Here is a 57,671-nt window from a genome sequence, read left to right on the forward strand (position 1 = left end):
AGTCTATCTCTATCAACCTTTCTTGGTTTTGTTCCTTTTACTTGATGGTTTAGCTCTCCTGTTTTTTCTTTTAGCTTTAACCAGCAATAAATGGTATTACGTGAGATTTGGAAAACGTGTGATGCTTTTGTTATACTGCCTGTTCGCTCACAATAAGTGAGAACTTTTTTACGAAAATCTAATGAATATGCCATAAGAAGATTATACCACATTATGTACTATTTTGGGTTCAATTGACTATACAAAAGAGTAGTAATACTTAGAGTTACGAAATGAATTGTATTCTGCACTATGAAAACTTGGATCGAGAATTCTTGCTAATCGCACATCTTTCATGGTGGGTTTTGTGGTCATTTTAATATCAGTCTGCAGATAAGCATAATAGGTTTCCTTATCAAAGAAAGCTCCATCTACCGCTATCAAAGCACCATACATACCATCTTCATACTGAAACACCATCACAGCACCGTTCCTATATTTGCTTTCTACAGGAACAGGCTGAGCAATTCTCTTTTTGGGCTTTTCTTTTTTTACACTTATCTTTTCTAAAAACTTTTCTAGATTTTCACTTCTTTGTTCTAAAAATTCACTATCTGCACCCAATTCTTGAGCAAGTTCTAAATCTTCTTTGTTGAGAATGATTTCTTTAATTTCAAGCAAGAATTCGTCATCTAATTGCCCAACTTCCCATAAACAGTGTGCTAAGGCGAACAAGACATCATAAATATCGTCATCGTATAAATCCGACGTCAAGTCATTTTTAATTGTATTTGCATCTTCTCCTTGATTGTATCTCTCGAAGAATTCTTATTTAATATCTAAGGAAGTGTCATTTCCAAAAATCGTTGCATCCCATGTTCCCATAATTTATAGACTCCAATCTACTTTTTAACAGTTTTAAATATTTTGTTAGGTTTTGCAAAGAATCTATACCGAAGAGCATTTGTTCAATACCCTGTGAAGTATTAGTAAGGATAAATTCTTTGCCAATTTCATAGAAAATCATTTGAGTTCGATTATTTAGATTTTCATTAAACTATTTATTCAATTTCTTTGTGATACAGGTCTTAAATTCATCAGTTAATTTTTGTCGATAATACAAAAATCTTACAAAAGCTTCGCTATAACAGCTTCACCAATCAGAAAGATAGCTAAGCATTTCAAATACTATCATAAAATATTTCAAATCTTTTCCTTGCAGAATTTTCTATATCATCTGTAATAAACTAGATTACTAGAATTATACTTTATTAGATCCTTTAGATTAAACTTTTATTTTTAAAACTTTCTAAATAAACTATTTAACAATCAAATAATGTGCGTCTTTTATCTTATATTTTTCTAGATTGATAATAGTTTGTTTCTTATCAACAATATCATATTTAACCAGAGAATCATTGAATAAAAAATAATAGAAGTTGTCTTTGAATGTAAAATACGGTGCAATATATTGCTCTGTACTAAAGCCGTCCAGATGAATAATATCTTCTTCTAAATTGTCTAGATTGACTGTAGTAAAGGAAAATTCGCTATTATACAATCCCTCATTTTCTATAATCAATTGATTATTTTTAGCATCATAGTGAATATTAGTTGGATACTTATCAGGAATATCGATATAATTCTTGTTTTGACTCTTTAAATCAAAAACCAATAATTTATTTCCTGACTTATATTCCCCATTAGAATTACGTCCATCAAGTGCTTCCACAATATACAAGACATCATCTACATTAACCATTCTCATATATTCTGATGTTTCATCAAGATTATATTTTTCGACGATGTTGAACTCTTTATCCATTTTCCAAATTTCGGCATTAGGAACTTGAGTAGATAAATCCAATGTGGTTACAAGTAAGTATAAATAATTATCTACAATAACATACTGTTGACTAGCATTTAGTTGTCCATCATTTTTCATGGTGACATTAGTGACAACTTCTAAATTGTTATCATATTTATAAAATTCAATTCTATCTGTAAAGACAGCAGTTGCATATAAATAATCCCCGTCTGTTATGGAGGCGTAAGCAACATTTCCTTCTGCTAATTTAAATGTTTCACTTAAATTTTCCTTATTAATTCTAGATACATATCTTTTTAGACCTGAGGTATCTTTTGTTTTTGCAGTTGAATAGGATCCTGCATCTGAAAAACTTTCTGCCCAATAGATGTATTTTTCTTTTCTGGCTATATTACCCTTGAACTCATTTAAATCATAATCATCAAATACAGCTATTTTATCGCTATCCCAGATAGCCATTTTATAATCATCTACCGAATTTACCTTATTTGACTGACAGGCACTTAGACAAATAAGGCAGAAACAAGCACTGATAATCATCAACATGAAGTTCATAGCTCTTTTATTTCTTTTCAATATCATACTGATTTGCTCCTATATCGTTTGTTTCAACCAATTTAAGACGTTCAAACAGATGAATAGCATAAGTCCAATCTTATGTACCTACATCTACTCCAGTCACACATTAATCCTTGTTGCAACTAACTGAGAAGAGTAAAATTTGTTACTAGTATCACGATTGAAAATTCTTTGTTATAAGTCTTTCCAATTTGTCTAGCAGCTTAATAGGCAAATGATTGACTAGCTTTGATGCCCCTTTTTTAACATCTATTTGATAAACAGCACTATTACTTCAATGCCCATTGAAAGCTTAACGATACATGACAATCACAATATTCTTGTCATTATATCCTTGTATGATTTATTATATCAAAAAATAAAACGTTTTTTAAAATATTATCAAAATTTCTTGCACTCCATGCACCATGTTTTCCAGAACCTTTTATATTTTGTAATTTTTAAAGTTTCCCAAAAAAATCCAGCAAATCTTTGTAAGAATGAACTTCATAAGTTGGCTGAGCTTGGGTCTTATTTTCCAGATGATGAGGATTGTACCAGATGGTATCGATGCCCGCATTATTGCCACCTTGAATGTCGGCTGTCAGAGAATCTCCAATCATCAGCGTCTTTTCTTTACTAAAACCTGCAATCTGCTGACCAATTTTTTCATAAAAGAGAGCATCAGGTTTTTGGGTATGGAGCTGTTCTGAAATGAAAATCTCCTTGAAGTACGGTTTAATACCAGATTGTTCCAAACGACCTGTCTGAATATAGGTAATTCCATTTGTCGCAGCATAGAGCTCATAGCCTTGTTTTATCAAATTTCTTAATAAATCTTCCACACCTAGGTAAGTCTGCCCCTGTTTTGAAAGGAAAAACTGGTAGCGCTCTGCTAAGTAGGACCCATCTTTTTCAATACCAAAATGAGCAAACAATTTTTCAAAACGAGTGTTTATTAACTCAGCCTTTGTAATTTTTTTCTGTTCCAAATCCTTCCAAAGGGCTTTGTTCATGGGCACATAATAATCTTTGTAAGTTTGGATATCCTCTACTCCTTCTTCTTCTAAGAGTTGCGTCAGAGCTATATCCTCAGCAGCATCAAAATCGAGTAAGGTGTGATCGAGGTCGAATAATAGAAATTTGTATTTCAATTTTAAAAACTTCCTTTCTTGGGGGGACAAAGAGTGGGACTAAATGATTCAAAAAAATTTTAAAAATTTTACCTCTACTTATTGAATAACTTAGCCCAATTCTGCTTGGAATTTAAAAATCTGGAGACATAAACCTCATATTTGTCGATATAATAAAAAGCTAAGTAATTTTCAATTGGCATATATCGATAACGTTTTCCGTCATCTGTTAATTCACCATAACCTCGACTTGACACCAAAGGACATGCTTCTGGAAAGGTTTCTAAAGTTTCTAGTGCCGTTAGAATAAGGTCTAGTTTACTATCGGCAGATTGCTGGCTGTAAAAATTCAGTACAATATAATCATGTATTTCTCTCAAGTCTTTCTTAGCTTGATCCGTAAGAGAAACATGGTAACGTTTATGATTAGTCAAGTCCAAATTCCTTTCTTACATCTGCCAAAGACGTTAGTTTACCTTGCTCAACTTCTTGATGACCCATCAAAATTTCCTTTTTCAAGTCTTCAAAAGCAACCTGATATTGAGTCTCTTGTAAATCACTAAATACGAACTCTTTAGGATCAACCGCACCTGTCGCAATTTTACGAAGTGCAGCATTAAAGATATCTGACAGGGTTAACTTTTCATCAGCTATGATTTCTTTCGTTTGTTGGTAAAAAGTCGAATCTGCTCTAAAATTAACAGGTTGAGTACTTGCCATGATTAATACCTCTTTGTAAAGATGATTTGTAAATACATTTTATCATCTTTAGATTTGAAATTCAACGAAAAGCTCCTTTAACAGAAAAGGAGCTATCTTGTATGTTATTGGTGTACAGCTTGTGCAGCTGTGATTAATGTAAGTTTGAAGACGTCATCTGAGTTACATCCGCGAGAAAGGTCATTAACTGGTTTGTTCAAACCTTGCAACACTGGACCAACCGCTGCAAAGCCACCGAGACGTTCTGCCATCTTGTAACCAATATTTCCTGCTTCAATACCTGGGAAGATAAAGACGTTTGCTTGTCCAGCAACCTTGCTTCCTGGCGCCTTAAGAGCAGCTGTTTCTGGAACGAAGGCAGCATCAAATTGCAATTCACCATCGATTTCAAGGTCAGGACGCAAGTCGTGAGCAATCTTAGTTGCTTCAACGACCTTATCAACGCTTTCACCAAAACCTGAACCTTTAGTTGAATAGCTTAGCATAGCAATTTTTGGTTCGATACCGAACATCTTAGCTGTAATTGCAGAGTTAATCGCAATTTCTGCCAAAGCTTCAGCGTCAGGATTGATATTGATGGCACAGTCACCAAAGAGGTAACGTTCAGTACCACGAACCATGATGAAGGCACCAGAAGTACGGCTAACATTCGGACGAGTTTTAATGATTTGAAGGGCTGGGCGAACAGTTGCCGCAGTAGAGTGATTTGCTCCTGATACCATACCATCTACCAAGGACATATAAACCAACATAACACCAAAATAGTTCACGTCTTTAATCAAGATATCGCGAGCTTCATCTTCAGTCATTTTTCCTTTTCGACGTTCTACAAGTGATGCTACCATTTCCTCGAATTGAGGGTAATGTGCAGGATCGATTACTTCATAACCATCCATGATTCCTTCGATTTCAAGATAGATTTTAATTTTATCAGGATTTCCAAGTAGGACAGGGATAACTTCTGTTTCTTTTACGATGCGTTTGGTCGCTTGAAGAATACGTGGTTCTTCTCCTTCAGGCAAGACAATACGTACATTTTTGCCAACTAGGTTGGCTTTTAAACTTTCAAAAACTTCCATGAGTTTTGACTCCTTTTAAGATAAATTATTATTTGATAACTGAGTTATAAGATTGTTAAAATCATCCGGCAGTGGACTTTCCATCTCCAACTGCTCTTCAAGAAAAGGATGATAAAACGATAAGTAATGGCAATGTAGAGCTTGGCGCTCTATGCCATGTTCAAGACTACCACCGTAGAGGTCATCACCAAGCAAAGGGAAACCGATATGGGAGAAATGAACACGAATCTGGTGTGTCCTTCCCGTATGTAGTCGAATATCAACTAGATGAATATTGCCATAAGACTGCACTATTCGATAGGAAGTATGGGCATATTTACCACCTTTTGCCACTCGTCTAGTGATAATGGAATCTTCGTCACGGGCAATCGGGGCAATGATTTCACCTTGAGTTTCCAGAAACCCATCTCCTTTAACCAGAGCAAAATAGCGCTTTTCAATGGCTTTCTTTTGCAACTGCTTGTCTAGTCTAGCATGAGCATAACCATGTTTAGCAAAAAGCATGAGACCCGAAGTATCACGATCTAGTCTGGTTACAATGTGAACCTGCTGATTTTCATAGTTCTGTTTCACATAGTAGCCCTTGATAAAATTAGCGATGGTATTGGAATGATTGACACTAGGAATAGAGGCCACACCAAAGGGTTTGTTTAGGATTAAGAAATGATCATCTTCAAACAGAATATCCAGTGGATAATCAATTGCTTCCAGTGTCTCGAAACCTTCCTCAGGAGGAATGTCGATGACAACCACATCCCCAATATCTAAGAGATAGGTTGCATTTTGTGGATGACCGTTTACGCGAATATCTCCACCTCGAAACTTGATTTTGGCCAGTAAACCTTTAGAGACTTCATGCTTTTTCAGAAAAGTCTTTACCTTGACGTGTTCGTCAGCAATAAATTCAAACCTCATTCATCCACCTCACCAATAAAGGCATCTTTGACACGATTCCAAAAACTAGTATGGCTTGGTGTTGCTACAAAATGAATCTTATGGTGGTCAATTTGGTACTCTATTCTTTCAATATTACGGTAAGAATAAATACTATTGTCAACAGAAATCGTATGATAGTCATTACGAGTTGGTATCAATTCTATCTTATCCTTCTTAGGCACAATGATAGAAGAACCTAAGGTTCTGTAGACACGATTGTTAAGACTCGCAATTTCTGTCAATTGTAGGGCCTCAATAGTAGGGTGCAAAACAGCTCCACCAAGAGATTTATTATAGGCTGTACTCCCAGTTGGAGTCGATACCGTCAGGCCATCTCCCCTAAAACGTTCAAATGGCACTTGGTTAATGATAATATCGGCAACCATAGTCCTATCAGCTCTCCGAATACTTGCCTCATTCAAAGCTCGGAAAATTTTCACTTCTCCATTTTCCAAAAATATCTTTACATTTAAAAGTGGGTAAGACACACGAGCCCCAGTATCCAACTGTAAATTAGTAAGCAATTGATCTAGTTCAAAATCACGGTAATCCGTATAGAAACCTAAATGACCTGTGTGAACACCAACGAAGCGAACCTTATCCAGCTGGTCTTCATACTTGTGAAAAGCAGACAAAAGCATCCCATCCCCACCTATGGAAATCACGATATCGGGATGTTTATCATTTAATATAAAGTTATTCTTTTTAAGTCGATCTCTTAATTCATATAAGACTCTTTGACTTTGAGGTTTGCGATTAGCGATTAGATCAATTCGTTTACCTGTATTCTTCATCGGTATCGTCACTATTACCTACCCCGTCATTTAACTTTCTATGCAATGGATCAAAGAGTGCCTGTGCTTCCTGGATATCATCACGAATTTTACTCATTTCTTCATCCAATTGGTGAGAGATTCTTGCTGTGATTTCCAAGCGTTTCTTAATTTCTTCTGGAAAATCCCCTTGATATTTGTAATTGAGAGAATGCTCGATGGTAGCCCAGAAATTCATAGCCAAAGTACGAATCTGAATCTCCACCAGAATCGTTTTTGCACCGTAAATCGTATCAACCGTATACTCAATAATCACATGGTAAGAACGATAACCTGATGCCTTTCGATGAGTAATGTAGTCACGTTCTTGGACAACTCTCATGTCTTGCCTCCTACGAAGAATAGCAACAACTTCGCTCACGTCATCTACAAATTGAACCATGACACGTAAACCTGCAATATCTTGCAAGTCCTGTTCCAGCGTATCATACCCAATTCCTCGACGAGCCATTTTTTCTTTAATACTTTCAATCGGTTTGACTCGACCAGTTACAAACTCAATTGGAGAATGTTTATTTTGTTTGCGGTATTGTTTTCGAATACCTCGGAGTTTTATCTTCAGCTCTCCAACAGCCTGAATGTAAGGATCTAAAAATTCTTCCCATTCTGTAATCATATATCTTTTTTATCCAATCCTCTATAAACTTCGATTTATCTATTTTTTGATTTTCGAGGAAAAATCTTATACAATAAATACAATGCTTATTATACCATACAATCGCTTTCAAAGATAAGGAAAAAGTAAAAAAAATGAAACATTTAGAAATTGAAATGAAAACACTTCTAAACAAGGATGAATATCAAAGATTGCAGGATCACTTTTCAGGAGTCACACCTATTACACAAAAAAATTACTACCTAGACACGCCTGATTTTTACCTTCGGAAACATAAAATCGCTATGCGCATTCGTACTTTTGAAAATAGCGCTGAATTGACCATAAAAATCCCACAAAAAGTTGGAAATATGGAGTACAATCAAGATCTAAGCCTCGAGGAAGCAAACCATTGTCTTAAAGAATGTAAACTTCCGCAAGGAATGATTCTTGACGAATTGACTAGCCGTGGACTTTCAACCAGTGGCTGGGTAGTTTTAGGTTGCCTAACTACTGTTCGCTACGAAAAGCAAACTCCTATCGGACTCATGGCACTTGATCAAAGCCAATACTTTGATATTGTTGACTATGAGCTTGAATTAGAAGTGGAAGATGGCAACCAAGGTAGTCTTGATTTCCAAGAATTTTTACAAGCCAATGAAATCCATTACAAAAAAGCTCCTTCAAAATTGGTTCGTTTTATAGAAAATATGAAAAAATACTGAAATAATCTTCTTTTTTTGATAAAATAAAAGGGATGAAAAATAATAGAATCTGTTGTAGAGAGCATTTATCACTAAAAGTGTTTCACTACAGCGATTCACTTAGTTTAAAGAGGACGGTTTATCGATGTCAGATACAAAAAACATGAAACTTTTCGCACTATCTTCCAACCAGGAAATTGCTCAAAGAATCGCAGATGCTGCAGGTGTTCCACTTGGAAAAGTATCTTCACGCCAATTTTCAGATGGTGAAATCCAAGTTAACATCGAAGAAAGTGTTCGTGGATATGATGTTTATATCATCCAATCAACTAGTTATCCAGTAAATAACCACTTGATGGAACTCTTGATTATGGTTGATGCTTGTGTTCGCGCTAGTGCTAATACCATTAACGTTGTACTTCCATACTTCGGCTACGCTCGCCAAGATCGTATCGCTTCTTCACGCGAACCACTTACTGCAAAACTGGTTGCAAATATGTTGGTGAAAGCTGGAGTTAGTCGTGTATTGACTCTTGACCTCCATGCCGTTCAGGTTCAAGGATTCTTTGACATTCCTGTAGATAACCTCTATACAATTCCACTTTTTGCAAAACATTACTGCGATAAAGGTTTGACTGGTTCAGATGTGGTTGTTGTTAGTCCTAAAAACTCTGGTGTAAAACGTGCTCGTAGTCTTGCAGAATACCTAGATGCTCCGATTGCTATCATTGATTATGCACAAGATGATTCTGAACGTAGCCAAGGTTACATTATTGGGGAGGTTGAAGGTAAGAAAGCAATCTTAATCGATGACATTCTGAATACTGGCCGTACCTTCTCTGAAGCTGCTAAAATCTTAGAACGTGACGGCGCAACTGAAATCTATGCAGTTTCAAGTCATGGACTATTCGTTAACGGTGCTGCAGAGTTATTAGATGCAACAAATATCAAGGAGATCTTGGTTACAGATTCTGTTGTGACAGAAAGTAGAAAACCTAAAAACGTACAATACATCACTGCTAGTGAATTGATTGGTGATGCTATGGTTCGTATTCATGAAAGAAAACCAGTTAGTCCACTATTTAAATAGAAATTAGGTGAGTTTTTGATTTATTTGGATAATGCTGCAACGACTCCGATGTCTTCAGTAGCTATCTCAGCAATGACTCAAGTCATGCAAGAAACTTATGGCAACCCTTCTAGTATTCATGGCCATGGGCGCCAAGCAGGTAAACTATTACGAGAAGCTCGTCAAGAACTTGCAAGTTTACTAGGAACAAAGCCACAACATATATTTTTTACCACTGGTGGTACTGAAAGCAATAATACTGCTATCATCGGCTACTGCCTTCGCCATCAAAATCGTGGAAAGCACATTATCACTACTGCGATTGAGCACCATGCTGTTCTAGAACCCATCAAATACTTGGTTGAAAATTTCGGTTTTGAAGTGACTATTTTACATCCTGAACATCAAGAAATCACTGCAGACCAAGTCAAAAATGCACTGCGTGAAGATACCATTCTTGTTTCTACTATGTTTGCCAACAATGAAACTGGTACACTGTTACCTATTGCTGAAATTGGTGAGGTTCTAAAAAATCATCCAGCCGTTTATCATGTCGATGCAGTTCAGGCAATCGGTAAATTAGAGATACTTCCCGAAGAATTGGGAATTGATTTTCTCAGTGCTTCTGCACACAAATTTTATGGTCCAAAAGGAGTTGGTTTTCTCTATGCTGCATCTACAGATTTTGATTCCTACCTTCATGGTGGTGATCAAGAGCAGAAAAAAAGAGCAGGAACAGAAAATCTTCCTGCCATTGTAGGAATGGTAGCAGCTCTAAAGGATGATCTTGAAAACCAAGCACAAAACTTTGAAAAGGTTCAACAACTGAAAGACACCTTCTTAAAGGAAATGGCTGACACAGACTATTATCTCAATCAAGGGAAAGACCAGCTACCTTATGTCCTTAATATTGGATTCCCAAGTCAACGAAATGACCTACTACTCCTTCGTCTAGATCTTGCTGGAATTTCAATATCAACTGGTTCAGCTTGTACAGCTGGTGTCGTACAGGTTAGTCATGTTCTTCAGGCTTTCTACGGAGAAGACTCTCCTCGCTTGCACGAATCCGTTCGCGTCAGCATTTCACCTCAAAATACAGAGCAAGAAATGATCACCCTTGCACAAACTCTAAAAGAAATCATTGGAGGTTAACTCAATGGCATTCGAAAAAACCATTAGTCTTAAAAATTGCCGTTATAATTACACACTTAGCCCAACCGTCAAAAAGTTCACTCTAAAAGATAATACCTTTTTTGAAACTAAAGTTGGTAACTATGAATTAACACGTCTTCTTGAAAAAGTTCCAAATAGTGGAGAAGGATTTCAACTTAAGATCATCATCAACAAAGACTTAACAGGTGCAAAAATCAATATCACAGATAAATTTGGCCTACGTTTGGTTGATATCTTTAAATCAGAAGAAACTCATATCCACCAAGAGAAATTCTACTTCTTAATGGATAGCCTTGTTGAGCGTGGTGTCTTCACTAAAAGTGAAAGATAGAAGGTCCCTATGTTTCGATTAACTTACAAGGATACCTATCAAGTCGATCGCGTTTTAGAATACGACGATTACGAAGCACTCATGCTGTCACTTTCAGGATGTGTGACTCTTCCAGATACGACCGTCATTACTTCTCTTACCTATAAGGGAAAAGAAATCTATCAAGGTCTTCTGGGAGATCTCTATCGTTTTCTATTTCACTATGATTTTACAAAGATAAACTAAGATTTTCTTAGTTTTTTCTTGTTTTTGTTGATTTTTTCACAATCTTTCTATAAAATAGTATTTAGAAAGGTTGTGATTTTGTGAAAGAAAAACAGTCTGCTATTCCAAAAGCAACAGCAAAGAGACTTTCTCTTTATTATCGTATCTTTAAAAGATTTCATGCAGAAAAGATTGAAAGAGCCAACTCAAAACAAATTGCCGAGGCCATTGGTATTGATTCTGCTACCGTTAGACGAGATTTTTCCTACTTTGGTGAACTTGGTCGCCGTGGATTTGGCTACGATGTCAAAAAACTAATGACGTTTTTTGCTGATCTTCTAAATGATAATTCTATTACAAATGTTATGTTGGTGGGGATTGGTAATATGGGGCACGCTCTCCTTCACTACCGTTTCCATGAACGAAACAAAATGAAAATTATTATGGCTTTTGATTTGGATGATCATCCTGAAGTTGGTACAAAAACTCCCGATGGAATTCCAATTTATGGAATCTCCCAAATCAAGGATAAAATAAAAAATGCAGATGTAAAAACTGCAATCTTAACTGTTCCGAGTGTCAAATCACAAGAAGTAGCAAATCTCCTTGTCGAAGCAGGTATTAAAGGAATTTTAAGCTTTTCACCCGTTCATCTCCAACTACCAAAAGATGTGGTGGCTCAATATGTGGATTTAACTAGTGAATTGCAAACTCTCCTCTATTTCATGAGAAAAGAGGATTAGAAAGCGTAAGCATTTATGAAAAAACCAGTTATTGGGATTACAGGAAACGAAAAAGCTCATCCTGATGATGAGCTTATGATGAGCTATGCTGCAAAGGGCTTTGTTGAAGGAGTCAAGGAAGCTGGGGGAATTCCCATTATCCTACCCATTGGTGATCAAGAAATGGCCAGTTACTACATTGGCTTGATTGATAAACTCATTTTAACTGGTGGACAAAATGTCGATCCCAAGTTCTACGGTGAACCTAAAATGATCGATAGCGATGACTACCACCTTCAGAGAGATATTTTTGAGCTAGCTCTTATAAAAGAAGCCATTAAACAGGAGAAACCCATTTTTTCTGTTTGTCGAGGCACCCAGCTCTTTAATGTGGCTATGGGAGGAACTCTTTATCAAGATATTGAAGACCATTGGCAGGATACTTCAGCTGAGTATACAACTCAACGTTTAGTCACCGAGTCTGGTACTATTCTTCGAGAAATCTATGGAGAAATCTCTCATATCAACTCTTTCCATCATCAGAGCATTAAAGACCTTGCTCCAAATCTAAAAGTTGTAGCACACGATCCTAAAGATGGTATTATCGAGGCTGTAACAACGACTGATGGTTTCCCTTACCTCGGTGTTCAATGGCATCCTGAATTTCTTTTTGAAAATCGCCCCAAAGATAAAACACTTTTCGACTATGTCGTCAATGAACTCTAAGGCTACTAATAGGTTATTAAATCATGAATGAACTTAAAACACCTTCTACTCATGATATTTTGAGAGATTTAGAAGCTAATATTTTCACATCTGTTAAGAGCAAGGAAATAGAAGTTTATTTTCAACTTTCTAATCTATACAGACTTTTAACAGCCGAAAACTATCAAGCATTTTCTAAGGATAAAGAGAATCTTGATAAACTATCTCAAAAAGAAAAACAAAAGCAACTCAAAGAGTGGTCTAAAAAGGCAAAACCATTTTGTAAAAAAACAGATGCTAAATTAAAAGGTAAATTTCGCTCATCGGTCGGTTTTTACAGGGATATCGTCATCCATAAAAAAAGGTATTATAAAATAAAAGACTTCAATGCTATTGTTGATTTTATTGTGCAAGAAAAATTGCTAGTCCCTACATTAGCTCCACTTCCGGTCATAGATATGACTCAAGTAGAGTCCTATGCTTTACAAGAGATTGAGCAGGGTCCCCTAAAATTAAAAAAATAAACCTATATCAAGTCCGTCTTCTCACGATAACTAAAATAATCGGAGTGTGAGACGATAAGATGATCCAATAAGACCAACCCCATTAATTCGCAGGCTTCTTTAACAAGCTTCGTAACCTGATCATCATTTCTACTTGGCATAACAGCACCAGAAGGGTGATTGTGAACCAGAATCACAGATGTTGCCATATGCTTCAAAGCATAGTGGAGAATTTCCCGTGGTTCCGCAATACTTCTAGTAGCTGAGCCGATAAAAATGGTTTGCTGGTGAATAATTTGATTTTGTGTATTCAGATAGAGCGCCACCAGGTGCTCTTGTTTTTTATCTCCCAGTTCAGCTTGCATCTTTTTAGCCAGTCTTTGACTACTGAGAATACTCTCTGCCTCAATGGTTTCTTGTTTATGAATACGATGGCCCAATTCAATCATCGCTTGCAATTCAATAGCTTTCACTCTACCGATACCTGATAAACTCTGTAGTTCTTGCAAGGTCATTTTTTTCAAATCAGTTAAGCAATTTAATTGATTCAATACTTTTTGTGCGATTTCAAAAACAGTCGATTGACGAGTTCCTGTTCGTAATAAAATGGCTAGTAATTCCTGATTGCTCAAACTCTCTACTCCTTCGGTCACCAAACGTTCCCTTGGCAAGAGCGAATCTTCTTGAAATGAAATACTATACATAAAAATCCTCCTCACTTTATTATTCGTGAGAAGGATGCTTAATTCGATAAAAACTAGTTATTTTTAGATTTTTTCAAGAGCTAGTCGCAAATCTTCAATCAAATCATCGACATTTTCAAGACCGATTGAAAGACGAATTTGATTTTTAGTTACTCCTGCTGCTTCTAGATCTGAGTCAGACAACTGAGCATGTGTTGTAGTTGCGGGATGAACTACCAATGATTTAGCATCTGCCACATTGGCTAGGTTTGAAAAGATTTCTAAACTGTCAATTACCTTACGAGCTTCTGCTTCTCCACCTTTAACATGGAAGGTAAAGATTGAACCAACACCTTTTGGTAAATATTTCTCCGCCAAGGAATGGTAAGGGCTATCAGCTAATTTTGGATAGTTAACTTTTTCAACCTTTGGATGATTAACAAGGAAATCAACGATTTTTTCAGCGTTTTGAACATGGCGTTCTACACGGAGAGAAAGTGTTTCAAGCCCTTGCAAGAGCAAGAATGAGTTAAATGGTGAAAGGGCAGCTCCCATATCGCGAAGCAATTGCACGCGAGCAGCAACGATAAAGGCTGCAGCACCAACATCACGAGTATAGCTGATATTGTGGTAGCTTGGATCTTCATCGACTAATTGAGGGAATTTCCCTGAAGCAGCCCAGTCAAACTTACCGCTATCAACAATGACACCGCCAATAGTTGTACCGTGACCACCGATAAATTTAGTTGCCGAGTGAACTGAAATGTCTACACCATGAGAAAAGACATTGATTAGATATGGTGTTGCAAAAGTATTATCAGAAACTAAAGGAATTTGGTGTTTGTGGGCAATTTCAGCAATTTTTTCAATATCAGGAATGTTGATAACTGGATTACCCAAAGTTTCAATCAAAACAAGTTTAGTATTATCTTTAATCGCCGCCTCTACTTCTTCTAGATTATCAATATCAACAAAAGTTGTGGTGATTCCGTATCGAGGAAGGGTTTCTTTCAACAGGTTAAAGGTACCACCGTAGATAGTTGAAGCTGCAACCACGTGGTCTCCTGCGTGAGCAAGTCCAAGAATAGTATAAGTAAGAGCTGCCATCCCAGAAGCTGTAGCAAGGGCTCCTACACCACCTTCAAGAGCAGCAATACGTTCTTCAAAGGCTGAAGTTGTTGGGTTAGTGATACGAGTATAGATATTACCAGCCTTCTGAAGTGCAAACAGTTCTGCACCTTCTTGTGTATCTTCAAATACAAAAGATGTTGTTTGGTAAATTGGTACAGCACGAGATTTGGTAGTAGCATCTACCACTTGTCCTGCATGCAATTGCAGAGTTTCAAATTTAAATTCACGAGTCATCATCAGACCTCCAAAGATTTCATTAAATTAATTGTATCATCAATGACAGTCAGTTACAAATACAACTTTGTTATATCTTTGCATAAGCAATAGCTATGGCTATGCCTGATTGACAAAAATAGCAATCTTTTATTAGAATTGTAGAACTTTTTTCAGATAGTTAAAAATGTTTGTTTTCACTTCTCCTATACTTTATACTAGATATAAAGGAGAATACTATGTCAGAAAATAAACATGAAATAGATACAAACTTTGCTGGTCGTTTAAATATCCTACGTGCTGGTGTTCTTGGAGCTAATGACGGGATTATTTCCATCGCTGGAGTCGTTATCGGTGTTGCCAGTGCGACGAGCAATATCTGGATTATCTTTCTCTCAGGTTTGGCTGCCATCTTAGCAGGTGCATTTTCTATGGCTGGAGGCGAGTATGTCTCTGTATCTACTCAAAAAGACACTGAGGAAGCCGCTGTAGCGCGTGAACAATTACTTTTGCATAAGGATCTCGAGGCCGCAAAGAAATCTCTCTATGCTGCTTATCTTCAAAATGGTGAGTGTGAAACATCTGCTCAACTACTAACCAACAAAGCCTTTTTGAAAAATCCACTCAAGGCTTTGGTTGAGGAAAAATACGGAATCGAGTACGAAGAATTTACTAATCCTTGGCATGCTGCTGCATCTAGCTTCATCTCTTTTGTTCTTGGTAGTTTACCACCAATGCTTTCCGTTACAATCTTTCCAAGTGACTACCGAATCCCTGCTACTGTTTTTATCGTAGCGATTTCTCTATTAGTTACCGGCTACACCAGTGCAAAACTTGGAAAAGCTCCAACAAAAACAGCCATGATTCGTAACCTTTGTATCGGTTTGTTAACCATGGGAGTTACCTATCTATTCGGACAGTTGTTTAGTATTTAAGAGAAAAAAATGATGCTGGGTAAAAACTAGCTTTAAAATAAAAGCACACAGTGATTTCAGTCTTGAATTCCATCAAGAAGAAAGAAATACTGTGTGGTTTTTGAATAATAGATATTTTAGAGGCTGGATTCTTGACTAATTTTGTGAAATTCATAGTCATGAAGGTGAATCATATCTCTGCTTCGACTGCTTGTTTATTCCTAACACGTACTCTTCTAAAGCAACAAATAATCTATGCTCTACCATTTTCAGGGTTCATTTGAGCGATTTTATGTCCAGAGAAGACTTAAAGAGCATAAGCGAACAGTGCATTTTCATAAACATAGCTGAAAAAAGTCAGGGCAACCAGTATGAGAATTTTCCTATAGAAACATTTGACTTGGGATACTGTCAACAAATAAACTAATTATTTAATATTCATGAATTGTTAGAATATAACAGAACAAAATTACTTCCAAACTCAACTGATTTATGTTATAACCTGTAAACATTATCAGGATTTTCTATGTGTTCTTTGTTACTGTAATTTTAAAGCATGACATGAGAAAGTGATTCTTTCTGAACCTCTGAAATATCAAATGACGCAACATTTGCTCGATTATTGATAAACATAAATTGATGATGCGATAGACCTAACTTTATATACACATGATACACATAAGTAAACTGAATGTCATTGTCTTCTTCAGGAGTATTTGTAAGTTTTATCAACTAAAAAGCGCGATTATTAAGATAAAATACTAGGATTAAAAATTGACTTTTTTTCTATCAAAACAGGCAAATAAATCCCAATCACTTACTTTTTTCTTTAAAAGATTCATATATTTTTTTATATAAGTCTTTTATATCTTTTTTTTGAGAATTCAACTCTTCTTTACCATAGTCAAAATTTGCTACTACAAATCCCTCGTCAGCATTAGAAAAAGTAAAAAATTCTATGTCAATGAGTTTATTATGCTTAGAGTCCTCTATAGTGTCTCCTAAATTATTATTAAATTGCTTCACTTCTTCTTCACGAACTCCGAACCCAGAAGCAGCACCATTTGCAATGATGTTTGAAAATACTTCTTCTGAAGACACTACTTCTTTCACAGTTATGATGTATGTAGCTTCTTCCGTTTCTACTTGTTTCACTTTATTCCATTTTTCTGTATCACTAGAAGAAACCGTAAAAACTGTTAACTCCAACGTTGGTTTATTGGTATTCTCTTTTGAGATCATTTGTTTTCTAAAAAAGAAGAAGGCAAGTAACCCAGCTACAAAGATCAAAGCAATATAAATTATCTTTTTCATACATTATCCCCTATATCTTTCATATCAATGATCACATCAACTTTGTTATAGACAGCTGGATCATGCGTCGCTATAATAACATATTTGTCTTCATCTCTTTCATTTAATAATAAACGAATGATTTCTTTTCCAATCTCACCATCTAAAGCTCCTGTGGGTTCATCTGCTAAGATAATTTTACGTGGTTTCATTAACATTCTGGCAATAGCTACACGTTGAGCCTGCCCTCCAGACAATTCATATATTTTTTGATGTAAATAGTCACTTGACAGTCCTACTTTTTCAAGTACATCAGTTATTGTTTTTTTGTCTTTAGTGATAAGTTTCAGATTATCATATACTGTTTTGTTTTCGATTAAAGAATAATTTTGAAATACATATCCAACAGTATTTTTAAAAAAAGTTCTTTCTTTTATCTTCCAAATATCCTGTTTATCAACTAAAACATTCCCACTATCAATTTTTTCTAATCTTCCTATAATATTAAGAAGGGTGCTTTTACCAGATCCGGAACCTCCAATCAATGCATAACTTTTTCCAGATTCAAATCTTAAATTTAAGTCTGTAAAGATCTTCTTTGAGCCGAAACTTTTTGAAACGTTCAAAAGGTCAATTGTCATGTTTCATCTCCTTTTAAAATTTTAGTATAGCTTTCAGATAATTTTCTAAAACTCATGATTATTGACAACATCAAAACCAGCAGAGAAGCAAGACCAATATATAGCAACTCTATTTGACCTGTCATAAGAAATGTAAATAGGATAACCATTGTAATAGTCATCATAAAATACTTGAGACTTGAAATTGCTATATATGTTTTTGACAGACCCAAAATGATTTTCTTCACATATTCATTCTGTTTTAGGGCAATATAAAGTTGGACATATTGATAAATGAGTATAAAGACAATACTGTAAATTATCTTCTGCAAGATTTGTGACAGTAGAATTTGGTGCTCTAAAGATTGGATCTTCAACTTCACAATTTGGTAAACATCTACTGGATTCATTGAAACATTCAACTGGGTAGCCATCTCATTTATTTTCTTTACCGCCTCAGGACTAAAAAGAGACTTATTAGTTATATTACTAGCCAAAGTAAACTTGTTGTTTTCGATCATTTTGTCTGTATCTAACACAACAACAATGTTATCTTTGCTATCTGCTACACTTGGCATTGGTAAAATATCTTTATTTTTATGATCGATATCAGCATCCTCATTGAAATAAAAAATCTTATTACCATCAGGAATTATTTGTACTGCAAGTTCTTCTTTTGTATAGTTTGTTCCAATAAATTGTTCTGCTACAACTGTATTCTCAATAGATTTCTGGTTTTCTTTCCATTTTTCAGGAATATAGATAGTTGCTATCTTATTATCTAAAAGATGATAGTTTGTTCCATTCACTTTATTTTGTAGGTTAGCACCTGTTTGATTGATATAAATCAGATCTTTATTTATTTCTGGGTTCGTTATTCCATCATTTTCTAATTGTTTAGAAAAGTCTTCTAAAGCATGAGATGTATCTGGAACATAGGCCGAGGATCGTTCTATATATAAATAATCTAAGTTTTTTAAGGAAGCAGCTATCTGTAGATACTGACCATCCGAATCACTTACTTCTCCATTTTTAGCAGAGTTATTTTCAATTCCAAGGAACTCAATCCTTCTCCAGTCTTTTACTGTGTCCCATGGTACTAAATTCTGTATCTGTATGTTAATACTGGATTGGCTACTCTTTGTTTCTTGTAAAAAAATTCCTGATACAACGATAATAATCGAAATAATGGCAAGCCATACGACAAAAATAAGCTTGTTTTTCGCCTTGTTTTTGATAATTTCAATGGGCTTTTCAATCTGAATCGTCAACCAAAATAAAACAAAGGTGATGAGATCAATGATTTGAAATAGTATAAAATTCGTTATAAGCAGAGAGAAAAATAACTTAGAACTATAGGTTAAGAAACCATTTCCCAAAAAAGAACTGTAAGAAATCATCAATAAAGCCATCATAATCAGTTCAAAAATAAGAGAAATGCCATACTCTCTTCTAAGGTCGTATACAGGCAAGCCCAAAGAACGTCGTATCACTCCTTCTTTGATCTGCCTCGTCCTAACAACAAATAAAACAACTAATAAAGTTAAGTAAATGGACCCCATTAACAGTATTCTTAAAGTTCCAGTAAATTGTAAGATTCCTCCTATATACCAAGGATAAGCCATATAGACTGTTTGTAGTCCTGTCATCGTAAGTGGTTTCAAACTGTCTACATCCATTTCCCCAAGGGTGTAATACATCCCTATTATCGGTACTGACTTTAACTGTTCATTGTTTGCATCATCGAAATTTACATACTTCAACTGACCCGAACTCTGAACAATCGGCTTGTAAATGGTAACTTTTTCCGTTTTTGATAGGTCACGAATCATTTCGTAAATTTCGTTATTAGAAAGATTGCTTTTCCCTTGAATAGAAAAAGCACCATCAATTGGTAAAGGTATGGGCGTTTCGGTATCGCTAATAGTGACCAGACCAATTGCAGCAATCAAACAAAAGAAGAATCCAATGATACATAATTTTAATTTCATAAGCACTTACCATATCTTTTCATTGGGACTCTTGTTTTCATAAATTATTTTTAGAATCCATAATAATCCCAATATGCATTTAAGCGAACATCGTTTCAAGATTTTTTCTTGAAATGTCTATCTATAATCTTTTTTATCGTGAACTTTAACGTTCCCAAAATATTCGTTGGGGTTAATACTATGATTCCTTGACAAACACTTCTTATTATATTTGAACAATCTTGCGATAACTTCTTGAAGTAATCATAAAGATTAGGACATAGACTAAAGCAAAGATACCACAAATGGAAAGTGTTACACTTAACATCATAGCTGTATCCACACCACCAATAACCTTGAGAATCAAACTCAACATGTGATAGGCAAAAGCAAGGTGTAGGAAGGCAAAGATTACAGGGAGGAAGAAGACAGTCAAGACCTGCTTGTTAATGGTTTGCTTGATTTGTTTTTGATCCAAACCAACCTTCTGCAGGATGACAAAGCGTTCACGGTCTTCATAACCTTCTGAGATTTGTTTATAGTAGATAAGCAGTACAGTACCTATCATAAAGATGATAGAGAGGAAAATACCGATAAAGAGAACCCCTCCATAGAGAGCATTCATTTGGGCAATTGCATCACTTGAACCATTACCCCCGTAAACCATAGCATCTTCACTCTTGAGATTATGGCTAAAATTATTTACATACTCATCAAAATCATCAGCTAGTTTTAACTGTTCCTCTAGACTTGCGGTGACATCCATACCACCGTAGAACTGAGTGTAGACAGCAGAATCTTGGTACTGATCCAAAAAGCTTTGAAGATCTGGTACAACTAGGTAGTTAAAATCTGAAACTAAAAGGATATAGAGATTGGAAACATGGTTAGCTAAAAAATCTTGCTGGATTTCTTGCTTGATACTATACTCCTGACTGTTAAGACTAAATGATTTCTGACCTTTTAGTTGGTCATTTTTAGCCCACAGTCCGACTTCATTATCCGTTAAATCAAGCTTTTGTCCAGTCATTTTTGCATAGTCTTTTTGATCAAATACTAGAAAAACTGTCTTAGGTAATTCCGTGATTTGTTCTTTAGTCATAATGGTTAATTTAGTTCCATCTTGACTAGAAAGGCCAAAGCTAGCATAGCTAAGAACGTCTTTATTGCTAATCGTCAAGTTCTTTTCACTGGCATATTGAGTCAATAGTTGGTCTAAATTCTCAACTTCAATATTATTTCCCTTAGCCTTAACATCGAAATCATGAGGATACATGATATTTTTTATATTTTCAGAACCGTTGTAGATACTGGTTGCTGCAGACATGGTGATTAAAACCATGGTTGAAAGGATGGTAATGGTTGCTAAACCGACAGCGTTTTTCTTCATACGAAAGATAAGGTTAGAAACAGAGATGAGGTTATTGGGTTGGTAGTAATATCTTTTGTTTTTCTTGAGTAGCTGTAAGAAAACTGTAATACCCGCATTGAATAAGAGGTAGGTCGCAACAATTACCAACAGGACGGCTATAAAGAAAGTAACAGTCGCTGAAACTGGATCTTTTACGCTTTGTGCTAGATAGTAGCCACTACCTAGTGCAATTAGCCCTAGTAAAGTTTGAAGGACTAAGAAACGTCCCTTCTTCTCCCCTTCTACTTTTTCACGAGATAGTTGCAGAGCATCCATACGGATGATACGTAGGGTATTTAGAAACACAAGGACTAAAAAGATAAGACCAAATACTAGAAGAATTGAAAGGACTACGGACCATTGAAAGGTTGCGACTAGCTCTACCTTCATCTTTGCAAGTTTAAGCAATATAGCAAAGATGAGATTGTCAAAGAGGGCACCAATGCCAATCCCAGAAGTCACTGTTACTAAACCAAATATCAGGAGCTCCTTGAAGGTCATACCAATTAAATGGCACTTTTCTAGTCCCAACATACCATAGACACCCAGTTCTTTTGAGCGATTTTTCATAACAAAACTATTGGCATAAAGGACGATAATGGCTGACGCAAGGGTGACGACAAACATACCAAATCCTAGAGTAGTTTGAATGGTGGATCCTCCACGGATTTCCGCAATCTTGGGATTGAAGGTCAGAGAGTAAAAGAGATAGCTGATAGTAACTGCCAAAATGACTGCCAAAGCAAAGGGATAATAGAGTTTGCGGTTTTTGATTAAGTTGGATATGGCCAGCTTATTGGTTAATCGAAACATACTAGTTCACCTCACTTGCCATAACAGTCAAGGTGTCAGAGATTTCTTGGAACATCTGACGATCCGTCTTTTCACCTCGATAAATTTGATTATAGAGAATACCGTCCTTGATGAAAAGAACACGTTTTGCACGGCTGGCCGCAGCTGTTGAGTGGGTCACCATGAGAATGGTTTGCCCTTGTTCATTGATCTGATCAAAGATATCAAGGAGAGCTGCAGACGATTTAGAGTCTAGGGCACCTGTTGGCTCGTCCGCAAGAAGAATTTCTGGTTCTGTGATGATAGCCCGTGCAACTGCTACCCTTTGTTTTTGCCCTCCAGAGATTTCATAAGGGTACTTCTCCTGCAATTGATTGATGCCAAGATTTTCGGCCGTCACGACCAATTTTTTCATCATTTCTGTTATAGGCTTTCTAGACAATACCAAAGGGAGTAAGATATTGTCTTTAACAGAAAGCGTATCTAACAAATTGAAGTCTTGGAAGACAAAGCCTAACTTTTCACGACGGAAGCTTGATGCTTCAGAATTTTTAATGGTAGCTGTGTCAGTTCCGTTTAGGAAGACCTGCCCACGCGTTGGCTTGTCAAGCATAGCAAGAATATTGAGTAGAGTAGATTTACCAGATCCAGACTCACCCATAATAGCAACGTAATCGCCTTTTTCAACGGTAAAGTGAATATCTTTCAGGGCTTCTACTTGGTTGCCTTGAAAGCGAGTTTTATAAATCTTTTGAACGTGTTTTACATCTAATAGTGTCATTTTAACTTCTCCTTTTTAATATCCCATTAATTGAAACTGAGCTTGCATCATTTCGATGCCGATTTGAACTCGCTCGATATCCTTTGGACTCGGCTTACTTGTTTGTTTCTTTTGTAAAATTGTTTTCATAGTATTGCTACTTTATCTTTCTGATATAAGTGTACTCTAAAAAAAGAGTTGGTTCCATAACATAACCTTACAAAAGAGGTCTGTAATCTTACATTTTTGTAAGATTGGATTATTTTTTTGATATGAACTACTATTAGTTTACCACAAATTTTTAAGCAAAAGAAAAACCCTTGATACTACAAGGGTTTAATACTTCAAATGAATGGTAATATGGTTACCAAAACCAACCTTCATTATCATCGATTGGTTCAGCCTCTTTAATCTTACGTGGTCCTGTTCCGTACATTTCTGCTTCGATATCTTCCTTTGTTGGCAAGATAGAGGCTAAGATGATGTAGATGATGATTCCAAGTCCAAAGTTTGCGATTGTAAAGATAGCAAAAATGAAGCGCACAAGGGTGACATCAAGATCCCATTTATCAGATAGTCCAGCAAGTACTCCTGATATCATACGATTTCGTCTCATTTTATAAAATTTTCTATTCATGATTTGTACCTCTTTCGGTATTCTTGTAATAAGTATAACATGAAATAAAAACTGCTTGCATCAGTCCTTAGGCGGATTTTGTAGGATAAGTTTGCCACGACAAAGACCACAACGATAACGTTTAGTATCAATTCGTCGCTTTCGTTGATAGGTTTGGTGACAAGTCTGACAAGTATAGACTAGAGCTGGTGTTTGATTAACACTTGATAAGGGAGGAACAAAGCGTAGACCATTGACCTCTTTTAGAAGCTGCTTAAAGGTTAAATCCTTATGTTGATAGCCCTTACCTTCAAAATAAAGGTGATAATGGCAGAGCTCATGACGGACGATTTTCCGAAACACCTCTATACCAAGTTCTTGATAGACTTTTGGATTAAAATCCAAATGCCCGTCATTTGGAAAGAATCGTCCACCTGTCGACCGCAGACGAGTATTCCACTGAGCTTGATGTTTGAAAGGTTTTCCAAAATCCTCTAAAGAAACTTGTTTGACGTAATCAGTTAGATTCATCTGGAGCAAGGAGCGACAGATTCACTTTTTCGCGGTCAGCATCTATTTTTTTAACCCAAACGGTTACCAAATCGCCGACCGATACTACTTGACTTGGATGTTTGATAAATTTCTTGCTCATGTGAGAGATATGAATCAGGCCATCCTCGTGAATACCAATGTCAACAAAGGCACCGAAGTCAACGACGTTACGAACAACGCCCTCAAGCTGCTGGCCAACTTTCAAGTCTTTGATATCCAAGACATCCTGCCGAAGGACTGGAGCGTCAAAAGAATCACGGAAATCACGACCTGGTTTGAGAAGGTCTGCGATAATATCTTTAAGTGTTTCTTGACCAAGGTCTAGCTCTTGGGCCATTTCCTTGATTGAAATAGATTTGAGTTTGGCTTGCGCTTCTTCATTTAGTTCTTTAATGTCCAAACGTTTGAAGAGTTCCTTGACTGCAGCATAGTTTTCTGGGTGAACACCAGTATTGTCAAGGATATTGCTACTTTCAGGGATACGGAGGAATCCTGCAGCCTGTTCAAACGCTTTAGCACCTAAACGGGGAACTTTCTTGATTTGAGCTCGTGAGGTGATTTTTCCTTCTTCTTCACGATACCTAACAATATTTTCTGAAATAGTTTTGTTAAGCCCTGCGACATGAGATAGCAAGGCTGGACTAGCTGTATTGATATTGACACCGACTTGGTTAACTACTGTATCTACCACGAAATCAAGACTTTCAGATAGTTTCTTTTGGCTAACATCGTGTTGATACTGCCCAACACCGATGGATTTAGGGTCAATTTTAACCAATTCAGCAAGTGGGTCTTGCAAACGACGAGCGATTGAGATTGCCGAACGTTTTTCAACAGTTAAGTCAGGAAACTCTTGACGGGCAAGTTCACTAGCTGAGTAGACAGATGCACCGCTCTCATTAACAATGATATAGCTGACCTCTGGAAAATCCTTAAGCACTTCGGCGACAAAAGCTTCACTTTCACGACTAGCAGTTCCATTTCCGATAGCGATGATTTCAACACCGTATTGGCCAATCAAATCTGCCAAATCACGCTTGGCTTCTTCAATCTGACGAGCTGAAGCTGGTTTTACTGGGTAAATGACTTGTGTCGTCAACATTTTACCAGTCGCATCTACGACTGCAAGCTTGGCACCTGTACGAAAGGCAGGGTCAAATCCAAGAACCACGCGCCCTTTAAGAGGTGCAACAAGGAGAAGATTTCGAAGGTTTTCTGAGAAGAGTTGAATGGCTCCTTCTTCTGCCTTCTCAGTTAGTTCGGTACGAATACGGCGCTCAATAGCTGGCAATACTTTTTTCTTAACAGATTGCTGAATAACTTCGTCAATATAGGCGTTCTTAACTTTGAAACGAGCAGCAAAGAAGGATTGAATACGTTCAACTGCATGCTCAAAACCAATCTTCAAGATGCCTAGCTTCTCACCACGATTAAGGGCAAGTGTACGGTAGCCCTGCATATTGGCAACCGTCTCCGAGAAATCGTAATAAATCTGAAAGACTTGTTTTTCATCAAGAGTTTCGTCTTTAAGTTGAGATGTAATCTTAGAATGTCTAAGGACCTCTTGATAAGTCATTGAACGTAAGTTGATATCCTCAGAGAGAGCTTCAACCAAAATATCTACTGCACCTGCTAAAGCATCTTGTGGAGTCTCGAATCCTTCACAGACAAATGCTTCTGCTTCTTTTTCTAGGTCAGAAACATTTTGTAAGATTAAGCGAGCAAGAGGGAAAAGCCCTGCCTCACGCGCAATTGTCGCCTTAGTACGGCGTTTTTCTTTATAAGGAAGATAAAGTTCTTCAACATCCGCTAGTTTTTCAGCAGCTAAGATGGCTTCTTCTAACTCTTTGGTCAACTTACCTTGCTCTTTGATTTTTGACAAAACAGCTTCCTTACGGTCATTGAGGTTGGTAAGACTTTTATCAAGGTCGATAATAGCTTTAATAGCCACCTCATCCAAACTACCAGTCATGTCTTTCCGATAACGAGCGATAAAGGGAATGGTTGCTCCTTCTGCTGTCAAAGACAAGACCGTATCAATTTGCTTTAAGGTTACACCCAAATCTTGGGAAATTTTTTCATATTTTTTATCCATGAAACTATTATACCATAAGGAAGAAAGCTTGTTTTCATTAATGTCACAGTTAGCTTGGTATTTGTTGAAGATAAAAATTCATTTGTATTGTCAATTTAAAATTAAACCTTTTGGCTGAAATAATAGTATAATAGAGGAAACAATAAGAATCGAGGTATGCCTTATGGCTGTTAAATTTACAAAAACTGATGACTTAGATAAGATGTTCGAAGAGTTCGCTAAACTTCCTGATTTAAAGCAAGTGACATTTCCAGATGACAAAGAAAAGAAAGATAAAGCAGAAAAGAAAAAATAGATGACACTCTTTCAAAGTCTACCTTTTAGTGTGTTACAAGCTGGCGCTATCTTTTTATCAATCATCATTGAAGCCCTACCATTTGTCTTAATTGGTAGTATTATCTCAGGTGCTATTGAAGTCTATGTGACTCCTGAAAAAGTATATAGATTTCTCCCTAAAAATCGTTTGGGGAGGATCTTTTTTGGTACCTTCATAGGGTTTCTCTTTCCCTCTTGTGAGTGTGGAATTGTTCCTATCATTAATCGTTTCTTAGAGAAGAAGGTTCCAAGCTATACAGCTGTTCCCTTTCTAGTAACCGCTCCTATCATCAATCCTATCGTACTCTTTGCGACCTATTCAGCCTTTGGTAATTCATTTAAAATGGTCTTACTCCGCGCTTTAGGTTCGATTCTTGTTGCTACTATATTGGGTATCTTACTTGGATTTTTCTGGGAAGGATCGATTCAAAAGGAAAATAGGCTAGCTTGTCATGAACATGATTTTTCTCACTTGACCAAAGGTCAGAAACTTCTTCAGGTCTTTATCCAAGCTATTGATGAATTCTTTGATATGGGACGTTACTTGGTTTTTGGCTGTATTTTTGCTAGCATAGTCCAAGTCTATGTACCAACTCGGATCCTGACTTCTATCAGCGCAACACCTCTACTTGCAATCGTTCTCTTGATGGTCTTATCCTTCCTTCTATCACTTTGTAGTGAAGCGGATGCCTTTATTGGCTCTTCGTTGCTCTCTAGTTTCGGATTTGCGCCAGTCCTTGCCTTTCTGGTTATTGGACCAATGCTTGATGTCAAAAACCTACTCATGATGAAGAATTATCTTAAAACTCGCTTTATTTGGCAGTTCATGACCATTGTGACTCTTGTTGTTCTTGTCTATTCTTATCTAGTCGGGGTGATGCTATGATGCGATTTCTTATTTTGATTAGTTATTTTTTCTTAACCCTTTATCTACACCTATCTGGTAAGCTCAATCAATATCTAAACCTCCACTACTCTTATTTGGCTTATATCACCATGGTTCTATCTTTGTTACTAGCCATTGTACAAGCCTATATTTGCTTCAAGCGTTTGAAAGAACACAGTCACTTACATAAGTTTTCTGCCAAGCTTGCTAGTTTTGTCCTCCTAAGTTTACCTTTGTTAGTTGGATTTACATTTCCAACTGTCGAGCTAGATTCGCAAACAGTATCGGCAAAAGGATATTATTTTCCTCTGTCAGAAGGAACTGACAAGGCAATCCAAGCAAGTGAAGGAACTAGCAGTCAGTATCTTAAACCAGATACGAGTAGGTTTTATTCACACACAGCTTATGTAGATACTGTTCGTAAGAGTGCTGATAAATACTTGTCCCAATCAAGCATTGTCATCAAGGATGAGAATTACTTGGAAGTCATGGAAGTTATCTACGATTTTCCAAATGAATTTGAAGGTAAGGAAATAGAGTTTACTGGCTTTGTCTACAACGATCCAAATCATACCAATAGTCAATTTATTTTTCGCTTTGGTATCATGCACTGTATCGCTGATTCAGGAGTTTTTGGCCTCTTGACCACTGGAAATACCAATCATTACGAAAATAACACCTGGGTAAAAGTCAAAGGTAAGATTAACAATCGCTATCACAAGGAACTCAACCAAGTCCTCCCAACCCTTGAAGTCCAGTCTTTCATCAAAGTAGACAAACCAGAGAACCCTTATGTTTATAAAGAATTTTAAAAAAGTAGCCTGAATGGGCTACTTTTTATTTTCATCTGACAATATCTTTATACATGTCTGGTCTTCTATCACGAAACAGTCCCCAGTTTAGGCGTTCGCTTGCTCCCTTATCAAGGTCATAAGTTACTAGCAGAACAGCTTCTCCTTGTCTTTCAGCTCGCTCTAGAATAGCTCCTGTTTCATCGGTCATAAAGGATGAACCGTAAAAGTTAAGGCTAGAACTTTGTCCCCCATTTTCCTCGCAAGGTTGGACTTCTTCCAAACCATAACGATTGGCTGCGATAACTGGGACAATATTTGCTGCTGCGTGCCCTTGCATGGTTCGTTGCCAATGGCCACAACTATCTGTATCCAAAATCGGCTCTGAACCAATGGCTGTTGGATAAAAGAGTAATTCAGCACCATTCAATGCAAGGCAACGTGCTGTTTCAGGGAACCACTGGTCCCAACAAATGCTGATACCAATCTTGGCATAGCGAGTATCCCAGACCTTGAAACCAGTATTTCCAGGTGTGAAAAAGAATTTCTCTTGGTAGTAATGATCGTCTGGTATATGTGTTTTGCGATAAACTCCTAGTACTTCTCCATCCGCATTAATGACAGCAATAGAATTGTATAAAACATTACCATCTTTTTCATAGAAACTGATCGGTAAAACGACCTTAAGCTCCTTGGCAATTCCTTTAAAATGCTGAATAGCCGTATTTTCTGTCACCGATTGGGCATACTGGTAGTAGTCATACTGACGTTCCTGACAGAAATAGGGACGTTCAAATAATTCAGGCAAGAGAATAATTTGGGCTCCTTGCTCAGCAGCTTGTCGAACTAAACGTTCAGCTGTTTGGATATTGGTTTCAACATCCTTAGCGCATTGCATCTGAATAGCTGCAACCGTTACATTTCTCATCTTTTTCTCCTATTCTGGAATTTGTTGGGTAATGCAGTGGATATTTCCACCACCTAATAGAATATCTCTTGCAGGAATTCCGACAACTTCACGGTCTGGGAAAAACTGGCTCAGAATATTCAAGGCCACTTGGTCATTTACATCCTGAAATTGTGGTACTAATACAGACTTATTAGCAATGTAAAAGTTCACATAGGAAGCTGCTAGACGTTCCCCGGCATAGCGCTCCTCTTCTCCTTCTTCATAAGAATAGCCCGGTAAATCTTCTTCTGTAACTACTTGATGACGAGCTGGAATCGGGAGTTTATGAATAGTGAAGGGACGGCCTTTTGCATCAGTTTCTTTTTCTAAGATAGCTAAATCAGCTGCAGACATGGCATACTGGGGATCATCTTGGTCGTCCGTCCATGCTAAAACAACCTCAGCAGGACCAACAAATGATGCAACATTATCGACGTGTTCATTGGTTTCGTCCTGATAAATACCATAAGGAAGCCAGATAACTTTTTCTGCACCAAGGCTCTCTAGTAAGATATTCTCGATTTCCTCTTTAGTCAGGTGGGGATTTCGACCCGGACTGAGCAAGCAGCTTTCTGTAACAAGAATCGTTCCTTGACCGTCACTGTGAATAGCTCCACCTTCTAGTACAAAAGGTTTGGCATCGTAAACAGGCATTTCCAACACCTCAGCAAAACTACTAGCTACTTGGTCATCTGCTTCATAGTCTTGGTAGAGACCATCAACAGCACCACCCCAAGCATTGAAAGACCAGTCTACAGCCAACTTTTCTCTCTTATCATTAAGGAGAATGGTCGGACCTGTATCACGTGCCCAGGCATCATTTGTTGCGATATCTAGATAAACGACCTTGTCTCCAAGATAAGAATGTGCTTCAGATAAGTGAGCTTGGTCTACCAAGAGATAGACTTGTTCACCTTTAGCAATGGTATGAATAATCTGGCTAAAAGCCTTTTTAGCGGCCAACCCTTGAAAAGGCCAAGATCCGGGTCGAGTAGGCCAAATCATCAAGGTTCCATGATGGGGTTCATATTCTGCAGGCATACGATAACCTAATTTCTTTGGACTGTCCATCATGATAATCTCTCCTTAAAGTCTTGGTAACCAAATGCCTTGACTAAACTGCATTCACCCTCTTTATCCATCACATACAAACTTGGAAGTCCAATCCCGTTAAAGGTATTATTTTTGACAAAGGAATAGATTGCCATGTCCTCGAAATACAGTCTACCTCCTATCTCAACTGGATTTTCAAAGCTATAGTCACCAATGATATCACCTGTTAGGCAGGTATTAGAAGATAGTCTATAAGTATAGGCTTTTTCTTGCGCTTCAAAACCGTCTCTCAATGGGGGACGATAAGGCATTTCAAGAACATCAGGCATATGGCAGCTTGCTGAAGCATCTAACACTAATGTCTCAATGCCATTTTCAACGATGTCTAAGACTTCAGTAGCCAAATAACCAGCATTAAGAGCAATGGCTTCTCCGGGTTCGATATAAACGTTAAGGTTATAGGTTTCTCGAATTCGTTTAATCTCAGAAATCAGTAAATCCACATCATAGTCATCTCTTGTAATGTGATGCCCACCACCCATATTAAGCCATTTTACCTGATGCAAGTACTGTCCAAACTGCTCTTCTACAGCTTTCAAGGTTGTCGCTAAATCATCAGCCCCTTGCTCACAAAGAGTATGAAAATGAAGCCCGTCCACCAAGTCTAGCAAATCACTAGGTATCTTGTCCGAAGTAACTCCAAAACGAGAGCCAGGTGCACAAGGGTCATAGAGCGCGTGATCTCCCTGAGTAGAACACTGAGGATTGAGGCGTAGACCTACACTAATACCAGCCTCACGACAAATTTGACCATATTTACGTAGTTGTCTCTCTGAGTTAAAAACAATATGATCAGATATTTGAAGCAACTCTTCCATGTCAGCTTCCTTGAAAGCTGGTGCAAAGACATGGACTTCCCCTGGAAATTCTTCTCGCCCTAACTTAGCTTCGTATAATCCACTAGCCGTCGTACCAGAGAGATACTGGCTAATCAAGGGATAGGTTTTATAGAGGGAATAGGCTTTTTGAGCCAGTAAAACCTTACAGCCTGCCTTTTCTTGAACTTCTTGTAGAATGCGGCAATTCTCTTCTAATTTTCCTAAGTCAATGATATAAGAAGGCGTTGGTACTTGTTCTAATTTCATTAGTCCACCATTTGTGGATTTTCAACCACAACCCATGGCAAACCGTATTTATTTAAAGCTTCCATGAATGGGTCTGGATCCAACTCTTCAAGGTTATAAACTCCAGGCTGTTTCCATGTACCATCCATCACTAATTTTGTCCCAATCATGGCAGGAACACCTGTTGTATAAGAAATGGCTTGTGAACCAACCTCTGCATAACATTCCTGATGGTCGCAAACATTGTAGATGTAGATTGTCTTTTCAACGCCATCTTTGACACCTGTAAAGATACATCCGATATTTGTTTTTCCAACAGTGCGTGGTCCAAGGCTTGCAGGATCTGGAAGCAAGGCTTTCAAGAATTGGATTGGAACAATTTCTTGGCCGTTAAAATTAATAGCATCTGTACGAAGAAGCCCAACATTTTCCAAGCATTTCATATGCGTTAGATAAGATTGACCAAAAGTCATAAAGAAGCGAATGCGTTTAACTCCTGGAATATTCTTTGCCAATGATTCGATTTCTTCATGGTGGAGTAGATACATGTCTTTTTGACCAACTTGAGGGAAATCATACTCACGTTTGATAGACATAGCTTCGACTTCTACCCATTTTCCATCTTCCCAGTAAGAACCTGGTGCAGAAACTTCACGTAGATTGATTTCTGGGTTAAAGTTTGTTGCAAATGGATAACCGTGGTCACCACCATTACAGTCTAAAATATCGATATAGTGGATTTCATCAAAATAGTGTTTAAGCGCGTATGCTGAAAAGACGCTTGTTACCCCTGGGTCAAAACCAGAACCCAGAAGAGCAGTCAGACCTGCTTCTTTGAATTTCTCTTGGTAAGCCCACTGCCATGAGTAGTCAAAGTAGGCAGTAAAACCAAGTTCCTTACAACGTTTCTCATAAATAGCACGCCATTCAGGGTCTTCTGTATCCTCAGCCTCGTAGTTGGCAGTATCGATATAGTGGACACCTGTTGCCAAACAAGCATCCATGATGGTCAAGTCTTGATAAGGTAAAGCTACGTTCAAAACAGCTTCTGGTTTGTAGCTTTCAATCAAGGCAATCACTTCTTCTACCTTGTCAGCATCAAGAGCAGCTGTCTCAATCTTAGTATTTGTTTTGCCTTCTAATTTAGCCTTCAAGTCATCACATTTTGACTTTGTACGGCTAGCTATCATAATTTCTTTAAAAGTTTCGCTATCTTGGCAAATCTTTGAAATAGCAACTTGGGCAACTCCCCCACATCCAATAACTAATAAACGACTCATTTTCTTCCTTCCTCTTCTTCTAAAATGTCTTCTACATACTTAGGCAACATAAAGGCACCAATATGCAAGTTTGCAGTGTAGTATTCAGTGAAAAGCTGGCGTTTTTTCCAGCCTTCCTTGTCAAAATCTTTGACAGGGTGATATTTTTTAGATGCAAATCCAAATAACCAATAGCCAGCAGGACTGGTAGGGATATGAGCCTGGTAAACCCGGCTAATTGGAAAGGCTTGATTGACCTTTCGGTGCATGCTTCGGCATGCTGACTCATCTTCGTCAAAGAAAGGACTACCATGCTGGTAAATCATGATGCCGTCTTCTTTGAGAGCCCTATAACTATTGCCGTAAAATTCCTTGGTAAAGAGCCCTTCCGTATGGCCAAATGGATCTGTCGCATCATTGATGATAATGTCGTAATCATCTTCACAATTTCTCAAAAATCTCAGTCCATTTTGGTAGTAAATGGTGACACGAGGGTCATCAAGTCCTGCAGCAAAATCTGGGAAGTATTCTCGACAAACTTCAACCAGCATCTCGTCTGGTTCCACAATATCGATTTGTTCCAATTCTGGATAGAGGGTTAATACTTGAGCAACACCACCATCACCACCCCCAATAACCAAAACTTTCTTTGGATTGGGATGGACAGCCATAGGAACGTGAACGGTCATTTCATTATAGACAAAATCATCTGCATCTGAGAACAAGACATGCCCATTTAAAATCAAAATCTTTCCAAAAGCTGGTGTATCTAATACTTCTATATCCTGCCATTCACTTTGACCAGAATAAAGCTGTTTGGCTGTTCTCATTGTTAACTTGACATCTGGAGTATGAACTTCAGAAAACCATAAATCCATCTAGTTCTCCTTTCTTTCAATGACGTTGATATGATTGACCTCTGGATCTTCCGTTCCTTGGAGGGAACAACCACGTTCTTTTGCAAATTGGATATAATCAACAATTTCTCGTGTAATGCGTTCACCTGGCGCTAGGATTGGAATTCCTGGAGGATAGCACATGACAAATTCGCCACAAACTTGCCCAATGGATTCGTCTAATGTTAAGCTTCTTCTATTTGAGTAAAAGGCTTCCTGAGGAGACAGCACCAACTCAGGCTGGATATATTCTCCAGCAATCAAGTCCTTCCCATCTCGTGAGTATAGTCTCTTGATATCAGCCAAAGCACCTACCAAGCGCTCAATGTCTTGGATACGGTCACCAATCGAAATGTAGGCTAAGATATTGCCGATATCACCAAACTCAATCTGAATGTCATACTCATCTCGTAAGAGGTCATAAACTTCGATACCTGTTAGACCAATCCCCTGAGTGTAAACTGACAGCTTGGTTACATCAAAATCACAAACCGAGACACCATCTACTAGTTCTTTTGAGTAGGCATAGTAGCCACCGATGGCATTGATTTCACGACGTGCGTACTCAGATAGCTCAATAACTTTCTCAAAGGACTCTTTGCCACGAAGGGCTAGGTTTCTACGAGAAACATCTAGACTAGCCATTAGCAAGTAGGATGCTGATGTTGATTGGGTCAGGTTAATGATTTGACGTACGTACTCAGGATTCATCTGATCGCCAACTAAAAGAAGGGAACTTTGAGTCAAGCTGCCACCGGACTTATGCATGGATACAGCTGACATATCTGCTCCTGCGTCCATAGCAGACAGAGGAAGTTTATCTGTAAAGTGCAGATGAGCACCGTGCGCCTCGTCTACTAAGACTTTCATTCCTGCGGCGTGTGCCATCTCTGTTAAACCCTTAAGGTCTGAACAAATCCCATAATAGGTTGGATTGTTTATTAGGATAGCTTTGGCATCCGGATGGTCCTTGATTGCTTGGGCAACACGGTCATTTTCAAGCCCCAAAGCAATACCGATTTTTGGATCCACACTCATCTCGATATAGATAGGAATAGCTCCGCATAAAACGAGAGCATTGATAGCTGATTTATGGACATTTCGTGGAAGGATGATCTTATCACCTGATTTACAGGTAGAAAGAATCATGGTCTGCACGGATGAAGTTGTCCCACCGATCATTAAAAAGGCATGAGCAGCACCAAATGCTTCTGCAGCTAGTTCTTCTGCATCTCTAATAATCGAAATAGGATGTCCTAGATTGTCCAAGGGCTTCATAGAATTGACATCGATCCCAACGCATTTTTCCCCTAAAAGTTCCACTAATTCCGGATTCCCGCGGCCACGTTTATGACCTGGTACATCGAAAGGTACAATTCTTTTTTTTCGTAACTTGACCAGTCCCTCATAAATAGGAGCTTGGTTTTGATTTAACATTTTAGAGACATACTCCTTTATCATAGTTATTTTCACCTTATGCAAGGTTCTAAAGGATACTTATGAAAAAAGAGCAGGTTGGCACCTGCTCTACAATCTACTGACGTGTTTATGTTTGTTTCTTTTGAGTATGTCTGTTCCTGATGTTTCCTAACTCTCTAGTAGCAAATATTACGTACTTTATTGATCGTTTCACAAGATGACGTGTGCTTTCACCACACTAACAAATCTTTACGAATTAGGACAAGTGTCCTAACATCAACTTATAAAAGTAGGCTTTTAACCCTATCAATAATGTGGCTTTTCAACCACGCTTCGGCATTCAACCCTGCCTGTCCGTAGGCATTTTTTACTCGGGTTTATATTTACTAGAAAACATCATCTCATTTTCTAAGCTTCATTACTATACCATGATTTCACAATCTTGTAAAGTATTTTTAGAACTTTTTAAAATAATTTAATATTTAAGTTCGTGTAATTTATTCAACCAATAAATAGAAATCGTTTTACATTTAAATCAAAAAACAAAAAAGGAACTAAATAAATTAATTCCTTTAGATAGGCATAAGCAAATTCAACTATTCAAAATCGTATTACTCATCACGCGCTACTTTGGCAGCTAGTTCAAAATCAGTCATCAAATAATTTTCATCTAGACGGATAAGACTATAATACTCATTCCAAAATAGAGAGTCGCTGTTACTTGACCACTGTAATCCATACCACAATTGAGTGACATCACTTGTATTTGATGGGGGAATTGACCATAGATGCTTTTTAAAAGTTTCTTGAACAAGTGGAAGGTCCAGTCGACTAGTTAAGTCGAGTTCATCTAACTTGAAAGTGATAGAATGTTTCTTTGCTTCTTCAATACTGTCCTTATTAAATCGAATCTGAATAACCATAGAATCTTCTAAAGCCACATTCTGGTCCTCAGCACCGTAAAAGGAAATACTCCCCAGCACTATACCATTTTTTGCTATTAGATATGGAGCGTAAGGGACTGCATTGCTATCAAGTCTGAAGCCTTTTTCGATAGTGACTGATTTATCTCCCGAATACTTCTGGAAACTGCCATCTGTCAGGAGCTCTTCATAGTCGCTACCACCATCACCTTGTCTTACATAGATATCAAACCCAGCTTCCATCAGATTACTTGCTTTGGTTTCTGCTAAAATGATTTTACTTTCATTAATTTGCAAAATTGGTGCTTGAGGTGGCAAACCAATCGTGAGATTAAACATGACGCCTACTAAAAAGACCATCAAGGTTATAAGGAGGGCAAGCAAAGACTTTCCAGTCCTTTTTCTTGCATTAAAAAGAGCCATTATAGCTGGGAGGAGGATCATTTTTGCTAAAATAGAATTCCCCACACCACCTCTATTTAAGGTCTGAAAAGCAAAGATCCCTGCTATTGAAATCAGGGACAGGTAGACCAAAATCTCTCCTAGACCCAGTTTTTCTGTTCGAGTTTGTTGATTTACTGGAGTTTCGTACAATGACTGTCCATTCTCTTTCCTCTTTTTTAGAAAGAGATAAAAACCCAGACCGAGTAGCAGATTAAAGATTGCAAAAACTATTAAAGTACCTATAATCACCGTTCTACCCATGTCTCTCTACCCTTTACGCGCTCTCTCAAATCTTATCTTTCTCTTTATTGTCCAATTCCCAATCAATAAAACCATTAAGAAGAAGGGGCCTCCTTCTATCAGCACAATCGGTAAAGCTTAAATGGCAATGATTCTCATCTTTTTATCTTTAAGGAAACTGCTGATATTTCTAGCTATATTTCCCTAGAAAGTGCTATAATGGAGCTAACAAAATTGTTCTCTAGCAATTGAAAAACGGGGGAAGTAGTCATGCTCACCACTATTGTTTTAGGATTTTATGCTCTTTTCTTTCTATCCTTGTGCTTTACTATCTATCTCTATATTAGACTTGTAGTTGCGGTTAAAAAAGGGAAAGATGTCCCAAAATGGATCTATAAACTCGGCCATGCTATTCAAGGAAGAATTCACGTTGACTATGAAGAAATCACTGATGCTAATGCCCTTAAAGAGATTCATTGGTTCTTGCTAATCTATTTAATCGTAAACCTACTCGTATTGGCTGGCTTCTACTATCATGGTAATAGCTTTCCTCAAGCCATTTATGAATGTTTGAAAAAACAATTTTTTATCGTACTTGTTAGTATGGTTTTAAAAAGTATTGGTAAATTTGTTGTACTAGCTATAAGAAAAAACTTTCATAACAGTCATGTCTATGCATCAACCAACACTTTTATCAGAACAGCTTTTTTAACGAGTTATGTTTTTATGTTTTGCATGATGATGAGTGGTCTTCCGGCTCAACCTGTTCCAGTAACCATTCAAAATACTACTGTCATTATCGGTGAGAGCAAGGCTTCCGAGCTTTTAGACCAAGGCTATACCTTTGGAGATAAAAGCGCAGAGAGCTCCATCACCAATCCCAAAAACGACCACTTCTACTACGGTCAGCTTCTCGAAGTCAAGCGGGATAATCAGTCCTACGGCTTTATGAGCCTTACTCCCACAGGTAAAGACACTGATCAGCTCAAAAACTGCGTCATCACCTATTACAGAACACCTAAGGATAACAATCAACTAGAAGAAATTTCCATCAATCATGTCAAGCTAGCAAATCTCAAGCTCCAAGACTTTCAAACACGAAAATTAATCGATATCTTTGAAGTCAATCCAGCTGATTATAATGTCACTGATAAGGATAACAACTTTATCCTAACTATTCAAACAGCAGATTACGACCTCTGGAAAAGGTATCGTATTGAATCCAAGTTCAATTCAGATGGTTCGATTGATAGCTATGGAGTCAGAGCCCAGCATAGCATGTGGGAATGATGGAGTGATAGCTTTAGACATTAGTAAGCATATAATCAAATAGATGAGCGTTTAGGCGCTCCTACTTGATTTTATGCTTATTCATTTTTTCTTGGAAAATATCTGTAAGAATTTGTCGCAATTCTTGAGCTTCCTTTTTGGGAAGTTGGCCTTCTTGTTCAGCTACAGCATACAATTCCGGATATTCAAAAGAGATTCTCTTAATCGTACGCGTAATTGCGTGTTTTCTAACAAAAAATGGAATACGCTTAATGTATTCTTGAGGGATCAACGCGATAATTTTGTCAGCAGTTTCCTTATCGTTCAGCTTAGAAAAAGTCAGTCCCTTTTTAATCATTTCTTGTTCTTGTTTCGTAAAATCTTGTAATTCCATATGTTTAGTCCTCATCTTCACTGACTTCCCAAACCTCAGCTTGGTAGGGTTCTCCATCTTCATCGTATCGATTGATATAACCAATAAATCTTTCATTATTTCTGGGTCTCTGCTGGTTTCCTTTGATAACCCAAACAGCCCATACTCCAATTAGGAATAAGACTATCATTCCAAACAATGCATCCATAATGTCTATTCCCTTAAAATTGAACCCACTTATCATTATTCATAATAAATGGTTTAGCTAGACCTTCTCCTGTATAGTTTTCGTATTTTGTATCTAGATATTTGTAACAATCTTCCTTGGTCGCAAATTTGATGGCTTGATAAGGCTCCTCAAAGGTTAACTTTTCAACAAAGAGATAGCCGTCCTCACTTGGTACAAGTATCCCGACATGGCCAATAAAGAGGGATTGACCATCCAAGTCATCATGGACGACTACGGAGAGCATTCTTGCATTTTCATTAAACTTGAATTGAGAAAGGAATTGTTCCATCTTTGCAGCATGAACTTTGACATCTGTCGTTGCTTCGGTCTTGACTCTTGAGAATAAAATATCAAAGGCATCCTTGTCTTCTGCATCAAAGACCTTACCTTTGTCAATGGCATCATTATCGACAAACAAGAGAGAATCATCTTTCTCTAATTTAGGAATTTCGATAGAATTTTTCAATAAACAATAACTGTTAATACGACAGTTGGTACCGACAAAATCACCCTTTTTAGGAGCCCAAAGATTGCTTATCTTTTCAACATCATAGTCTGTTTTGGTAAATGTAGAAAAATCCCCAGTTAAGCCTACTGAGCCGACAATCGCGTTGTAATCATTGACAAGGTTGAAAAATGCATCGACACTATCTTTATCCAAATGTGCAGCCAAGGCTTTTCGAACTTCTTCTGCACTCGGTTGATTGTTCAAATTGCTATAAGTTGCTTTCCAGGAAACCTGATTCGACTGTGATTGAGTCACTGAAGTTTCAGCAGTACTATCAGAAGTCTTTTGAGTTTGACTACAAGCTACTATGGTCAAAAGAAGTGTTGAGCAAAGACCAATAGTCGCTAATCTTTTAAATTTCATAGGCATTCCTTTTTTAAATAAAATTGTTGTTTAGAGTAAAAATCATTATTCTTTCGGTTGAGAATAGACTTCGATATGCTGACCTAGCACCTTGATTTCTACTGGTAGGTCATCAGATTTGTCACCATCAACATCTGTTTCTAATTCAGAATCAGAAGAAATTTTTATATGACGAGCTTTTATATACTCGATATTATCATTTACGACGACATCCCCTTTTAATAAATCAGGGATAACTGACAATTTAGTAAGGATTGAGGCATCTTTTAAAATCAAAATATTGGCATAACCATCCTTGTCTTCTTCAAAGATTTTTTTGTCAGCGAAATAGTTGGTAAGGAGAACCAAGACATGGCTGGCAGGGCCGATGTAATTTCCTTTTTCAGTCTCAACAGTAATGTTAAATGCTTGATCTGTAACCACTGACTTCATAGTATTAATCGCATAGGCAAGCATGCCAAACTTCGTTTTATCTTCTATCCCAACGTTGTGGATCGCTTCTGGCAGTGAACCAATACTAAAAATGTATCCGAAATAGTGCCCATTAGATTTTCCAATATCAATCTTATTCGTAGAATTAAAATCGAGTTCGTCAATGGCACCATCAATATCTTGATTGATTTCTAACAGTTTCGTAATGAGATTTCCAGTTCCTCCTGGGATAATCGCAAGTTTAGGAATGTAGTCTTTTTCCGCGATACCAGAGATTACTTCATTGACAGTCCCATCTCCGCCAAAAACAAGAACAGCATCATATCGCTCCTGAGAAGCTTCTTCTGCAAAGTTTGTGGCGTCTTGCGCTTTCTCCGTTATTTTAATCTCCACATGTTCAAAATAGTCTCTAGCTTTATTCTCCAGTTTCACCTTATAATCCAAAGCTTTTTCGCCACCAGATGTTGGATTGATGATTACCATAATTTTTTTCATTTGTTGTTCTCCTTAAAGATTTAAAAAACAATATAGGTCAATTAAAAAACCTTTTTGTTTCTCATTCACTTATTTGATGTCGTATTAGATAGATAGTTTTATATTGAGTTAAAAACTATACATATAGAACTATCTAAACTCATTGTACTTGATTCTAGTTTATTTAGCAAGTTTACAAGATGAGCATTAAAAAACCAACCGATATTTCCTTTCGATTGGTTTATTAATTTGTGAAGAGTTTATAAGTTTAACTATACAAAAACTCTTCCATCGCTTCTTCCACATATCCCTCTACATCTTCAACTTCTACAAACATGGGGTCCAAGTGACACAAGAAGTGCCAATCTTTGGAGCCTTTCTTTCTGTAGAGAATTGCTTCGCCATCTTCGCTTCCAAAATAGCTTCTTTCTACTTCATACCCTTTGCTTTCGAAGAATGCTTTTGCCTTACGGAAGTTTGCTTCTCTGGCTTCGACATATGATTTCGCTTCATCGTTGTTAACGACATAGGCATCGATTTTTGTAGCTCCTTCGATCACTTTATCGTTTTTAACGGATAGATTCGAAATTTCTTTCCAAATAATGTCCACATTTTCTTCAGGATTAAACGAAAATCTAGATAAAGGGACAATATTACCATTGAAGACAATTTCCATATAATCCGGCAAGTGTTTAGGATTAACATACTCCACTTCAAACCCATCTTCTGTTTCTAAAGTATATCCCGGGATTTGAGTTACAAATTCCCGTCCTTCTTCTACAGAATCAAAAGCGACTAAATCCTTTTGATAATCAGCTTGATACAATTCCAATAGATACATCTTTAATCCTCTCAATATTTGAAAAACTAACCGAGATTCTATGCAACTTACAACCTAATTATCTATCCTAAGTATACACATGTATTTAATTTCAAAGATAAATAAGTATAGTTTAGCCAGGATCTACATCTATAGAAGTTATTTTGTAATCATCCTCTTGGTATAAAAATTCTAATTGTAGGGTTAAATCTACCAATTCAGAATCGGAAGTCATCTCATATTCAACAGCAAAGCCAGTTTGATCATTAAATTCATAAACTTGTAATTGAGAATACTCATAATTCGGATTGAAATTACATTCGACACCATATTCATCAATTTTATCAAAATCATTTAATTGTAATGAATCGTCAATATATTCAAGTAACTCTCTTATATCATCAACTTCTGAACCATCAACGCAATCCATAATATCTCTATAGTTATTTAGATGAATTGCTCTTAATATCTTTTTAAGTACTTCAATTACTTTTTCTTCATTTTGGTAGTTTTCTTTGTACTTAAAATCATCAAATATTCCCATGATAATACTTCCTTTTCTAAAATTTAAAATCCTTTTCTTTACTAATTCTATTACTAGCCAATATAGTATAAATTAAATAACCAATAAAAATAACATAGCAGTCAGTCTTACAACTTACTACTTTTCATATGATAATTTACAAATGTTTTTCCAGCCACTCGATCTTTTTAAAATCCTTATTGTTATTTTTCTCATTTCGATAGGAGTCTTGAGAAGAAGCTTTGTAAATACTTAGATACTGCACCAGACTTGGAAGACGAAAAGTGATGCCTTCAATGTGAATAAGCTCTATATCCGATTCCGAAACTCCTGCAAAATCAAGTAAGGAATCGATACTTCCAAATTCAACACTCTCTCTATCCTTTTGGAATTCATGCTCATGAATATCTATTAAGACGTAGCCTAAGTCTTTCATCACTTTCATTATCTTGTCCCAGTCATAAATTCTGAGATGGTCAGGTGCTTCCCAACCTCTAGGGTCACCAGGTACATGAATGTCAATGTCAGACGGCCCCCAATTTTCTTTTGTTCTAAACTCCAATCCCAAAGAACCCATCAGTGTCGGTGTAATTCCGATTCGATTTAAATGGAAACAAATGGTTTTAAATTCTTCAAATAAGAGACTCATGTTTACTCTAAACCTTTCATATAAATCTTCGTTATTTCTTCTTTATTACCTTGAACAAAATCATCTTCATTTTCTAGAGTATATCCTGTTATTTTGGATATAAATTCTTTTCCTTACTAATTCTATTACTCGCCAATATTGTATAAATTAAATAAGCAATAAAAATGATAATAAAAATAACATTAATTTTTAACACAAAATAGAGATTTAACAAATTTGCAAACGCATGAAATAATATACAGTATCCCACAGATTTCGTTTGACGGTAAAGAAGCCCTAAAACAAAACTTAAAAATAATGTATATATAAAAAATAGAATAAAAGGAAATCCTTGATGACTTTCTCCAACTATAAACCATAAAGGCAGATGCCATATTCCCCAAATTGATCCTACAATAAAATTAGATTGCCAATAAGTATATTTTTTATCAAGTAATGGTTGTAATATTCCTCTCCATCCTAATTCTTCATGTCCACCACCAAAAAAAATTAGTTGTATAAAGAATAATGGCATCAGATAAATTGATACTTCATTTAATTCTAAGGAAGATACAGAAAATAGTATCAAAATTGCTAACAAATGAATAATGAAATAAATACTACTATTTCCTTTTTTACTAAATAGAAAATGTTGAAATTTTATATTATTCCTTTTCAAATAAAAGCCACTTGCAATAGCTGGTCCAAGTGCACCTACTATATGTAATATTCTACCTATAATCGTTTCTAATCCCAAAATATGAGATTGAGTAAAGATAGCAAGAATCCCCCAAGCTATATAAGTAATTCCAAATGTACAATAAAGATAATTTTTTAAATTCTTTTTGTCAATTTCTGTCATTTTTTCTTCCTAATCTTGATTATTCTACGTATAAAATTTTTTTACTGCTTCTTACTTGCTCTCGATTATAACTACCTATATTCTATCACAAAAACACAAAAAAGCCTTACAATCAAGGCTTTTCATTATTGATTCATACCAAGCTTTCTAGGCTTTTACGAGCAAAGCTACGCACTCGGCGGTTCGCTGTAACCGTATCGTTTCGTCGTTCACTCCTTACTCTACGACAGCTATCGCATGGGCGGAACATCTGCTTCTACTTCGCTGATGCCTCAGCTCGTACAAGCAGTGATACTGCCTCAACATGTGGTGCTAGCAAACTTCTATATTATAGAATGAAAGTGAGTGAGTCGTTGTTTAAAATTAAACTTTAGAATGAAACTATTTAAAAAAAGTAGATCACTTTTAGAAGTGTCCTACTTGTATTATTTTCATTTAAAAAGGTATAAATTCTCAACAAAAGGGGGTTACTCTCGCACCTGCGAGAAGAACAGAAAAGAAATGGCGCCAAATCAAGGTTTTATTTTTGAAATTTACCAGAAAATACCCACTCTTTTTTTACTTACAATTATTTTAATAAAAAAAGAACTTGCCTGTCAAACAAAACGTTAATTTATATCATCTTTGTCTATCTTAGTTATAATGTTTATCAAATCTGATTTGAGCATTTCTTTTTCTTATCTTATCAAGACCACGATAGCCCCGATTGGCACTTCTGCTTGGTCATAGGCTTTCTGGGCTTCCTTCAGTGCTTCTCGGATAAAGAATTCTTTTTCCTGAAGTTCCATGTTCTTACTGATAGACGCGCTTAGTCACGACTAGACTGTGCGGTCTCTCAAACTCCTTATCTAAGTAATCTTGATACGTCCCTGGGGAAATAAATCCTCGGGCGCTTAAAATATCGGTCCCTACTGTTCCGACAATGGTATCTGCTAGTAACACGCAGTTTGTACTCATGACAAAATATGTCTTGAATTTTGAAGAGACGAACTTATACAATTTTGCGTCCGTTTCTTGTTTAAGCTTATAGGCGTACATCGGCTCTTCCTTGTCGATGCCAGGATGTGCTGGTTTCACGGTTTTTGGTGGATCCCATGGCACTGTGAGCGACATCAGTTTGGCGATTTCCTGATCGATGGCAGCCATTTGTTCTGGAGATAAGGCTAGGCCATAACCGAGTAAGGTCTTATGGTTTTCGCGTTTACAAAATTCGATGTATTTTTCACGGTCGGCACTGAAAAGCACTCCGTCACCCATCATTCCAAAGAGACGCTCCGAATTCGTATCGTAGTTTCCGAATGAAATGATACGTCCCTTATAACAAATATCGACATGCCCGATTGCCCCAAAGCCGTCTTTTGTGACGTGAATAAACATCTCCAAGTTTGGTTCGGCATTTTCTTTAGAACGGTCGTAAATTTCTGAGGCTGTTTCGCCTTCTCCAAGTTCCAACGCATCATTGATTTTTTGCAAAGTCACACGAGGAATAATCGCAGCCAGTACCAACGGCATCCCTCGACGCAAGCGTCTACGAAGGACTTTCTTTCCAACTTCGGCCTCGAAGAACCAGCCGTCACGAATGTTACTAGTCCCAAGCCCGATGAAATAAAGCGCAAGGAAGAACATTTGTAAGTTGCCGTCGCCCCCAAGAGCCAGTAAAGTCGCTACCCCGACAACTGAGAGCCAAATGGTATCAATGAGCAAGCGCAGTCGCGGACGGATACCGTCTTTGACATAAATATAGTACGTTACGCCACTAGTGGCCGCTTTCATCACTTCGTTAAGCCCCATCAAGATACTGACAATCGCAATCGGAAGCGAGATAAAAAATTGATTTCCTGCTAAAAATCCGTAAAGGAAAAATTTAGCAACATTCAGCCATAATGGATCTTTTGCCGCCGCCTTACTAAACCAACGGAACAAGAAATTCCATAGTTCACGAGCCCATAAGAATGTTAAAAACAGACGTAACATCAATTCTGGGAAGCTTGGTCCGTAGATTAGGAGCAACACCCCAGCAATAAGGAATGCAATCCCTTCAATTAGGAGCTTTTTCCCTGTAATCCCTAGTTCACTAATTTTCTTCATCAATTATACCTCCTACAGCTACCACTGAAGCAGCTTGTTCATGTTTCTCCACCCATTCTTTCACGAGACGGTAAATCACGGCAAAAATTGGTATGAAGAAAATCATTCCTACTAAACCAAAGAGATTTCCACCGATTAACGCAGCAGCAAGGGTTAGAATCGTTGGCAAACCTACGGAACTGCCGACAACCTTCGGATAGACGACATTTCCTTCCACTATTTGAACGATCATAAAGACGACAAGTGAAATGAGTGCTTGAATTGGGCTTTCTGTAAAGGTGAAAAGCATTCCAATTCCGCACGCCATAAACGGCCCGATATACGGAATGAATGAGAGTACTCCGGACAGCACCCCAACAAGTCCTGCATATGGCAACCCTACAAGAGAGTATCCAGCAAAAATCATAACCCCAACGATTCCCGCCTCGATGATTTGACTCATCAAGAAACGGTCATACGTATCCACGATGACTTCCCCAACATAAGTAATGTGCTCGATTTTATCTTTTGGCAAGACCACATTAAGAATGCGAAGCGTTAAACGTGCGAGCATTTCCTTACTTGCGAGAATATTAATCATGAAGAAAATCCCCATAATTACAGAGAACACATTTGAGAAGAGCCCTGAAATATTCGTTGTAAATCCGCCAAGGAATGTAATGACAGACGATACGATATTGCTTTGACTTAGTGAGTCGGTAATCTGACTCACTTCACTGGATTGCATTAATTTTGAATGTTGTACAAAATCCGCAACCACAAATAGTAAGTGATTTACACTATCGCCCAGTTGCGACACGGTTTTAGCAATCATCGGCGCAATAATCCAAATCAACAGCGAAATAATCAGAAGCAGAATCACAATAATGCTCAGGATTGCGACACTTCTACGCAGCTTTTGCGGGAAGTTTATCTTCTCCAACACTTGTTCAATTCGCTTCATTGGCACGTTTAAAATAAATGCCAAAATCATCCCTAAAATAAGCGGGAACATCATCCCAATAAATTCGGAAATCCATGTGAGGATGGCGCTAAAATTCAAGACGACAAGTAACGAAACAGCCGCCAGAGCAATCATCACTGCCCAATCTTTTCTAATCTTATCCATACTATAACTCCTTTTTTAATTGTTCTAAGAGCGCATTGCATCCCAATGTCACATCGCGGTACGTCGCATCAAAGTCTCCTGTATACCACGGATCGGCAATATCGCGTGCAACTCCTGCCACTTCTAATAAGCGAGCCCGTTTACGTGTTCTTCCGACTTGACGAAGCCTTACCGTAACCGTTCCTTCAGAGTCACAATACTTGTTAGCATTATCCACAAGGAGAGTTACAAGTTCAAAGAGAGACTTTTCCTCGGCTTTCACATGGATATCTGGGGTAATATCCATAACGAAGGATTTGCCATCTCGGACGACAGGTCCCTTAAAGTCCTCGGCTGCATCCTCTGTAATATAGGAAAAATCCACATCTTGAAGAACAATGTCCGGCTGCTCCTCCAGACGAGATAAAGCCACAAGAGAATTAATTAGATTGGTCAAACGTGTCACCTGGTCGTTAGTAGACTTGGTCCATTCGTTTTCTCCAGTCATGAGTTCCTGTAGCTCCGTATTAGCAGAAATAATAGCTAACGGGGTTTTCAATTCATGACCGGCATTGGTGATAAAACGCCGTTGCTTTTCATATTCTCTTCTAGCAGTGTTTGGCAATAAGGTCACGGACTTTATGCATTGCTTTTCCTGGCTAAGTATGCGATTATCTCACTATTAATAGCAGCAACATGATTTCTGATGAAATTACTATCATCACTATATCCAGGATGCCCATTAAGCGAATAGAAAACAATAAGCATCAGAAAAGGTAGGGAAATTAAAAAAATAATCAGCTTATTGGATTTTAACACGGGGCTCCTCGTTACTTTTTTACATGTTTACAACTCCTCAATTTTAATTAAGGATAAAATCTTGTAGTACTCTGGAATTTGTGACATTCTCATAAACACAAAACCAAACCAGGATATAAGGCCATTCACAATCAATAATGCCCCCTTCGGTACCATTACTAGTTCCAATTTTAAAATATCCTTACAAAATGACTGTAAAAGTGATGGTGTCATCTTTGTAGGAGGCAAAGAGACGCCCTTTAAATAATTTGACCATGCTTTGAGCCATGGATAGGCCTATGCCAAAACCTTTAATTTCCTTGTTATTATGAGATTCTTCGATACGATAAAAGCGCTCAAAAAACTTACTATAATCGACTGTCTTACCATCTTTATAGGTATTTGACACTTCTAAGCGAGCCCGTTTACGTGTTCTTCCGACTTGACGGAGCCTTACCGTAACCGTTCCTTCAGAGTCACAATACTTGTTAGCATTATCCACAAGGAGAGTTACAAGTTCAAAGAGAGACTTTTCCTCGGCTTTCACATGGATATCTGGGGTAATATCCATAACGAAGGATTTGCCATCTCGGACGACAGGTCCCTTAAAGTCCTCGGCTGCATCCTCTGTAATATAGGAAAAATCCACATCTTGAAGAACAATGTCCGGCTGCTCCTCCAGACGAGATAAAGCCACAAGAGAATTAATTAGATTGGTCAAACGTGTCACCTGGTCGTTAGTAGACTTGGTCCATTCGTTTTCTCCAGTCATGAGTTCCTGTAGCTCCGTATTAGCAGAAATAATAGCTAACGGGGTTTTCAATTCATGACCGGCATTGGTGATAAAACGCCGTTGCTTTTCATAATTTCGAATGAAGGGGCGAATGACAATTCCTGATAAGGCACTGACAATGATGACAAAAAAGATAAAGGCAAACAGTGATAAAAGAATAGAAAGATTGAACAAGGATTGGGAAGAATTATAATAATAGGTCGTGTCCAGAAAGACTACCAAAATCTTATCTTTACTGACCTTGCTAACTTGATAGCTAAGATTGATATTTTTTTCTCTAATCGTTCCAAGATTATTGGTCAAGCGACAAACTTTCAGGGCATATCTAGCCGCTTCCTCGTCGTTTATTAGAGACGTATGACTGGTATCCTGGCTAACAACCTTATCACCCGACAAGGTCACGCTGAAAAATTGAAAACTGTCCGAAGGAATCTCAAGTCCTTGATTGGTCTCAATTTCTGTGGTTTTTCCAAAGCTTCCATTATTTTCCGTGAGTGTGTTGAGGACCTTGCTAATTTCCTGCTCCGTCTGAAAGGAACTCACAGCATTGATGATTCCTACCATAAAGATCAAGATAAAGAGGATAGACAAAGAAGCAATTGTTATAAACTGAAGTCGTAAACGTCTAAACATGGACTACTCCTTTCTAAATTTGCAGAAGGCAGAAGTCACCACCCTTTTCACCAAGAATACTGATATCAGCTTGAATAGCTTGCAATTTCTGGCGCAGATAGGAAATATAAACCCAGACAATTGACTCGTCCACATCTTCCTCATCATCCCAGATAGTTTTAAAAAGGTGATCAGTGGTTAATTGCTTAGCAGGGTTGAGCATGAAGTGGGCCATTAACTTGGTCTCTCTACTTGAAAGTCTTATAGCGTTGCCAGCTACCAACTCCTGCTCCTCTTGGTCCAAGCGAACAGAACCAAGGGTCAAAATTTTGGCAGTAAAGGTTTCACTAACACGACGCTCTAGCGACCGCAGACGAGCCAAAAGTTCCTTTAGGGAAATCGGCTTGGTCAGGTAATCATCTGCCCCAGCATCAAGTCCTGTCACACGATCATCAACTTCAGCCATGGCCGTCAACATAATGACATGAGTAGTATTCCCAGAGGAGCGAATCTCTTTCAGGGCCTCAATACCTGTTTTGATAGGCATCATAATATCCATAATGATTACTTGATAGGCATTCTGTGCAGCTAGGTCGACTGCCTTTTGACCATTAAAAGCCTGATCAACTTCAAAACCTTGATGCTCAAGTGCCGCCTTATAAACTCGAGATAAGGCTTCCTCGTCCTCAGCCAATAAAATTTTCAGAGCCATTCTAGTCACTTCCTTCTTGAATTAAGTTACGGATGGTCTGCATGGTCAGGTCACATGAAGCTAATTCATCTGCACAGCGCTTAAGCTCACGGGTAATCATTTCTGAATTCTTGATGTCATGTTTATACTTCATCTGATGCTCCAAACTGGCCCACGAGTCCTGAGCGATGGTCCGAAGCTGAACCTCAACAAAATAGGTCCCTTTATCATTGCCTAGGACATCTGGAAAATTTGTCTCCATTTGCAAAATGAGGTGATAAGAGCGATAGCCGTTAGGCTTGGCAGTTGAAATATAATCCTTCTCATTGTAGACCATGACACCAGGAATAGCCTTGATTACTTCGATGATCTTGTAAATATCATTGACAAAACCACAAATAATACGGATTCCAATGCTGTCACGAATTTCCTTAAGGGCAGACTGGCTGGTCTCAGGCAAATTCTTCCTACGACACTTTACACGCATGGAGTCGCTTTCCTTAATCCGTGAAATGAAATGTTCATAGAGTTTAAAACCTGTTTCTTTTTTGCTAGCAATATTAGCCGCAATAATGGGGTCTGTTATTTCTTGTAAAATTTTGGGGAGGTATTGAGCATACTCCCCATAAATATTTTGATTTGACATATACACCTTCTCTAATAGCTTTTCTTCATTATAACATAGATTGGCTTAAAAATAAGGAATGAGCATGAGATTGTGACTATGACTTTTATGCCCACCAAATCCAAACTTACTTAGTCCATCATTAACAAGCAAATCACCGTATCTAATCAACAGGGCTAGGCATTCCTCTCTTGAACAACCATTAATATAATAAACATCCTTATGGGATTCCTTGATAATATTCTTTGCTATCACTTTTTCTCTATCAATACTGACAGGTAATTCTAAAATAAAAAACAATGGCTCATCATGAATCGCAATAAAGTGTTGAAAAACCTCTAATATTTTTTCTGCGTGTACATTCGCCGTCAAATGATGTTCAGGTAACTTTGTAAATGATTCAAACAGGTTCTCTACCAAGCTAACTTGGTGACCTTTTACTAAATTCAACATTATGAGTCCTCCAGAGAATTTAAACAATATCCACATTTATAATCTCATTATACCATTAAACCCCTAAAAAGACTGTAACTTCCCAGTAACAGTCTCTTATAAATCTACCTCAGTTCCTTCAAGGAAAGTTACTACAATTTGTCCAGCTTCTGAAATACTGATGTGGTCGAGAACTTGATTCATGATAACTCCATCAAATTTATCTAAATCTAGTATCTGATACATCTGCTTTGCATAGTGCTTATGGAGAAGATTTGCTCCTTGTTCTAGCTTTTGCCACTTATCTACCACATCAGATCTATGCTCTTGAAACAGTCCTACTGCTTTCATAAAGGCTTTCTCAAGCATTTCTTCATCGATATGATTGTTTAAACATCCAATCTGACCTTTAATCCTATATCGATTATTACACTGCCATACCTTACGTTTACCTCGACTTGTCGTCCAATTTTTTCTACCAAATGCTGAACCACACTCTGCGCAAAATACTTTTGTTGTAAAAGGATTGTTTTCTTTCTGCATGATATAAAATTGGAGCTTATGTTGTTCTCTAAATCTCTTTCTTCTTGCTATTTCTAACTGAACAATCTCCCACTTCTCTTTATCTAAAATTGGTTCATGATTGTTTTCAATATAATATTGATTAACTTGTCCATCATTATCTATTCGTTTCTTCGTCAGGAAATCAACGGTATAGGTTTTCTGAAGCAGGGCATCACCCTTGTATTTTTCATTTTGAAGCATTTTCCATATAGCACTTGGACACCATTTTGCTTTACCTGTGCAACCTGGTATTTCCTGTTCTCTTAACTCTTTGGAAATAAATTCTGGACTGTATCCTTCTAGAAATCTATCAAATATATACCTCACGACCTTTGCTTGTTCAGAGTTTATAATTAGATTTCCTTTTTCATCTTTGTCATATCCCATAAAGTTTGTAGTATTTACCTGAACTACACCACGCTCAAACTTCTTACGAATTCCCCAAGTTGAGTTTTCTGAAATAGATCTTGATTCATCCTGTGCGAGTGATGATAGAATGGTAAGTAGTACTTCTCCTTTTGAATCTAGGCTATCAATATTCTCTTTTTCAAACGTTACTCCAATACCTAGTTCTTTCAGTTCCCTTACATATTTGATACAGTCCAATGTATTTCTGGCAAATCTACTGATAGATTTAACTAAAATTCTATCCACCTTGCCATCTCTACAATCTTGTATTAGTCGGTTAAAAGCATCACGTTTTTTTGTATTAGTTGCAGAGATTCCTTCATCTGCATAGATGTCTACCAACTCATAATCTTCATGTTTTAAAATATATTCACGGTAATAATTGACCTGATTCTCATAACTTGATAGCTGTTCGTCTTGGTCTGTAGACACTCGACAATAAGCGGCTACCTTGACCTTTTTCTGAGTTTGAGATTTGACTGTTTGCTGAAGTTTTTTGGCCGGTATAACTGTAATGTTTTTCTCCATCTTCAATCCTTTCTAACACAATTACTGGTGAACTAAGTTTCCAATCTTCAATATCCCTTTCAGGGACTCTCATACCTTTACATGAATTTTTTCCTTCTTTGATATATTTGGAACAACACCAAACAATCTTTTTCTTATAAGATACCTGTCTTTTTAATGTTGAACCACAATATTGGCATTTTAACATTCTGGAAAATTTATAGGTTTTATTTGTACCTTGAATTCGAGAACGGCTTTTCATTTTTACCTGAACCTTCTCCCATATTTCCTTAGAAACAATTCCTTCATGATTATCTTCGATATAGTATTGTTCCAACTGTCCTTGATTTAATTTCTTTGGACCGTTTACACCATCATGAAAGTATTTTTGAAGCAGTAAAGAGCCTTTGTATTTTTCGTTTTTTAAGATATTACGAATTGTACTATCATACCATTTCTTTCCTGTTACAGTTGGAACCTTGCCCTCATTAAGTTTTTTAGCAATCCTATGTGTACCCATTCCTTCTAAATAACTATAAAAGATGGTTCTTACTATTTGAGCTTCTGCTTTGTTTATAACAAGTTCACCTTTTTCGTTTAAATCATACCCTAAAAAACGTTTAGTATTAATGAGTAATTCTCCCTTCTGGAACTTTCTACGAAAACTCCACCGTTGGTTTCCGCTCATGCTTTGTAACTCTTCCTCAGCCAAACTTGCTAATATAGTCAAGACAACTTCACCTTCATTGGATAAGGTGTGGATATTCTGTTCTTCAAAAAAGATATCAATACCAAGAGTTTTTAATTCTCGACTGATTTCAAGAACATCGATCAGATTTCTTGCAAACCTAGATATTGACTTAGTATGGATAACGTCAATTTGACCTTTTCTACAAGCATCTAGCATAGTTTGAAATTCAGGTCTTTCATACTTTGAACCTGAAATCCCTCTGTCACAAAAAACACCCAAAAAATCAACATCTTCACGTTCAGCATACAACTTTTCAAAATAGACTTTTTGATTCTCTAGCGAATCAATTTGACTTCCGTTGGTTGTCGAAACTCGAACATATGCACAAATTCTCTTTTTTCTTTTGTTATTCTTTGCTTCAATTTTTCTTATATTCATTTTTCCTCCAATAAGAAGTTTTTACACACTATATATCACTCTAAATCCAATATTAGTCAAGTATTCAGCAATCATATAATTTACTAAAATGTGCTTACAGATCCTCCTACCTAAATAGGTACTTTCAAGATAGATTTTTCCGGTTTTAAGAAAAAATCAAAAAGAAAAAGCCTGATGTAATTCACCAGGCTTAGATTTTTTATTTGAAATTTAATCGCATTATGTTATAATAAACATAGAAAAAGAGCTGAGCGCCAACTCAGCTCCATGTAGAACCGTTAAAAAGACGGTGACTCTCTATTATCAGACTATAACTCGTCCAACAACTCGGTCAAAAGTGGGGACGGGTTATTTCTTTTTGTCATCGTCCTTGAAGATTTTATAGCACAAACCAATCAAAGCAATGGTAAAAGTACCAAAACCAAAGATGGTCTGAACGACTTCAAATGAGCTCAAACACGCTCCTCCTTTCCGTCAGATTTTGATGATTTACCCATAGGCATCACCTCTCTTTCGGTATCAGGAGCCACCGTCTTCACTTTTCTACAATAGATATTATACCACATGAGCCACCAACTTCGGTGGTTTATTTTGTTTAAGGATTTATTTTAAGAGTAGTATCTATAGACTCTTTTAGTTAGTAGTAATCAAACCATCTGGTTCAATCGTAAATTCTGGTTTTACTGATAGAGAACCATCAGACTTGAGATAGTACCATCCGTTTCCTGATTTGATAAATTGCTTAGATTTCATGTCTCCATTTTTTTCATCTAAGTAATACCAAGTTTCACGATATTTTACCCAACCTTTAGCCATTCGACCATCCGACTTAAAATAGTACCAACGATGATCGATATGCATCCAACCAATAACCATGGCACCACGCTTATCTAAATAAAACCAATCCTTGCCATCATTGAACCATTTATTGATGAAACAGTAGCCTCTATTATCAAAGTAGAACCATTCTCCTTTGATATTTTTCCATTGAGATTTTGGATAAGAGCCATCTGCTTCTTCCCACCACCAACCAACTTCGTTTCGTTTCCAGTTTCCTTCAGTTAGACCAGATTCAATATCTTTCTTAAACTGTTCTCTACTAATGCCCCATTTTGCAAGGTATGGATAGGGATCTACATGATCACTTCCATTATTTGGTTGGTTGTAAGTACAAAATTGATGAGTTTTAATCCCAGCAAGACTACTAGAATCTAGAGTTTTAGGGATTCCAGCCTCGTCAGCTAACTCACGTAATAGCTTGACATAAAGTCGATAATCTCTCATGAATTCTTCTTTAGATTCATGACTTTCTATTAGTTCAACTTGAGCGTAACCTTCAACATTCCATCCGCCACCAACATCATAAGCACCTCGGTCTACTAACCAAGTTTGCATGATACGACCATTCCCTACCACATGGGAGAAAAATCCTGACTCAACTGGACGACGCAAATGGTAATCCGCTTCATTTTGTGCTGTTGAGTTAGGATTACCTGTAGAGTGAGCATGAACTTGTCGATAGGGTTGCTCACCGATTTGAGGAAGATTTGTTCGTAATCTACTTTTATCAACTTCCATGATTATCCTCCTTATCATCGTTAGACTTTCCTTCAGTTAGATGTTCAAAAGCTTTTAAAATTGGTTTAAAAAGTAGAATATTCCCTTTTACTTTTTGATAGTTCTCAATTAGTGATTGGAAAGTAAAAACTAGGTATCCGATATAAATCGAATACAGAAACATAAATCCAGTTTTTTCAGGCAACAAAACAGACATCGGAATCAATAACAGTAACATAAAAATCCCTAAGACTTTTCGAATTAAGCCATTGATTCCAATTCTACTCTTATACTCAACATCAGGATTTACAATTGCAGCAAATGTGCCTGATGCAAAGTCTACAATTTCCATGATGACAATTAACGCTAACGCATACAAAATAAGCCCATCTTCTGTTTCGATGAGCTTTCTTAAAAAATTAAACAATTCAATATCCATTTTTAATACTCCCTATTGTTCTTTTTTATTTGACTCAATTTCAGCTAAAACAGCATCTTCTAATTCATATCGTTTATCTCGGAACAATTTTTCTTGGTTTCTCATTTCGAGACGATGCTCCGCATAGAGCTCTGAATGATAGAGAAACTCAGATACTGTAGAAACACCATGTTCATCAACATCAACAGTATACTGCTTAACTACTTCATCACCAATCTTCAAATTTCCAACCAAACGTGTTGTTTTAGTAATTTCTAACGCCATTAACTTTCTCCTTTCTCTCTTTTAGTTTTTACTTCCTCAAATAAGTCTTTTAGGTCTGAGTCGTATTCTAATACATCTTTCATTAACTGCAATTCGCTTGCAACAACCAAATAAAGAGCCTCATTTTGTGCTGCTTGACCTTCGATTTGTGCTAGTTTCTTAGTCAACGACTCCATTGCTAATTGATGGATTAAATCTGTGTTCATCTTCTAACATCTCCAATCGTTTATTTAATTTTCGAATATCAAGTATTAACTCTTGAATTCCTTTTAAAGCAATATTCGTTAATCTAGTATTATCAAGATTCAGAAAACCACCATTTTCATACACAAGTGACGAGTCAATTTGTTGAATATCTTGAGCGATGAGTCCAATTTTGGTATGAGCCTTTTGAATACGATTCCCTATTTTCTTCCAGTCATATTCTTTAAATTGAAATCTTTTGATAAAATCGAGTGCTTTATAGTTAGATAAGCCTATATTCTCTTTTAAGTTTTTATCAGAAAAATGTTGGTTAACAATTTGCCATAAGCTATAAGCATTTCCGTTATATGAGTAGTAAATATCATTTCCTGATCCACCAAAGTCTAGAGATACATTATTAGAATTCCAATAACTAATAGTTCCTGTAGTTGAGCCATTAATGCTACTTTTGCCGTACTTTAACCAGCCAATTCCTTTTGCCTTAATGTATCCTTCGACCGTCAAAAGAAAATCATCACTATCACTTGCAGTGTTTCCAGTAGTAAAATCTGAATCTTTGTAAATAAATAAGCCGTAAGGAACATTGTCCCCTCGGCCATAAGAACCTATAAATTGTACGCCTAAACCATCTTTAGAATTAAACTGACGAGGAACATTAATCTGTAATCCACCGTTGATAGCATCAAATGAACCATAAGCACCTAACTTAATTTTTGTTTCTCCAGTTAATAATCCACCAGAAATTGTGGTTCCAGTTATTGTGCCACCCTGAATTCTGTCACCACTTAGTAAGCCTGACTTTATTTGACTAGCATCAATCCTAACACTTTGTACACTATTGATAAAAGCATTCTTAGCAAACAGCTGTCGTAAATAAGCTTCATTTGCAACTAACTTATTAAAAAACGCTTGATCCACGACAATTTTATCTGCGGTTACTGAATTCGATGCTAATACCATAGTAGTTACAGACCCAGATTCAAAGTTTGAAGTCTTTAATTTATCAATCATTCCTGATTTAATGACTGCTCTATCAATTAAAGTATCTCCAGTGATATGAGTTGCCTTGCCAATAATTCGATTGATTCCATTTGCACCTAAATTAATCCCTGAAATTAAAGATCCAGCATTAGTTAAATTTTGAATCGAATAGGAACCTTGATGTTGCTGAACAAGACTTTCTGTTGCAATTTGTTGAAAAGATGTACTATCTACAAAGTTATTAGGTGGCTGACTACCTCGAACAATTGAAATTTGGCCAACTGCCACAGTGCCGTTCTTTTCTACCCAAATATGAAGCCCAAAATCATCTGTTTTTGTCACGGTTTTATTTATCGTAAAAGTTCCTGTAAAAATTTGAGCTGCGCCCGTTCTAGTCGGACTGATAGTGAAACCTCCTATTGAGTTACCTGATTTAATTTCAAAACCAACTTTTCCATCAGGTAGTACATCTATCCATAAATTGACCCTATAAGAAAGTTTCTCACCAGCAACAAATTTTTGACTATGAAGAGGCATTTGGAAACCACGCCAACCATTTGTTGTCCTACCACTTTGTGCAATTCTTAGCAGCTTGTATTCATTAGTTCCAGTCATAACTAAATTCGAATTCGGTTCACGTTCTCTGTATTTACTAAAATTGGTTGGATCGTATACTAAGTTTTGGTTATCAATTAAATCGCTGACTCTTGTAATCAGTCCTTCGGATGTTTGTACAACCTGACTAATTGTTTTGCCTTGTTCACTAATAGTTCTTGTATGACTACCTAGAGTATCTTTTACTTCGTTAAAAGCCGTTACAGTTGTTAAATCTTCGATAGGTTTAGTCCAATAATTTGGGAAAATATCTCCAGTAGTAATCATTAAAGCTCTCCAATGAAACTTACCTGAACTTGCTCCATCAATACGAAATTGTAATTCAAAGTTTTTAAAATTATTGAACATCTCATCTGTTACGATTCGAGAAATCTTAATAAGATGGTAGTTTGTACCATTTTTTAATGTAGTAGACCAAGAGGTATGAAAGGGATTAGAATGAACACTCCATACAGCACTATTATCTGATTTTTTATAGCCTGGACCTTGTAAGATAATTCTAGGAGTAACAGTTGAATCTAATACAACATTATCGACAGAAATATAAACAAATAGATTGATTTTTGTCCCTGAATAAATGCCAGTCGAATCACCATAAGGAATTTTTCCTAATGTTTGAATCCAATTAAGTTTCGAGTTTATTTCTTTGTATGAAGTCCAACTATCACTGGAACCAGATGCTAAGTTTCGATGAGAAACACTAGTTGGTATTAAAGCTTTAGTTTCACTAATAGTCCGAGTGAAACTATTAGATGTTTCTCTAACTAAGTTTTGCACGCTAGAGTTCGTTACATAACCTCTGTCTAAAATATTTTTATCAACATCTGATTTAGTTTGAAATCCTTTTAAATTTATCACGGATTCTACCTGACTACTGGTCAATCGTTTGGCTATTTCACCTGCTTGAATTTTAATTGTTGTTTCAGTACTAGCAAGTCGATTTGTCGTTTGATTAAAATCTGTTTGTGATACTTT

62 protein-coding genes and 4 pseudogenes (1 of these 66 running past the window's edge) are annotated in these 57,671 nt (G+C 37.0%); 13 read left to right on the plus strand and 53 right to left on the minus strand.

The genetic code is table 11. The features are described 5' to 3' along the window. The 10 genes from QM911_RS00930 to QM911_RS00975 all read right to left on the minus strand — a co-directional run. The coding region (locus QM911_RS00930) for an IS630 transposase-related protein (protein WP_414312823.1) at positions 1-194 on the minus strand (194 nt) is incomplete at its 3' end. Between the two features lie 43 nt (positions 195-237). Then, positions 238-753, minus strand: a complete 516-nt coding sequence (locus tag QM911_RS00935) for a hypothetical protein (RefSeq protein WP_414312824.1) — start codon at positions 751-753, stop codon at positions 238-240. A gap of 544 nt (positions 754-1,297) precedes the next feature. Next, positions 1,298-2,389: a hypothetical protein gene (locus tag QM911_RS00940; protein WP_414312825.1), complete on the minus strand. Its 1,092-nt coding sequence runs from the start codon at positions 2,387-2,389 to the stop codon at positions 1,298-1,300. Positions 2,390-2,826: 437 nt separating this feature from the next. Further along, positions 2,827-3,519, minus strand: coding sequence for a YjjG family noncanonical pyrimidine nucleotidase (locus QM911_RS00945; RefSeq protein ID WP_414312826.1), 693 nt, complete (start codon positions 3,517-3,519; stop codon positions 2,827-2,829). A gap of 74 nt (positions 3,520-3,593) precedes the next feature. After that, positions 3,594-3,932, minus strand: a complete 339-nt coding sequence (locus tag QM911_RS00950) for a type II toxin-antitoxin system RelE/ParE family toxin (RefSeq protein ID WP_414312827.1) — start codon at positions 3,930-3,932, stop codon at positions 3,594-3,596. Then, a complete protein-coding gene (locus tag QM911_RS00955; RefSeq protein WP_000168947.1) occupies positions 3,925-4,218 on the minus strand; it encodes a hypothetical protein in 294 nt (97 codons plus the stop codon). Before QM911_RS00955 ends, QM911_RS00950 begins: the two co-directional genes overlap by 8 nt. A 104-nt stretch (positions 4,219-4,322) precedes the next feature. After that, positions 4,323-5,297 carry a phosphate acetyltransferase gene (gene pta / locus QM911_RS00960; protein WP_414312828.1) on the minus strand — a complete coding sequence of 325 codons (975 nt, stop codon included), beginning with the start codon at positions 5,295-5,297 and terminating at the stop codon, positions 4,323-4,325. Positions 5,298-5,312: 15 nt separating this feature from the next. Then, positions 5,313-6,212, minus strand: a complete 900-nt coding sequence (locus QM911_RS00965; protein WP_414312829.1) for an RluA family pseudouridine synthase — start codon at positions 6,210-6,212, stop codon at positions 5,313-5,315. Beyond that, on the minus strand, positions 6,209-7,027 hold the full coding sequence (locus QM911_RS00970; protein WP_025171265.1) for an NAD kinase: 819 nt from the start codon (positions 7,025-7,027) through the stop codon (positions 6,209-6,211). The genes QM911_RS00965 and QM911_RS00970 overlap by 4 nt, the downstream gene beginning before the upstream one ends. Continuing rightward, positions 7,011-7,682, minus strand: coding sequence for a GTP pyrophosphokinase (locus QM911_RS00975; RefSeq protein WP_414312830.1), 672 nt, complete (start codon positions 7,680-7,682; stop codon positions 7,011-7,013). Before QM911_RS00975 ends, QM911_RS00970 begins: the two co-directional genes overlap by 17 nt. 134 nt (positions 7,683-7,816) lie before the next feature. Here QM911_RS00975 and QM911_RS00980 point away from each other — a divergent pair, with 134 nt between their 5' ends. The 8 genes from QM911_RS00980 to QM911_RS01015 all read left to right on the plus strand — a co-directional run bounded on the left by QM911_RS00980 (position 7,817) and on the right by QM911_RS01015 (position 13,093). Beyond that, positions 7,817-8,386 carry a CYTH domain-containing protein gene (locus QM911_RS00980; RefSeq protein WP_000681314.1) on the plus strand — a complete coding sequence of 190 codons (570 nt, stop codon included), beginning with the start codon at positions 7,817-7,819 and terminating at the stop codon, positions 8,384-8,386. Between the two features lie 124 nt (positions 8,387-8,510). After that, the gene (locus tag QM911_RS00985) at positions 8,511-9,455 is read left to right on the plus strand and encodes a ribose-phosphate diphosphokinase (protein WP_001285421.1); all 945 of its coding nucleotides are present in this window, start codon (positions 8,511-8,513) and stop codon (positions 9,453-9,455) included. Positions 9,456-9,470: 15 nt separating this feature from the next. Next, entirely contained in the window at positions 9,471-10,586 is a 1,116-nt protein-coding gene (locus tag QM911_RS00990) for a cysteine desulfurase family protein (RefSeq protein WP_414312831.1), read from the plus strand. 4 nt (positions 10,587-10,590) lie between these two features. Next, complete coding sequence (locus tag QM911_RS00995; RefSeq protein ID WP_414273386.1) at positions 10,591-10,938, plus strand: DUF1831 domain-containing protein; 348 nt, start codon at positions 10,591-10,593, stop codon at positions 10,936-10,938. 9 nt (positions 10,939-10,947) lie between these two features. Next, entirely contained in the window at positions 10,948-11,163 is a 216-nt protein-coding gene (locus tag QM911_RS01000) for a DUF4649 family protein (protein ID WP_414312832.1), read from the plus strand. An 80-nt stretch (positions 11,164-11,243) separates the two neighbouring features. Beyond that, the gene (locus QM911_RS01005) at positions 11,244-11,885 is read left to right on the plus strand and encodes a redox-sensing transcriptional repressor Rex (RefSeq protein ID WP_000660647.1); all 642 of its coding nucleotides are present in this window, start codon (positions 11,244-11,246) and stop codon (positions 11,883-11,885) included. A gap of 15 nt (positions 11,886-11,900) precedes the next feature. After that, a complete protein-coding gene (locus tag QM911_RS01010) occupies positions 11,901-12,590 on the plus strand; it encodes a gamma-glutamyl-gamma-aminobutyrate hydrolase family protein (protein ID WP_414312833.1) in 690 nt (229 codons plus the stop codon). A gap of 23 nt (positions 12,591-12,613) precedes the next feature. Next, entirely contained in the window at positions 12,614-13,093 is a 480-nt protein-coding gene (locus QM911_RS01015; RefSeq protein ID WP_414312834.1) for a hypothetical protein, read from the plus strand. A gap of 2 nt (positions 13,094-13,095) precedes the next feature. Here the strand turns inward: QM911_RS01015 and radC are convergent, their stop codons facing one another. Beyond that, a complete protein-coding gene (gene radC / locus QM911_RS01020; RefSeq protein ID WP_414312835.1) occupies positions 13,096-13,776 on the minus strand; it encodes a RadC family protein in 681 nt (226 codons plus the stop codon). 63 nt (positions 13,777-13,839) lie between these two features. Then, on the minus strand, positions 13,840-15,120 hold the full coding sequence (locus QM911_RS01025; RefSeq protein ID WP_414312890.1) for an O-acetylhomoserine aminocarboxypropyltransferase/cysteine synthase family protein: 1,281 nt from the start codon (positions 15,118-15,120) through the stop codon (positions 13,840-13,842). A gap of 218 nt (positions 15,121-15,338) precedes the next feature. Here QM911_RS01025 and QM911_RS01030 point away from each other — a divergent pair, with 218 nt between their 5' ends. After that, positions 15,339-16,034 (plus strand): VIT family protein, encoded by a 696-nt coding sequence (locus QM911_RS01030; RefSeq protein WP_414312836.1) that lies wholly within the window; start codon positions 15,339-15,341, stop codon positions 16,032-16,034. Between the two features lie 289 nt (positions 16,035-16,323). Here the strand turns inward: QM911_RS01030 and QM911_RS01035 are convergent. The 9 genes and pseudogenes from QM911_RS01035 to QM911_RS01075 all read right to left on the minus strand — a co-directional run. Next, positions 16,324-16,525: pseudogene (locus QM911_RS01035) on the minus strand (IS5/IS1182 family transposase); the annotation flags it as partial. A 301-nt stretch (positions 16,526-16,826) separates the two neighbouring features. Beyond that, complete coding sequence (locus QM911_RS01040; protein ID WP_414312837.1) at positions 16,827-17,327, minus strand: hypothetical protein; 501 nt, start codon at positions 17,325-17,327, stop codon at positions 16,827-16,829. Then, positions 17,324-17,947: an ATP-binding cassette domain-containing protein gene (locus tag QM911_RS01045; RefSeq protein ID WP_075228579.1), complete on the minus strand. Its 624-nt coding sequence runs from the start codon at positions 17,945-17,947 to the stop codon at positions 17,324-17,326. Before QM911_RS01045 ends, QM911_RS01040 begins: the two co-directional genes overlap by 4 nt. Further along, positions 17,944-19,917: an ABC transporter permease gene (locus tag QM911_RS01050; protein WP_414312838.1), complete on the minus strand. Its 1,974-nt coding sequence runs from the start codon at positions 19,915-19,917 to the stop codon at positions 17,944-17,946. Before QM911_RS01050 ends, QM911_RS01045 begins: the two co-directional genes overlap by 4 nt. 205 nt (positions 19,918-20,122) lie before the next feature. Then, on the minus strand, positions 20,123-22,120 hold the full coding sequence (locus tag QM911_RS01055) for an ABC transporter permease (RefSeq protein WP_414312839.1): 1,998 nt from the start codon (positions 22,118-22,120) through the stop codon (positions 20,123-20,125). Between the two features lies 1 nt (position 22,121). Then, on the minus strand, positions 22,122-22,880 hold the full coding sequence (locus tag QM911_RS01060; protein WP_006152604.1) for an ABC transporter ATP-binding protein: 759 nt from the start codon (positions 22,878-22,880) through the stop codon (positions 22,122-22,124). A 343-nt stretch (positions 22,881-23,223) separates the two neighbouring features. Continuing rightward, positions 23,224-23,496: a PspC domain-containing protein gene (locus QM911_RS01065; RefSeq protein WP_049548413.1), complete on the minus strand. Its 273-nt coding sequence runs from the start codon at positions 23,494-23,496 to the stop codon at positions 23,224-23,226. Between the two features lie 60 nt (positions 23,497-23,556). Beyond that, entirely contained in the window at positions 23,557-24,006 is a 450-nt protein-coding gene (locus QM911_RS01070) for a SprT family protein (protein WP_414312840.1), read from the minus strand. Then, complete coding sequence (locus QM911_RS01075) at positions 23,993-26,122, minus strand: Tex family protein (RefSeq protein WP_414312841.1); 2,130 nt, start codon at positions 26,120-26,122, stop codon at positions 23,993-23,995. The genes QM911_RS01070 and QM911_RS01075 overlap by 14 nt, the downstream gene beginning before the upstream one ends. Positions 26,123-26,285: 163 nt before the next feature. Between QM911_RS01075 and QM911_RS01080 the strand changes: the two genes are divergently transcribed. Genes QM911_RS01080 through QM911_RS01090 form a run of 3 tightly spaced genes read left to right on the plus strand, consistent with a single transcriptional unit; the run spans position 26,286 to position 28,135 of the window. Continuing rightward, positions 26,286-26,417, plus strand: a complete 132-nt coding sequence (locus QM911_RS01080; protein ID WP_000268695.1) for an SPJ_0845 family protein — start codon at positions 26,286-26,288, stop codon at positions 26,415-26,417. After that, on the plus strand, positions 26,418-27,323 hold the full coding sequence (locus QM911_RS01085; protein ID WP_049508306.1) for a permease: 906 nt from the start codon (positions 26,418-26,420) through the stop codon (positions 27,321-27,323). It abuts the gene before it with no gap. Beyond that, positions 27,320-28,135: a TIGR03943 family putative permease subunit gene (locus QM911_RS01090; RefSeq protein WP_414312842.1), complete on the plus strand. Its 816-nt coding sequence runs from the start codon at positions 27,320-27,322 to the stop codon at positions 28,133-28,135. Before QM911_RS01085 ends, QM911_RS01090 begins: the two co-directional genes overlap by 4 nt. Positions 28,136-28,166: 31 nt before the next feature. On the opposite strand, the gene aguB is transcribed toward QM911_RS01090, so the two are convergent. From aguB to QM911_RS01125, 7 genes are all read right to left on the minus strand, one after another. Continuing rightward, positions 28,167-29,042: an N-carbamoylputrescine amidase gene (aguB, locus tag QM911_RS01095; RefSeq protein WP_414312843.1), complete on the minus strand. Its 876-nt coding sequence runs from the start codon at positions 29,040-29,042 to the stop codon at positions 28,167-28,169. A 9-nt stretch (positions 29,043-29,051) separates the two neighbouring features. Then, positions 29,052-30,137 (minus strand): agmatine deiminase, encoded by a 1,086-nt coding sequence (gene aguA / locus QM911_RS01100; protein WP_414312844.1) that lies wholly within the window; start codon positions 30,135-30,137, stop codon positions 29,052-29,054. Further along, positions 30,134-31,261 (minus strand): carboxynorspermidine decarboxylase, encoded by a 1,128-nt coding sequence (nspC, locus tag QM911_RS01105; RefSeq protein ID WP_414312845.1) that lies wholly within the window; start codon positions 31,259-31,261, stop codon positions 30,134-30,136. The genes aguA and nspC overlap by 4 nt, the downstream gene beginning before the upstream one ends. Continuing rightward, positions 31,261-32,520, minus strand: coding sequence for a saccharopine dehydrogenase family protein (locus QM911_RS01110; RefSeq protein ID WP_074325005.1), 1,260 nt, complete (start codon positions 32,518-32,520; stop codon positions 31,261-31,263). Before QM911_RS01110 ends, nspC begins: the two co-directional genes overlap by 1 nt. After that, positions 32,517-33,377, minus strand: a complete 861-nt coding sequence (speE, locus tag QM911_RS01115; RefSeq protein WP_004252874.1) for a polyamine aminopropyltransferase — start codon at positions 33,375-33,377, stop codon at positions 32,517-32,519. Before speE ends, QM911_RS01110 begins: the two co-directional genes overlap by 4 nt. Beyond that, entirely contained in the window at positions 33,378-34,832 is a 1,455-nt protein-coding gene (locus QM911_RS01120; protein ID WP_414312846.1) for an aminotransferase class I/II-fold pyridoxal phosphate-dependent enzyme, read from the minus strand. A gap of 593 nt (positions 34,833-35,425) precedes the next feature. Beyond that, entirely contained in the window at positions 35,426-36,442 is a 1,017-nt protein-coding gene (locus QM911_RS01125; RefSeq protein ID WP_414312847.1) for a hypothetical protein, read from the minus strand. Positions 36,443-36,691: 249 nt separating this feature from the next. Between QM911_RS01125 and QM911_RS01130 the strand changes: the two genes are divergently transcribed. Next, positions 36,692-37,711 (plus strand): hypothetical protein, encoded by a 1,020-nt coding sequence (locus tag QM911_RS01130; protein ID WP_414312848.1) that lies wholly within the window; start codon positions 36,692-36,694, stop codon positions 37,709-37,711. 61 nt (positions 37,712-37,772) lie between these two features. Here QM911_RS01130 and QM911_RS01135 read toward each other — a convergent pair whose 3' ends face one another. The 25 genes and pseudogenes from QM911_RS01135 to QM911_RS01255 all read right to left on the minus strand — a co-directional run. Then, positions 37,773-38,084, minus strand: coding sequence for a hypothetical protein (locus QM911_RS01135; protein WP_414268233.1), 312 nt, complete (start codon positions 38,082-38,084; stop codon positions 37,773-37,775). A 4-nt stretch (positions 38,085-38,088) separates the two neighbouring features. Next, positions 38,089-38,271, minus strand: coding sequence for a hypothetical protein (locus QM911_RS01140; RefSeq protein WP_074325009.1), 183 nt, complete (start codon positions 38,269-38,271; stop codon positions 38,089-38,091). Between the two features lie 13 nt (positions 38,272-38,284). Further along, a complete protein-coding gene (locus QM911_RS01145; RefSeq protein WP_414312849.1) occupies positions 38,285-39,163 on the minus strand; it encodes a DUF4300 family protein in 879 nt (292 codons plus the stop codon). A gap of 45 nt (positions 39,164-39,208) precedes the next feature. After that, positions 39,209-40,090 carry a diacylglycerol/lipid kinase family protein gene (locus QM911_RS01150; protein ID WP_414312850.1) on the minus strand — a complete coding sequence of 294 codons (882 nt, stop codon included), beginning with the start codon at positions 40,088-40,090 and terminating at the stop codon, positions 39,209-39,211. A gap of 247 nt (positions 40,091-40,337) precedes the next feature. Continuing rightward, positions 40,338-40,910 carry a hypothetical protein gene (locus QM911_RS01155; RefSeq protein WP_414312851.1) on the minus strand — a complete coding sequence of 191 codons (573 nt, stop codon included), beginning with the start codon at positions 40,908-40,910 and terminating at the stop codon, positions 40,338-40,340. A 112-nt stretch (positions 40,911-41,022) separates the two neighbouring features. Beyond that, on the minus strand, positions 41,023-41,433 hold the full coding sequence (locus QM911_RS01160; protein WP_414312852.1) for a hypothetical protein: 411 nt from the start codon (positions 41,431-41,433) through the stop codon (positions 41,023-41,025). Between the two features lie 16 nt (positions 41,434-41,449). Further along, a pseudogene (locus tag QM911_RS01165) lies at positions 41,450-41,527 on the minus strand (CPBP family intramembrane glutamate endopeptidase); the annotation flags it as partial. A 42-nt stretch (positions 41,528-41,569) separates the two neighbouring features. After that, positions 41,570-42,061 (minus strand): phosphoribosylanthranilate isomerase, encoded by a 492-nt coding sequence (locus QM911_RS01170; protein WP_414312853.1) that lies wholly within the window; start codon positions 42,059-42,061, stop codon positions 41,570-41,572. Positions 42,062-42,149: 88 nt separating this feature from the next. After that, the gene (locus QM911_RS01175; protein WP_414312854.1) at positions 42,150-42,902 is read right to left on the minus strand and encodes a lysostaphin resistance A-like protein; all 753 of its coding nucleotides are present in this window, start codon (positions 42,900-42,902) and stop codon (positions 42,150-42,152) included. Between the two features lie 689 nt (positions 42,903-43,591). Next, positions 43,592-43,690: pseudogene (locus tag QM911_RS01180) on the minus strand (tRNA-specific adenosine deaminase); the annotation flags it as partial. A 4-nt stretch (positions 43,691-43,694) separates the two neighbouring features. Beyond that, positions 43,695-44,990, minus strand: a complete 1,296-nt coding sequence (locus tag QM911_RS01185) for a hypothetical protein (protein ID WP_414312855.1) — start codon at positions 44,988-44,990, stop codon at positions 43,695-43,697. Then, positions 44,977-46,098 (minus strand): AI-2E family transporter, encoded by a 1,122-nt coding sequence (locus QM911_RS01190; protein WP_414312856.1) that lies wholly within the window; start codon positions 46,096-46,098, stop codon positions 44,977-44,979. The genes QM911_RS01185 and QM911_RS01190 overlap by 14 nt, the downstream gene beginning before the upstream one ends. Positions 46,099-46,215: 117 nt before the next feature. Next, positions 46,216-46,684, minus strand: a pseudogene (locus QM911_RS01195) (sensor histidine kinase); the annotation flags it as partial. A gap of 393 nt (positions 46,685-47,077) precedes the next feature. Next, on the minus strand, positions 47,078-48,301 hold the full coding sequence (locus QM911_RS01200; protein ID WP_414312857.1) for a sensor histidine kinase: 1,224 nt from the start codon (positions 48,299-48,301) through the stop codon (positions 47,078-47,080). A gap of 13 nt (positions 48,302-48,314) precedes the next feature. Continuing rightward, positions 48,315-48,992: a response regulator transcription factor gene (locus QM911_RS01205; protein ID WP_255777579.1), complete on the minus strand. Its 678-nt coding sequence runs from the start codon at positions 48,990-48,992 to the stop codon at positions 48,315-48,317. 1 nt (position 48,993) lies between these two features. Further along, positions 48,994-49,617, minus strand: a complete 624-nt coding sequence (locus QM911_RS01210; protein WP_139724020.1) for a GTP pyrophosphokinase family protein — start codon at positions 49,615-49,617, stop codon at positions 48,994-48,996. Positions 49,618-49,662: 45 nt separating this feature from the next. Continuing rightward, positions 49,663-50,049, minus strand: a complete 387-nt coding sequence (locus QM911_RS01215) for a hypothetical protein (RefSeq protein WP_414312858.1) — start codon at positions 50,047-50,049, stop codon at positions 49,663-49,665. Between the two features lie 96 nt (positions 50,050-50,145). Next, positions 50,146-51,432: a recombinase family protein gene (locus QM911_RS01220; RefSeq protein ID WP_269796929.1), complete on the minus strand. Its 1,287-nt coding sequence runs from the start codon at positions 51,430-51,432 to the stop codon at positions 50,146-50,148. Further along, positions 51,395-52,636 carry a recombinase family protein gene (locus QM911_RS01225; protein ID WP_414290845.1) on the minus strand — a complete coding sequence of 414 codons (1,242 nt, stop codon included), beginning with the start codon at positions 52,634-52,636 and terminating at the stop codon, positions 51,395-51,397. The genes QM911_RS01220 and QM911_RS01225 overlap by 38 nt, the downstream gene beginning before the upstream one ends. A 348-nt stretch (positions 52,637-52,984) precedes the next feature. Further along, a complete protein-coding gene (locus QM911_RS01230; RefSeq protein ID WP_080980497.1) occupies positions 52,985-53,092 on the minus strand; it encodes a putative holin-like toxin in 108 nt (35 codons plus the stop codon). Between the two features lie 177 nt (positions 53,093-53,269). Beyond that, positions 53,270-54,214: an autolysin gene (locus QM911_RS01235; protein WP_414312859.1), complete on the minus strand. Its 945-nt coding sequence runs from the start codon at positions 54,212-54,214 to the stop codon at positions 53,270-53,272. Further along, positions 54,204-54,632, minus strand: a complete 429-nt coding sequence (locus QM911_RS01240) for a phage holin family protein (RefSeq protein ID WP_045616014.1) — start codon at positions 54,630-54,632, stop codon at positions 54,204-54,206. Before QM911_RS01240 ends, QM911_RS01235 begins: the two co-directional genes overlap by 11 nt. Positions 54,633-54,644: 12 nt before the next feature. Beyond that, complete coding sequence (locus tag QM911_RS01245) at positions 54,645-54,896, minus strand: hypothetical protein (RefSeq protein WP_001162702.1); 252 nt, start codon at positions 54,894-54,896, stop codon at positions 54,645-54,647. Beyond that, entirely contained in the window at positions 54,896-55,102 is a 207-nt protein-coding gene (locus QM911_RS01250) for a hypothetical protein (protein ID WP_414312860.1), read from the minus strand. Before QM911_RS01250 ends, QM911_RS01245 begins: the two co-directional genes overlap by 1 nt. After that, on the minus strand, positions 55,056-57,671 hold the 3' portion of the coding sequence (locus QM911_RS01255; protein WP_414312861.1) for a phage tail spike protein. 1,731 nt of this gene lie beyond the right edge of the window; the window shows 2,616 of its 4,347 coding nt (coding positions 1,732-4,347); its start codon lies off the right edge, out of view — the gene reads right to left on this strand; it ends in the stop codon at positions 55,056-55,058. Before QM911_RS01255 ends, QM911_RS01250 begins: the two co-directional genes overlap by 47 nt.

Source organism: Streptococcus infantis, assembly GCF_047460825.1.
GTDB lineage: Bacteria > Bacillota > Bacilli > Lactobacillales > Streptococcaceae > Streptococcus > Streptococcus infantis_V.

What these genes read in the sequence shown, in the direction of transcription:
- QM911_RS00940 (WP_414312825.1), bottom strand. Translation starts at nt 2,389, where the DNA reads ATGATATTGAAAAGAAATAAAAGAGCTATGAACTTCATGTTGATGATT.
- QM911_RS00955 (WP_000168947.1), bottom strand. Translation starts at nt 4,218, where the DNA reads ATGGCAAGTACTCAACCTGTTAATTTTAGAGCAGATTCGACTTTTTAC.
- pta (WP_414312828.1), bottom strand. Translation starts at nt 5,297, where the DNA reads ATGGAAGTTTTTGAAAGTTTAAAAGCCAACCTAGTTGGCAAAAATGTA.
- QM911_RS00965 (WP_414312829.1), bottom strand. Translation starts at nt 6,212, where the DNA reads ATGAGGTTTGAATTTATTGCTGACGAACACGTCAAGGTAAAGACTTTT.
- QM911_RS00970 (WP_025171265.1), bottom strand. Translation starts at nt 7,027, where the DNA reads ATGAAGAATACAGGTAAACGAATTGATCTAATCGCTAATCGCAAACCT.
- QM911_RS00975 (WP_414312830.1), bottom strand. Translation starts at nt 7,682, where the DNA reads ATGATTACAGAATGGGAAGAATTTTTAGATCCTTACATTCAGGCTGTT.
- QM911_RS00980 (WP_000681314.1), top strand. Translation starts at nt 7,817, where the DNA reads ATGAAACATTTAGAAATTGAAATGAAAACACTTCTAAACAAGGATGAA.
- QM911_RS00985 (WP_001285421.1), top strand. Translation starts at nt 8,511, where the DNA reads ATGTCAGATACAAAAAACATGAAACTTTTCGCACTATCTTCCAACCAG.
- QM911_RS00995 (WP_414273386.1), top strand. Translation starts at nt 10,591, where the DNA reads ATGGCATTCGAAAAAACCATTAGTCTTAAAAATTGCCGTTATAATTAC.
- QM911_RS01000 (WP_414312832.1), top strand. Translation starts at nt 10,948, where the DNA reads ATGTTTCGATTAACTTACAAGGATACCTATCAAGTCGATCGCGTTTTA.
- QM911_RS01010 (WP_414312833.1), top strand. Translation starts at nt 11,901, where the DNA reads ATGAAAAAACCAGTTATTGGGATTACAGGAAACGAAAAAGCTCATCCT.
- QM911_RS01015 (WP_414312834.1), top strand. Translation starts at nt 12,614, where the DNA reads ATGAATGAACTTAAAACACCTTCTACTCATGATATTTTGAGAGATTTA.
- radC (WP_414312835.1), bottom strand. Translation starts at nt 13,776, where the DNA reads ATGTATAGTATTTCATTTCAAGAAGATTCGCTCTTGCCAAGGGAACGT.
- QM911_RS01025 (WP_414312890.1), bottom strand. Translation starts at nt 15,120, where the DNA reads ATGACTCGTGAATTTAAATTTGAAACTCTGCAATTGCATGCAGGACAA.
- QM911_RS01030 (WP_414312836.1), top strand. Translation starts at nt 15,339, where the DNA reads ATGTCAGAAAATAAACATGAAATAGATACAAACTTTGCTGGTCGTTTA.
- QM911_RS01040 (WP_414312837.1), bottom strand. Translation starts at nt 17,327, where the DNA reads ATGAAAAAGATAATTTATATTGCTTTGATCTTTGTAGCTGGGTTACTT.
- QM911_RS01045 (WP_075228579.1), bottom strand. Translation starts at nt 17,947, where the DNA reads ATGACAATTGACCTTTTGAACGTTTCAAAAAGTTTCGGCTCAAAGAAG.
- QM911_RS01050 (WP_414312838.1), bottom strand. Translation starts at nt 19,917, where the DNA reads ATGAAATTAAAATTATGTATCATTGGATTCTTCTTTTGTTTGATTGCT.
- QM911_RS01055 (WP_414312839.1), bottom strand. Translation starts at nt 22,120, where the DNA reads ATGTTTCGATTAACCAATAAGCTGGCCATATCCAACTTAATCAAAAAC.
- QM911_RS01060 (WP_006152604.1), bottom strand. Translation starts at nt 22,880, where the DNA reads ATGACACTATTAGATGTAAAACACGTTCAAAAGATTTATAAAACTCGC.
- QM911_RS01065 (WP_049548413.1), bottom strand. Translation starts at nt 23,496, where the DNA reads ATGAATAGAAAATTTTATAAAATGAGACGAAATCGTATGATATCAGGA.
- QM911_RS01070 (WP_414312840.1), bottom strand. Translation starts at nt 24,006, where the DNA reads ATGAATCTAACTGATTACGTCAAACAAGTTTCTTTAGAGGATTTTGGA.
- QM911_RS01075 (WP_414312841.1), bottom strand. Translation starts at nt 26,122, where the DNA reads ATGGATAAAAAATATGAAAAAATTTCCCAAGATTTGGGTGTAACCTTA.
- QM911_RS01080 (WP_000268695.1), top strand. Translation starts at nt 26,286, where the DNA reads ATGGCTGTTAAATTTACAAAAACTGATGACTTAGATAAGATGTTCGAA.
- QM911_RS01085 (WP_049508306.1), top strand. Translation starts at nt 26,418, where the DNA reads ATGACACTCTTTCAAAGTCTACCTTTTAGTGTGTTACAAGCTGGCGCT.
- QM911_RS01090 (WP_414312842.1), top strand. Translation starts at nt 27,320, where the DNA reads ATGATGCGATTTCTTATTTTGATTAGTTATTTTTTCTTAACCCTTTAT.
- aguB (WP_414312843.1), bottom strand. Translation starts at nt 29,042, where the DNA reads ATGAGAAATGTAACGGTTGCAGCTATTCAGATGCAATGCGCTAAGGAT.
- aguA (WP_414312844.1), bottom strand. Translation starts at nt 30,137, where the DNA reads ATGATGGACAGTCCAAAGAAATTAGGTTATCGTATGCCTGCAGAATAT.
- nspC (WP_414312845.1), bottom strand. Translation starts at nt 31,261, where the DNA reads ATGAAATTAGAACAAGTACCAACGCCTTCTTATATCATTGACTTAGGA.
- QM911_RS01110 (WP_074325005.1), bottom strand. Translation starts at nt 32,520, where the DNA reads ATGAGTCGTTTATTAGTTATTGGATGTGGGGGAGTTGCCCAAGTTGCT.
- speE (WP_004252874.1), bottom strand. Translation starts at nt 33,377, where the DNA reads ATGGATTTATGGTTTTCTGAAGTTCATACTCCAGATGTCAAGTTAACA.
- QM911_RS01120 (WP_414312846.1), bottom strand. Translation starts at nt 34,832, where the DNA reads ATGTTAAATCAAAACCAAGCTCCTATTTATGAGGGACTGGTCAAGTTA.
- QM911_RS01125 (WP_414312847.1), bottom strand. Translation starts at nt 36,442, where the DNA reads ATGGGTAGAACGGTGATTATAGGTACTTTAATAGTTTTTGCAATCTTT.
- QM911_RS01130 (WP_414312848.1), top strand. Translation starts at nt 36,692, where the DNA reads ATGCTCACCACTATTGTTTTAGGATTTTATGCTCTTTTCTTTCTATCC.
- QM911_RS01135 (WP_414268233.1), bottom strand. Translation starts at nt 38,084, where the DNA reads ATGGAATTACAAGATTTTACGAAACAAGAACAAGAAATGATTAAAAAG.
- QM911_RS01140 (WP_074325009.1), bottom strand. Translation starts at nt 38,271, where the DNA reads ATGGATGCATTGTTTGGAATGATAGTCTTATTCCTAATTGGAGTATGG.
- QM911_RS01145 (WP_414312849.1), bottom strand. Translation starts at nt 39,163, where the DNA reads ATGAAATTTAAAAGATTAGCGACTATTGGTCTTTGCTCAACACTTCTT.
- QM911_RS01150 (WP_414312850.1), bottom strand. Translation starts at nt 40,090, where the DNA reads ATGAAAAAAATTATGGTAATCATCAATCCAACATCTGGTGGCGAAAAA.
- QM911_RS01155 (WP_414312851.1), bottom strand. Translation starts at nt 40,910, where the DNA reads ATGTATCTATTGGAATTGTATCAAGCTGATTATCAAAAGGATTTAGTC.
- QM911_RS01160 (WP_414312852.1), bottom strand. Translation starts at nt 41,433, where the DNA reads ATGGGAATATTTGATGATTTTAAGTACAAAGAAAACTACCAAAATGAA.
- QM911_RS01170 (WP_414312853.1), bottom strand. Translation starts at nt 42,061, where the DNA reads ATGAGTCTCTTATTTGAAGAATTTAAAACCATTTGTTTCCATTTAAAT.
- QM911_RS01175 (WP_414312854.1), bottom strand. Translation starts at nt 42,902, where the DNA reads ATGACAGAAATTGACAAAAAGAATTTAAAAAATTATCTTTATTGTACA.
- QM911_RS01185 (WP_414312855.1), bottom strand. Translation starts at nt 44,990, where the DNA reads ATGAAGAAAATTAGTGAACTAGGGATTACAGGGAAAAAGCTCCTAATT.
- QM911_RS01190 (WP_414312856.1), bottom strand. Translation starts at nt 46,098, where the DNA reads ATGGATAAGATTAGAAAAGATTGGGCAGTGATGATTGCTCTGGCGGCT.
- QM911_RS01200 (WP_414312857.1), bottom strand. Translation starts at nt 48,301, where the DNA reads ATGTTTAGACGTTTACGACTTCAGTTTATAACAATTGCTTCTTTGTCT.
- QM911_RS01205 (WP_255777579.1), bottom strand. Translation starts at nt 48,992, where the DNA reads ATGGCTCTGAAAATTTTATTGGCTGAGGACGAGGAAGCCTTATCTCGA.
- QM911_RS01210 (WP_139724020.1), bottom strand. Translation starts at nt 49,617, where the DNA reads ATGTCAAATCAAAATATTTATGGGGAGTATGCTCAATACCTCCCCAAA.
- QM911_RS01215 (WP_414312858.1), bottom strand. Translation starts at nt 50,049, where the DNA reads ATGTTGAATTTAGTAAAAGGTCACCAAGTTAGCTTGGTAGAGAACCTG.
- QM911_RS01225 (WP_414290845.1), bottom strand. Translation starts at nt 52,636, where the DNA reads ATGAATATAAGAAAAATTGAAGCAAAGAATAACAAAAGAAAAAAGAGA.
- QM911_RS01235 (WP_414312859.1), bottom strand. Translation starts at nt 54,214, where the DNA reads ATGGAAGTTGATAAAAGTAGATTACGAACAAATCTTCCTCAAATCGGT.
- QM911_RS01240 (WP_045616014.1), bottom strand. Translation starts at nt 54,632, where the DNA reads ATGGATATTGAATTGTTTAATTTTTTAAGAAAGCTCATCGAAACAGAA.
- QM911_RS01245 (WP_001162702.1), bottom strand. Translation starts at nt 54,896, where the DNA reads ATGGCGTTAGAAATTACTAAAACAACACGTTTGGTTGGAAATTTGAAG.
- QM911_RS01250 (WP_414312860.1), bottom strand. Translation starts at nt 55,102, where the DNA reads ATGAACACAGATTTAATCCATCAATTAGCAATGGAGTCGTTGACTAAG.